Below are 57,671 nucleotides of genomic sequence, written 5' to 3' on the forward strand. Positions count from 1 at the left end.
TCGCTGACATCAACCTTGTCAAAACGGCGTCCGCGACCTCATCAGCTTGAAGCTTTGTTTGGTCGGTTTCCGCCTGACTCAGTGGATCAGCGCGGAAATAAACTCTACCACCACTTCCCCCGGAAGGCCAACCCGGTCCCGGAACCAGCTCCTCCGCCACACAAGGAGGACGCGGGAAGGCCCGGAATCACAGGTGATTCCGGGCCTTCCCAGGACAGCGGTTCGATCAGGAGGTCGCAGCCGTTCCCGGCAGGGCATCCGGGCCGGCACCGGCCGCGGGCTTGAAGTACGCCGCACCCAGCGGAGGCAGCGTGACAGTCAAGGTAGCGGGCTGTCCGTCCTGGCCTTCGTCGACGGCCTTCAGGGAACCGTCGTTCAACACACCCGATCCGCCGTACGTGGTGTTGTCCGTGTTCAGCACCTCGGTCCACTCCCCCGCAACCGGGACACCCAGGGTGTAGCCAACGTGGGGTCCGCCGGAGAAGTTGATGGCGCAGACCACCGGGTTGCCGTCCGTGTCGCGCCGGATGAAGGACAGCACGTTGCGGTCCGCATCCCCGCCGTTGATCCACTGGAATCCGCCGGGTTCATTGTCGCGGGTGTAGAAGGCCGGAGTGGACTTGTACAACTCGTTCAGGTCCTTGGTCAGCAGCTGCAGGCCCTTGTGCGCGGGGATATCCGCAAGCCACCAGTCCAGTCCGTGCTGCTCGGACCACTCAGCCTCCTGGCCGAATTCCGTACCCATGAAAATCAGCTGCTTGCCGGGATGCGCCCACTGGTACGCAAGGAACGCGCGCAGGTTGGCGAGTTGCTGCCACCGGTCACCCGGCATCTTGCGCAGCATCGATCCCTTGCCGTGGACAACCTCGTCATGGCTGATGGGCAGGAGGAAGTTTTCCGTGAAGGCGTACACCATGGAAAACGTGATCGTGCCGTGGTGCCACTTGCGGTTGAACGGATCCTCGGAAGCGTACTTAAGGGAGTCGTGCATCCACCCCATGTTCCACTTGAGGCCGAAGCCCAGGCCGCCGTGGCTGGTCGGCGCGGTGACACCGGGGAATGCGGTGGATTCCTCGGCGATCATGACCGTACCCGGATGCGTCTTGTACACGGTGGCGTTGACTTCCTGGAGGAATGAGATGGCCTCCAGGTTTTCCCTTCCGCCGAAGCGGTTGGGCTGCCACTGCCCGTCCTGGCGCGAATAGTCGAGGTAGAGCATGGAGGCAACGGCATCCACGCGCAGGCCGTCGATGTGGAACTCGTCGAGCCAATAGAGGGCGTTGGCCACCAGGAAGTTGCGTACTTCCGTCCGGCCGAAGTCGAAGATCAGCGTGCCCCAGTCGGGGTGCTCGCCAAGGTTGGGATCGGCATGTTCGTAGAGGGCCTCGCCGTCGAACCGGGCCAGGGCCCAGGAGTCCTTGGGGAAATGCGCGGGGACCCAGTCCAGCAGGACGCCGATGCCGGCCTGGTGCAGTGTGTCCACCAGGTACCGGAATTCATCGGGATGGCCAAAGCGGGAGGTTGGCGCAAAGTAGGACGTGACCTGGTAGCCCCAGGACCCGCCGAACGGGTGCTCCGCCACGGGCATGAACTCCACGTGGGTAAAGCCCAGCCACTTGACGTACTCCACCAGTTCCTTGGCCAGTTCGCGGTAGCCCAGTCCCAGGCGCCACGAACCAAGGTGTACCTCGTATACGCTCATCGCTGAGTTGTGCGGGTCCCGCTGGGCGCGAACTTCCATCCACTCGTCATCCTTGAACGCGTAGGTCGGCTCGACGACTTTGGACGCGGTCAGCGGCGGAACCTCGGTGCCGAAGGCGAGGGGATCGGCTTTCTCCACCCAGTAGCCATCGCGGGTCCTGATTTCGAACTTGTAGCATGCACCCGCTGAGACACCGGGGATGAAAATTTCCCACACCCCGGAAGAACCCAGCGATCGCAGGGAATTCTCGCGGCCGTCCCAGCCGTTGAAGTCGCCCTTGACGCGGACGGCCTGCGCGTTGGGGGCCCAGACCGCGAACGAGACGCCGTCCACATCCCCCAGCGACGACTTGTAATGCTGCACGTGCGCGCCGAGTACCTGCCACAGTTTTTCGTGCCGGCCCTCACCGATCAGGTGCAGGTCCACTTCACCCACGGTGGGCAGGTAGCGGTACGGTTCGTCGACGGTCACGGGCTCGGCGCCCGGGTAGGTGACCGACAGGCGGTAATCCGGGACATGCCCGCGGTCGAGCGGCTCCATGACCGCCACCCAGACACCGTGAGCCTCGTGCTCCATCGGCACTTCGCCCGCGGCGGTGATGACGGTGACCGATTCCGCGAGGTGCTTGACGGTACGGATGGTGACGTGGCCGTAGTCGTCCAGGTGCGCGCCAAGAACGGAGTGCGGGGCGTGATGTTCACCGTTCGCGATCTTGCCCAGGGTGCCGGCATCCACGTGCAGCGGTACCCCTGGCCGGTCAGTTCGTGCTGAGCCTGTCATTTCGTTACCTTCCGATGCTGCCCCGGCCTGGTGGCCGGCGCTGTTACCGCTCAGGAGCCGCCTGGAGGCGTTCACCGGGATCGCCAACCAGTCGGGCCTGTTACGCATTTCATAAACTACTTCGTACAGTGCCTTGTCCAGCCACAATGCCACAAACAGGGGCGAGTTCCGGTCCACGGTTCCGGGCGTGATGCCCGCATACCCGGCCAGGAACGCCTCCGCGCAATCATCTACCCAGGATTCCGGCACCTGGGCGCCCTCCTGCTCACGCTGGGCGGCGCCGGCAGCGTAGTCAAAGGACCGGAGCATTCCGACGACGTCGCGCAGGGGAACATCCGGGACGTTGCGTTCTGCGATGGGACGCATGGGTTCGCCCTCGAAGTCGAGGATGGCCCAGCGGCCGGTCCCCCCATTGTGTCCGGGAACCTGGAGGATCTGGCCCAGGTGGAGGTCGCCGTGGATCCGCTGCAGCGGTCCGGCCGGTGCGCCGTCAAGGCCGGCAAGCAGCGCATCCAGCGCGTCGTCATAAGGTCCGACGGCGGGACCGGCTTCCGCCCACGCCTGCCGGACACGCTGGGCTACTCCCGGCCCGATCACCTTGCCCGGTTCGCTTTCAGCCGATTGCCCCAGGGCTTCTGCCAGCCGCCGGTGGACAGTTGCGGTGGCGGCGCCAAGGGCCTTGGCCTCCGCGGTGAAGTCCGTGCCGGACCGCGCTGCATCCACGGCAAGGCGCCAGGCATCCCGCCCGCCGGCCAGGAACTCATGCGCCACGGCCAGCTCCCCCTGGACCTGGCGGGTGCCCTTGCCGCTTGAATCCGTTCCGCCCTGCGCCAGCCATTCGCCGCGGACCCAGCCCAAAGTGGCCGGCACCTCCGAGGTGCCGCCGGACGTGAGGGCCGCACCCACCTCGACTTCCGGATTCGTCCCTTCGGACAACACCCGGAAGAACTTGATGATCGCGGCCGATTCGCCGTCGTCAACAATGACGGAACTGTTGGACTGCTCTCCGGACAAAACCTTCACAACGCCCCGCGCGGTGGGGAGCCGGTAGCTTCCGGGGACTTTGAAGCCTGCGGCGGTTCCGGTGGATGCTTTCGCTTCCCGGCGGATCAGTTCCAGCCAGGCGCCAACGAAGTCGGGGTCATGGACAGCGTCGTAGACCCAGGGCCGGGACGGATCCGTGCCTGCGGCTTCGCCCACGAGGGCGCGCTCCATTCCCGCCGCGGGTGCCGGCCTGAAGCTCAACGGGACCTGCACCACGGCAGTCCGCCGGCCGCCGTCGGCAGTCCGCGTGGTGACGTTCAGCAGGAACACGGACAGGGCGGCGTGCTTTACAGGGTCTTCAAGGCCCAGGCTGCCTGCCTGGCTCATCTCGAACTCGGGCGTCTTGACAGGGAACCAGCGCTGCCTGGGAAGCCATTCCTGCAGGAGCGCGGTCAGGGCGGGGGTAAGGATCGGCTGGTTCATCTCAGTTCTCTATCGACAGGATGGGCATGGCCTGGGTGTACGGCGACGACGGGTTGGATGAAGGAGACCGGACACGGAGCCAAAAGAAGTCATGGCTGCCCAGGGTCAGCGTCAACGTGCCGTCGTCATTGATTCCGGGAAACACCTGTCCCCCGAAGACATCGCGCAGCCCCCGGCCGGCGTATGCCGGCACCCGCAACCGGGCTGCCACCGGGTGCTGTGAAAGGTTGAAGGCGCACAGGACGGTTTCCCCGTCCACGCCGGCCGTATTGCCGTCCGGCAGTTCGCGCAGGTAGGCAAGGACGGCGTCGTGGTCGGCTTCCACGTGCTTGAAACCGCCGAGGCCGAAGGCGGCATGGTTCTTGCGGACGCTCAGGATCTGCCGGGTCCAGCGCAGCAGGGACCCCGAATGCGCGGCCTCGGCCTCCACGTTCGCCATGCTGTAGTTGTAGACCAGCGACTGGATGGGCGGCAGGTAGAGCTTGCCCGGGTCCGCGCTGGAAAAGCCCGCGTTCCGGTCCGGGTTCCACTGCATCGGCGTACGGACCGCGTCCCGGTCCTCAAGCCAGATGTTGTCGCCCATGCCGATCTCGTCACCGTAGTAGAGGAACGGACTGCCCGGCAGGGACAGGAGCAAGGCGTTGATCAATTCGATTTCCGCGCGGGAGTTGTCCAGCAGCGGGGCTAACCGCCGCCGGATGCCGATGTTGGCCCGCATGCGCGGGTCCGGCGCGTACCAGCCCAGCATGGCGGCACGTTCGTCGGCCGTGACCATTTCCAGGGTCAGTTCGTCGTGGTTGCGCAGGAACGTTCCCCACTGTGCGCCCTCGGGAATGGCCGGGGTGTCCTTCATGGTGTCGATGATGGGTGCGGCCTTCTGGTCCCGCAGCGCGTAGTAAAGCCGGGGCATGATGGGGAAATGGAACGCCATGTGGCATTCCGGCTCTTCCTCGGTTCCGAAGTATTCCACCACCTCGTTCGGCGGCTGGTTGGCCTCGGCGATGATCACGCGGCCGGGGTAGCTTTCATCCACCATAGCCCGCAGTTTCCGCAGGAACTCGTGCGTGGCAGGGAGGTTTTCGCAGTTGGTGCCCTCTTCCTCGTAGAGGTAGGGAATGGCGTCCGCGCGGAATCCGTCAATGCCCTGGTCCAGCCAGAACCGCACGACGTCGAAGAGCGCCTCGATGACCCTGGGGTTTTCGAAGTTCAAATCCGGCTGGTGGCTGAAGAAGCGGTGCCAGAAGAACTGCCGGCGGATGGGGTCGAACGTCCAGTTCGATTCCTCGGTGTCCACGAAGATGATGCGCGCGTCCTGGTACTTCTCGTCGGTGTCGCTCCACACATAGAAGTCGCCGAACGGCCCGTCCGGGTCCTTACGGGATTCCTGGAACCAGGGGTGCTGGTCCGAGGTGTGGTTCAGGGGCAAATCGATGATGACCCGCACGCCGCGCGCGTGGGCTTCGGCCACCAGCCGCTTGAAGTCGCTGATGGTGCCGAACTCGTCCAGTACCGAGTTGTAGTCGGAGATGTCGTAGCCTCCGTCCCGCAGCGGCGACTGGAAGAAGGGCGGCAGCCACAGGCAGTCCACCCCCAGCCACTGCAGGTAGTCCAGCCGGTCGATGAGGCCGGAGAAGTCTCCGGACCCATCGCCGTTGGCATCCGCGAAAGCCCTGACCAGTACTTCGTAGAACACGGCCTTCCGGTACCACAGCGGATCATGCTGGAGGCCCGGGGCGTTGAGTTCAAACGTGCTCTTGGGAGTGAAGTGCTGGCCCGAACTTTGCGGATTGAAAGTCACTGATGCATTCTCCTGACGCTCAGGATGTGTGCGGGCTCAACATGCGGGTCCAGGCGGACGTAGTTGTATTCGCCCCATTCCCAGCTTTCCCCTGAGATCAGGTCGTCCACGTGGAAGCCCCCGTTGACAGTCAGGTCCTGCGGATCGAGTTCCAGCGCCGCCAGGTCCAGCGTCACCGTGCATTCCCTGGTCACGTGCGGATCCACGTTAACCACCACGATGAGCGTGTCCTTGGAGCCGTCCGGAAGGGTTTTGTGCTTGGAGTAGACCACCGTGGCGTCGTCCGTGCTCTGGTGGACCGTCAGATTCTGCAGGTCCTGCAGTGCCGGGTGGTCGCGCCGCAGGTGGTTAAGCCGGGTGATGAACGGGGCCAGGGTGCGCCCGGACTCGGCAGCGGCATCCCAGTCGCGTGCCTTGTACTCGAACTTCTCATTGTCGATGTACTCCTCGGCACCCGGCCGGGCCACGTGCTCGTACAGCTCGTAGCCCGCGTAGACACCCCACAAGGGGCTGCCGGTCGCGGCCAGCACGGCCCTGATCCGGAACGCGGCCGGGCCGCCGAACTGGAGGTAGGGGGTGAGGATGTCAGGGGTGTTGACGAAGAAGTTGGGGCGGAAGAAGGCCGGCGACTCGTGGCTGACCTCCTGGAAGTAGTCCTCGATCTCCTTCTTGGTATTGCGCCACGTGAAGTAGGTGTAGGACTGCTGGAAACCGGCACGGCCCAGTGCGTGCATCATGGCGGGCCGGGTGAACGCCTCGGCGAGGAACACCACTCCCGGAACTTCTTTATGGACTTCGGCAATGAGCCATTCCCAGAACCACACCGGCTTGGTGTGGGGGTTATCCACGCGGAAAATCTTCACCCCGTGGCTGACCCAGAGCAGGACAATCCGCAGGATCTCATTCGAAAGGCCCTCGGGGTCATTATCGAAATTGAGGGGATAAATATCCTGGTACTTCTTTGGCGGATTTTCGGCGTAGGCAATACTGCCGTCAACACGGGTTGTGAACCATTCCGGATGTTCTGTCACCCACGGGTGGTCCGGGGCTGCCTGCAGCGCCAGGTCCAGTGCAACTTCCAGGCCCAGTTCATTGGCCCGGGCGACGAAGGCGTCAAAGTCCTCGAAGGTTCCGAGGTCGGGATGAATGGCATCATGGCCGCCTTCAGCTGCACCGATGGCCCAGGGTGACCCGGGATCGTTCGGGCCTGCCACCAGGGTGTTGTTGGGGCCCTTGCGGTGCTTCATGCCGATGGGGTGGATGGGCGGCATGTACAGGACATCGAAACCCATGGCCGCCACGGCATCGAGCCTCCTGGCGGCGGTGCGGAAGTTTCCGGAGGTCCAAGTACCCGTGGAGTGGTCCTTCACGGCTCCTTCGGACCGGGGAAAGAACTCGTACCAGGCACCGCGCCCGGCGCGGTCGCGTTCAACGTTCAGGGGGAACTTCTCCGAGACGGTGACCAGTTCGCGGATGGGCTGGCGGGCCACGACGTCCGAAACTGCGGGGCCGAAGCCTGCCGCCAGCCGTTCCTCGGTGCTCAGTGACTGGTTGGCGAGGGTGTCGGCTGCCCACCGCAGGGTGTCCCGGTCCGCCCCGCTGCGCGACTCGTCGCCGGCGGCTTCGGACAGCAGGGCCGCACCTTCGGCGAGCATCAGCTCAACGTCGATGCCGGCGTCGATCTTTACTTCGGCGTTGTGGTGCCAGGTGCCGTAGCGGTCGTGCCACGCTTCGATGACGAAGGACCAGTTTCCGGTTTCCGACGGCGTGAGGATGCCTTCCCAGCGGTCGGTTCCCATGCCGCGTTCCCCCCGCGGCGGTGCGAGCCGGACGCGCTGGCGCTCGGCGCCGGACGGATCCAGGAGCACGGCGCTGACGCCGAGCTGGTCGTGGCCTTCCCGGAAACAGGTGGCACCCACCACGATTCCTTCGCCCGGCAGGGCTTTGGCCGGGAACTTTCCACCCTCGACGACGGGCTGCACGGCAGTGATCGGAAAACGTCCGAACCGCAGTCCCTCGGTGATGGCTCCCTTTGGCATTACATCTGTTGCGGCACTGGTTCCTGAGTTAGTCGTCACAGGCTCGACGTTAGCGACAAATGCCGAATATTGCTAAGCCTGCGCACTAATTTCGTTGCAGCGCGTGTCATGTCCCGCAGGCCCCTGTCATTTACGCAAAAGAAACCTAAAGCTAGTTCCGGCTGCCGATGTTGTCCGTTAGTGTGACGCAGGTGAAGGCAATCCGCAGGTTTACGGTCCGTACAGTCCTCCCCGAACCCATCCGGCCACTGGCACGGCTGGCAAGTAACCTGCGCTGGTCCTGGCACCGGCCCACCAGGGAGCTTTTTGCCGGGCTGAATCCGCGCATCTGGGAAGAGAGCGAGCAGGACCCCGTCAGCTTCCTCGGTATGGTGAGCCGCGAGGAACTCCAGCAGCTCGCCGCCAACCAGTCCGTTGTGGAGCGGGTGCGCGCCGCCGAGGAAGACCTCGACCGCTACCTGGAAGAGCCCCGCTGGTACCAGGGCCTGGGCCCCGAGGCGCCGGTTTCCATTGCCTACTTCTCCCCCGAATTCGGTATCACCGAGGTCCTTCCGCAGTACTCCGGCGGCCTGGGCATCCTGGCCGGCGACCACCTGAAGGCAGCCTCGGACCTGGGGGTTCCCCTGATTGGCGTGGGCCTGCTTTACCAGGCCGGCTACTTCAAGCAGTCGCTGTCCCGGGACGCCTGGCAGCAGGAAACCTACCCCGTCCTGGACCCGGACGGCCTGCCGCTCACCCTGCTCCGCGAGCCCTCTTCGGACGGCAACGGCAAGCCGCTGCAGATCACCCTCCCGCTGCCCAACGGCCGGCGGCTGCTGGCACACATCTGGCGGGCCGACGTCGGACGCGTTCCCCTGCTGCTCCTGGACTCCAACGTACCCGGCAACGATGACGCTGCCCGCAGCATCACGGACCGGCTTTACGGCGGCGGCGGCGACCACCGGCTGCAGCAGGAACTGCTGCTGGGCATGGGCGGGGTCAAAGCCCTGCGCGCCTACCAGCAACTCACCGGCGCGCCCGGGCCCGAGGTGTTCCACACCAATGAGGGCCACGCCGGCTTCCTGGGCATCGAGCGGATCCAGGAACTCATGTCCGGCGAGCAGGCCCTGACCTTCGATGAGGCCCTGACTGCGGGGCGCGCCTCCACGGTCTTCACCACGCACACCCCTGTGCCGGCGGGCATCGACCGCTTCGAAATCTCCCAGATCAGCCACTTCTTCCAGGCGGGCCTGGCTCCGGCCGTGCCGCTGGACCGGATCCTGGAACTAGGCCGTGAGAACTACGCGGACGGCAACCCCGCGGTGTTCAACATGGCCGTCATGGGCCTGCGGCTGGCCCAGCGCGCCAACGGCGTGGCCAAGCTGCACGGCGAGGTGTCCCGCGGCATGTTCTCCGCGCTGTGGCCGGGCTTCGACCACTCCGAGGTGCCCATCACCTCTGTGACCAACGGCGTGCACGTGCCCACCTGGGTGGACAGCCGGATCGCGAAGCTGGCCCGCGACCAGTTCGGCAGCGAAGCCGAAGCCAACGGGCGCTGGGACCTTGCGTACAACGTCAGCGACGCCGACGTCTGGGCGCTGCGCCGGGAGATGCGGTCGGCGCTGGTGGACGACGTCCGCCGCCGGCTGCGGGCCGCGTGGAAGAAGCGGGGCGCCGCCGACGCCGAGCTGGGCTGGACGGACAACGTCCTGGACCCGGACGTGCTGACCATCGGCTTCGCCCGGCGCGTCCCCACCTACAAGCGCCTGACCCTGATGCTGCGGGAGCCCGAGCGGCTGAAGGCACTGCTCCTGCACAAGGACCACCCCATCCAGCTGGTCATCGCCGGCAAATCCCACCCGGCGGACGACGCCGGCAAGAAGATGATCCAGGACCTGGTCCGGTTCACCGACGACCCCGAGGTGCGGCACCGGATCGCGTTCCTGCCGAACTACGACATCGCCATGGCCCGCACCCTGTTCCCGGGCTGCGACGTCTGGCTGAACAACCCGCTGCGCCCCCTGGAGGCGTGCGGCACGTCTGGCATGAAGGCAGCTCTTAACGGCTCGCTGAACTTGTCCGTGCTGGACGGCTGGTGGGATGAAATGTACGACGGCGAGAACGGCTGGGCGATTCCCACGGCCAACAACGGAGCCTCCCCGGAGGAACGGGACGATATCGAGGCGGCCGCCCTGTACGAACTGCTTGAAACCCAGGTGGCGCCGCGCTTCTACGGCAGCACGGTCTCGGAGTCGGCAGGCGCGGCCGGGCCGTCGACGTCGGAAGCCGAAAAGGTGCCCACGCACTGGGTGTCCATGATCAAGCACACCCTGTCCCACCTGGGCCCTGCCGTCTCGGCCGAGCGGATGCTCCGCGACTACGTCAACATCCTGTACCGCCCGGCCGCTGAGGCCGGCCGGAGCGCCGTGGCCAACTCGTACTCGCAGGCCCGCTCACTCGCATCCTGGAGCGCCAAGGTGCGCGCGGCCTGGCCGCAGGTGCACGTGGAGCACGTCGATTCCGTGGGCGTTTCCGAGGACCCGCAGATCGGCGACATTCTGCAGGTCAACGCGTACGTGGCCCTGAACAGCCTCACAACGGATGACGTTTTCGTCGAGGTGGCGTACGGCCGGGCGGAGGAGAACGACACCCTGGCGGACATCACCCTGATGGAGCTCCAGGTGAAGGAGGACCTCGGCAACGGCCGCCACCTGTTCAGCGGCTCCCTGGTGATCGACCGCTCGGGTCCGTTCGGTTACACCGTCCGGGTACTGCCGCGGCACGAAGCACTGGCTTCCAAGGCTGAGCTGGGACTGATCGTCAACGCATAACACCCCGGTCCGCCGGGTAAGGCTTGTGGCAGGCAGGCAGGCAGGCAGGCAGCAGCACCGACGCACAGGGGACTCCATGACCGAACGTACAGTGTCCGACGTAATCGTGGACAGGCTCGGCGCCTGGGGCGTGGAGCGGGTTTTCGGCTACAGCGGTGACGGGATCAACGGCTTTATGGGTGCGCTCCGGCGTGCCGGCGGAAGGGTCGAGTTCGTCCAGGCCCGGCACGAGGAGACCGCAGCCTTCATGGCCGTGGGCCACGCCAAGTACACCGGCGGCGTGGGAGTGGTCACCTCCACCCAGGGCCCGGGCGCCGTCCACCTCCTCAACGGACTCTACGACGCCAAGCTGGACAGTGTTCCAGTGGTGGCGATCGTGGGGCAACAAAGCCGGACGGTGCTCGGTTCTGCATACATGCAGGAGATTGACCTCAGCAACCTGTTCAAGGACGTGGCGTCCCAGTTCGTCCAGCTGGTGAGCGCGCCGGAGCAGGTTCCCATGGTCCTGGACAGGGCGTTCCGTACCGCCAAGGCCACCTCGTCACCGTGCGTCGTCATTGTCCCGCACGATATCCAGTCGGCGCCCGCGCCGGAGCTGGAACAGCAGCATGGCATCGTCGTCACGGCGCCGTCCTGGAGTTCGGCTGCAAAGACGCCGCGGGAACAGGACGTGGATGCTGCCGCTGCCCTCCTGAACTCCTCCGAGAGGGTGGCCCTGCTGGTGGGCCAGGGGGCCCGGCACGCAGCCAGGGAGGTGGTGGCGGTCGCGGAAAAGCTGGGCGCCGGCATCGCCACCAGCCTGCTGGGCAAACCGTACGTGGACGAGACGCTGCCCTTCGCCGTCGGGACCATGGGCCACCTCGGCACTACCGCCAGCGCGCATTTGCTGGGCAACTGCGACGCCCTCCTGATCGTGGGATCCAATGATCCGTGGACCGAGTTCTATCCGCCACCCGGCGCGGCCCGTGCCGTGCAGATCGACATTGACGAAAAGAAGATCGGGAACCGCTACCCGGTGGAGGTGGGCCTGGCCGGTGACGCCGCGTCCGCCCTCGCCGCGCTGGACAGCAAGCTGGAGCACCGTACCCGCCGGGAGTGGCGCGCTGACGTGGAGCACGAAGTCAGCCGCTGGCGCATCCTCGCGGCCGACCGCGCCGCCGTGCCTGCCTCCCCGGTCAATCCGGAGCGCGTGGTCCGGGAGCTCAACGGCAGGCTCCCCGGGAACGCCCAGGTGAGTGTCGACGTCGGAAGCTGCGTCTACTGGTATGCCCGGCAGCTGGTCCTGCCGCCGGGTGTGCCCGCCCATCTTTCCGGGACGCTGGCAAGCATGGGCTGTTCGCTCCCGTACGGGCTGGCCGCCAAGCTTGCGCACCCCGACCGGCCCCTGGTGGCGCTGGCCGGCGACGGCGCCATGCAGATGGCGGGTGTAGCTGAACTTGCCACGGTGGCGCACCGCTGGCGGCAGTGGCGGGACCCGCGGTTTGTGGTGTGCGTCTTCAACAACCGGGAACTGACGGAAGTCACCTGGGAACAGCGGGAGTCCGAAGGCGAGCCGCGGTTCGCAGCCAGCCAGGAACTGCCCGACTTCCCGTTCGCCGGCTACGCCGAACTGCTGGGCCTGACGGGCATCCGAGTGGAGGATCCGGAGCTTTTGGGCGACGCATGGGAGCAGGCGTTCGCCGCGGACCGGCCTGTGGTGATCGAGGTGCTGACCGATCCCGAGATCCCGCTCCTGCCTCCGTTCCCGGCGGGCAAGGAAAAGGCGGAGAGCATGCGGAAAGGACTTGCGGCAGAGGACGACGGCGGCCGTGCGGCCGGGCTGCTGGACACCTACCTGTCGCACGAGGAACGCCCCGGGCAGTAGGTCCTGCTAGAGCAGGACGGCGGTGACAGCCAGGTCCTTCCCGGCGTAGCTCTCGGCGTCCTGGAGTATTTCGCAAATGACCCCGAAAGACCGATCGCTCCGGAACTGCGCGGCAACCTGCCACAGCAGGGTGACCGGCGGGTTGCCGTTGTCCATAATGGCGTCGGCAAAGTCGTGCAGTGAATCGTTCAGGGCGTCGAGGTTCACGCCGTAGTGCTCGGGGAAGCTGAGGACCTCGCCGAACGTCTCAAGCACCGCGCGTTTGCCCTCGGCAGGAGGAACCACCAGGCTTCGGCGTCCGGCGTCAGCCACCTGCTCCTGCAGTTCCTCGAGTGTCCAGGTATCGCCGGAGTAGATCTTCATGGGTGTGCCTAGCTGCCTTCCGCTATGAATTTGAACGATTCGTAATGGTCTTCGGTGTAGTACTTCTCCCCGCCGCCACCGGCAACGATGCGGCGGGCTCCCCGGTCCGACTCGCCCGGCGTGGGGACCGTGTATTCGCGGTAGTATCCGCGGTCCCGCCGCGGCAGGAGGCGTTCGAAGTTGCCGAACGTCCTGTCATCCTGGCTGTACTGGTACGGCCCGCCCGCCCGGATGAGCGCCAGGACCCTGCGCCCCTCCGCCGGCAGTTCCGACTCCCGGATAGCGGGAAGCCCGGAAGGGTTGTCCGCCGCCGGTGCCGGGACTGCCGGCGCCGGCCCGGACGGTGCGGTGCCGCCCGGTGCCGCCGCGGCGGTGGAAGGAGGTGCCGGCGTCGTGGTGTCCGTCAACTGGCCCAGCAGGCCTGACCCGCCAAAGGCCAGCAGGGCCAGGACCGCCAGCGCGCTGAGCAGCAGTGGCAGGAGGGAACGGTTGCGCAAACTGGAAGTCCCTAGGTGCGGTAGATGCTGATGGAGTTGGCTTCGGCGAGGTCGGTCTCCCCGGACACGGCTACGCCGCCCTGCCGCAGTTCGTGCAGCGGCGAGGTGGTCAGCCGCAGTTCAAAGGTGCGCGGGGCCGTGCCTGGGCCGGTGACCCGGGGCAAAGTGATCTGGACATCCGAGGTGCTCCCGTTGACGACTATCAGGCCCGCCAGTGCACCGTTGTCCGATCCGAGGAGGAGCTGGACCACGCGGTTCCGCGGATCGTTCCAGCGCTCGAGGGACATGGGGTCGCCGTCCTGGTCGAACCAATAGAGGTAGGACTGCTCGTCCCGTACCGGAAAATCGTGGGGCTGGGCCGCCAGGAATTCCTTGCGGAGCCGGATGTAGCGCTTGGTGCTGCGCAGCATCTCGTGGGATTCCGGGGTCCGGCTCCAGTCCACCCAGGTGATGGTGTTGTCCTGGCAGTATGCGTTGTTGTTCCCCTGCTGCGTCCTTGCCAGTTCGTCGCCGGCGGTGATCATGGGCACGCCGAGGGAAATCAGCAGTGACGCCATCAAATTCCGGCGCGACTGGGCGCGACGGGCCAGGATGTCGCCTTCCTCGGTGGGCCCTTCCACGCCGTGGTTGTAGCTGCGGTTGTCGCCGTGGCCGTCGCGGTTCTGCTCGCCGTTCGCCTCGTTGTGCTTCCGGTCGAAGGAGACGAGGTCGTTCAGAGTGAAGCCGTCATGCGCGGTGATGTAGTTGATGGAGGCCAGCCGGGAGCGTCCGGAGGCCTGGAAGAGGGCGGCGGAACCGGCCAATGAATCTGCAAGCTTGGCCACCGATCCGCCCTGGCCGCCGTTCTCGATGGCCATCCGGTCCGCGAGCCAAAAGGAACGGAGCGAATCGCGGAAATGGTCGTTCCAGTCCGCCCAGCCAGGCGGGAACTGCCCGGTCTGCCACCCGCCGTAGCCAATGTCCCACGGCTCAGCGATCAGTTTCACGTCCGAGAGCACGGGGTCCGCCGCGACGTCGACCAGGAACCGGTGACGGGGATCGAACTCATTGTTGCCGTTGCGGCAGAGGGTGACTGCCAGGTCGAAGCGGAAGCCGTCGATATGGAACTCATCCACCCAGTACCGGAGCGAGTCCAGGACAAGCTGGACGACCTTGGGCTCGGCGAAATTGAGGCTGTTGCCGCAGCCCGTGGTATCCACGTACTTGCCGTGCCCGTCGGTCCGGTAGTAGGCGGCCTCCCCCAGCCCGCGGAAACTCACGGTCTGGCCGTCCGGGCCGCCTTCGGCAGTGTGGTTGTAGACAACGTCCAGAATGACTTCCAGCCCGGCGGCGTGAAGTGCCTTGACCATGCCCTTGAATTCGTCCTGTACCGCCTGCGGGCCGGACTCCTGTGCAGCACGGGTGGCGTAAGCCGGGTGCGGGGCGAAGAACGCTGCGGTGTTGTAGCCCCAGTAGTTGGTCAGGCCCAGGTCCTGCAGGTGGGGTTCATCGATGTGGAAGTGCACCGGGAGCAGCTGCACCGCCGTGACGCCCAGGCCTTTGAGGTGCTCAATCACGGCAGGGTGGGCGAAGCCTGCGTAGGTGCCGCGAAGCTCGGCCGGCACGTCTGGGTGGAGCATGGTCTGCCCGCGCACGTGCGCTTCGTAAATGATGGTGTCGCGCCACCTCAGGCGCAGGCGTTCATCGCCCGCCCAGTCGAAGTCGCCCGCCATCCGTACGCTGGCCAGGAAACCGTCGCACTGGTCAACCGCGCGGCCGTAGGGGTCGAGCAGCAGCGGCTGTCCGCCGTCGTCGTCGTCTGCTTCTTCCTTGGCGGGCACGGCAAGGGGCAGGGCCTGCGCCGCTGCTGTGGGCCGGAAGCCATACCGTGAACCGTAGGGCAGGCCTTCGACGATGCCGTGGTGAACGCCGCCGGTGACGTTGGGCAGCACCTGGACGCGCCACCTTCCGCCGGGGGCGCGGTAGGCAATCTCGAGGCTGGAGACCGCCGGGGCGTAGCAGGCCACGTTCACCCGTCCGCCGGGACTTTGCCGGGGACTGCCGGAATCCGCGCGCGGAACGCTCACACCGAGGGGAACTGCCGATGAGGCATCCATGGTGGAAGCGGTGTCGAAAAGCGGCATGACCATCACCTAAATAGTAGCCGCCCTCGCCGCCTGACCTGCCCCGACGCTGGCTGTGTGACGCCGGCTCCGCAGGTCCGCGGCCTTACTTCGTTGCGCGCTGGCGGGAAACCTCGTAGAGGGAGATGCCAACGGCCATGGAGGCGTTCAGCGATTCCATCGCCGAATCGATCGGAATAGAGACGATTTGATCGCAGTTCTCCCGGACCAGCCGGCTCAACCCCTTGCCCTCGGAACCCACCACGATGCAGACGGGCTCGGTGGCCAGGGTGAGGTCCGGCAGCGAAACGTCTCCGTCGGCGTCGAGGCCCAGGACGAAGATGCCCATGTTCTTGAACTGCTTGAGCGCACTGTTGAGGTTTGAGGCCCGGGCGACGGGTACCCGGACAGCAGCGCCGGCGCTGGTCTTCCAGGCGGAGGCGGTGACGCCCACGGAACGGCGCTCGGGGACGATGACGCCGTGGCCGCTGAAGGCGGACACAGAACGGATAATGGCGCCAAGGTTGCGTGGATCGGTGATCCCGTCAAGGGCGACGAACAGCGGAGCGTTGCCGATGTGGCCCTTCTTCCACTTCTCCACCGTTTCCTCGGCCAACTCGTACGCGTCGGCATAGTCATAGGGCGGGATCTGCAGGACCAGCCCCTGGTGGACGGCGTCATCGGTCATCCGGTCCAGCTCGGGCTTTCCGGTTTCAAGCAGCGGGATGCCGCGCTCGGTGGCGAGCTTGAGGGACTCCTTGACCCGGTCATCCATCTCGATCCGGATGGCGACGTGCAGAGCCTTGGCGGGAATGCCGGCGCGGAGCGCCTCCACCACGGAGTTGCGGCCGGTGACGACTTCCTCCGTTGCCCGGCCCTTCGGTCCGGACTTGCCGGCTCCTGCGCTGCGGGCACCGGCGTTGCGCTTCGCGGCGGACCGCTCGGCGAGCTGCTTGGCCTTGTGGGCCTTGTGGTAGACGCGGTCCTCAGCCTTGGGCGTGGGGCCCTTGCCTTCCAGGGCCTTGCGGCCGTGGCCGCCGGTTCCGACGGTTGGGCCCTTCTTCGCTTTAACCGACCGGCGACCATTGTTGGCCATGATGTTCCACCCTTGATTGTTTCGACTGAATCTGCCTACCAGTCTATCGACCCGGAAAAAATCGGGTGACCGGGTGGAAAGGGGCCGGACTAGTCCCGTCTCAGGCTCCAGGAGGCGCCGTCCGGGCCGTCCTCCACAACAATGCCGGCGTCCTTCAGGGTGTCCCTGATGGCGTCCGAGGCCGCCCAATCCTTGTTGGACCGCGCTGTTGCCCGGGCTGCCAGCTGGGCCTCGACCAGCACAGCGAGGGCTTCCACTTCCCTGGTGCCGGCGGCTTCGGACCCGGCTACGGCGTTGAGCCCGAGGACGTCGGTCATGGTGGCGACGGCGGCCATCGCCTGCCGGGCGGATTCGTCGTCTCCGTCGGCGAGGGCCGTGTTGCCGGTACGGACCGTCTCGTGCAAAGCCGCCAGCGCGCGGGGCACGTTCAGGTCATCGTCCATTGCCTCCGCGAAGGCCGTAAGGCTTCCGGCGGGGCCGCCGTCCTGGCCGGCCGGTGCTACGTCGTGGCCAAAACGCGCTGCCGCTTTCGCCAGGAAACCGTCAATGCGTTCGACGGCGGCCGCGGCCTCCTGGAGGGAGGTGGGACGGTAGTCCAGGACTGAGCGGTAGTGCGCCTGCCCGAGGTAGTAGCGGACCACGCGGGGCGAAGCCAGTTCCAGCATTTCGGCAGGGCTGACGGTGTTTCCCACGGACTTGGACATTTTTTCGCCCTCGTAGGTCACCATGCCGTTGTGCATCCAGAAGCTGGCGAACTGGTGTCCCGCAGCCTGGGACTGCGCCATCTCGTTCTCGTGGTGCGGGAACCGCAGGTCCAGCCCGCCGCCGTGGAAATCGAACTCGGTGCCGAGGTACTTGGTGACCATGGCGGAGCATTCGAGGTGCCAGCCGGGGCGGCCGGCTCCCCAGGGGGAAGCCCAGCTCGCCGTGGCGGGTTCGTCCTCCTTGGAACCTTTCCACAGGGCGAAGTCGCGGGGATCCTTCTTTCCGCGCGGATCGGCGTCCGGAGCGGCCTGCATGTCGTCGATGTTCTGCCGGGTCAGGGCCCCGTACTTGCTCCAGGAGCGGACATCGAAGTAGACGTCGCCTGAGCCGTCCAGCGCCGGGTAGGCGTGGCCGCGGTCCATCAACTGCTGGATGAGGGCGTGCATTTCCGGGATGTGCCCGGTGGCGCGGGGCTCGTAGGTGGGCCGGGAAACACCCAGGGTGTCGTAGGCCTTCAGGAATTCCTGTTCGTAGCGGTAGGCGAGGGCCCACCATTCCTCCCGGGGCACCTCACCCGGTTCCGGAGAAAAGCCCGGCGCGAACGATGCCTCCGATTTGGCCAGGATCTTGTCGTCGATATCCGTGACGTTCCGGACGACGGTTACGCGGTAGCCCCGGTAGGACAGCCAGCGGGTCAGCTGGTCAAAGGCGATGGCGGAGCGGATGTGGCCTACGTGCGGCATGCCCTGCACGGTAGCCCCGCAGTAGTACAGGCTGGCCTTGCCCTCGATCAGGGGAACGAAGTCCCGGACTTCGGCGGAGGCTGTGTCATAGAAGCGCAGGGTCACCGCTCCAGACTAGCCGATGGCGTCGGAGGGCCGCGGGTAGACCAGGGCGGTGGCAACCGCGGAGATGCCTTCACCGCGTCCGGTAAAGCCGAGTCGGTCGCTGGTGGTGGCCGTGACGCTGACCGGCGCGTCCGCGGCGTCGCTGAGGACCTGCTGGGACTCCTCCCGCCGCGGTCCAAACTTGGGCCGGTTGGCGACGAACTGGACCGCCACGTTGCCGATCTCAAACCCGGCGGCACGGACGATCCGGGCCGCTTCAGCCAAAAGTGCAACGCCGGAAGCACCGGCAAACTCAGGCCTGTCCGTACCGAAGTGGGTGCCGAGGTCTCCGATGCCGGCTGCCGAAAACAGCGCGTCCGCTGCGGCATGCGCCACAGGGTCGCCATCGGAGTGGCCCGCGAGGCCGCGCTCACCAGGCCAGAGCAGTCCGCCCAGCCACAACGGGCGGTTTGAACCGTCGGCGGCGTAGGCGTGGACGTCCAGGCCGATGCCGGTACGGGGGATGATCATGTACGGGTTTGCCATGCTTAGCCTTCCACCCACCGGGCACCGAGCGGGCCTTCGAGCAGCCCTTCGGCGAGGATCAGGTCCAGCGGGGTGGTGATCTTCAAGGACTGGGTGGAACCACGGACCACGTGGACCGCCGTGCCGGTCATCTCCACCAGCATGGCGTCGTCGGTGATGGCTGCCGCTTGCCCGGAGTCCAAGGCCAGTGCGGCCTGGTGCGCCTCCTGCAGCGTGTTGGTCCGGAATCCCTGGGGTGTCTGGACTGCCCTCAGGTCCTCCCTGGGCGCCGTTCCGGTGACCACTTCCGGGGCCAGCGCTGCGTCTCCGTCCGACGTCGGCGCGACGGTCTTGACTGTGTCCACCACGGGGATGGCAGGAATGACAGCCTGGGCACCGGCAGCGAGTGCGTCGGTAACGCGGTGGAACACAGCTTCGGGTGCCAGGGCGCGGGCGGCGTCATGGACCAGGACGGCGTCCGTGCCCTCCATCAAGGCACCCAGCCCCGCCCGAACGGACTCAGCCCGGGTGGCGCCGCCGTCGACGATGGTGAGCAACGGGCCACCGTCGGCAAGTTCTTCCCGGAAGTCGTCGCACTGGCGGCGCAGGCTTTCGTGGCCCGCCGGCAGCGCAATGCACACCTGGCTGGCAATTCCGGACGCAACGATGCCGCGGAGGGCATGCATCAGGATGGACTCCCCGCCCAGCGGGACCGCCGCCTTGGGCATGCCATACCCAAGCCGCTGCCCGGAACCTGCAGCCACCAGGATCACCGCGGTGACCAGGCGCTTAGCTGTTTCGCTCATGCGGACTAGCCTACGTCCCTGCGCGCCCTCATGCCGGAACCAGCCACGACGGTGCAGCAGGCAGGACATGATGCCAAGGCAAAAAAGAAGCCCCGGCTGCACTTTCGTGCCGCCGGGGTTCAATTCTTAGGAAGCCAAAACCTCGTCGAGAACGCTTGCCGCCTTCTCTTCGTCGGTCTTTTCGGCCAGCGCCAGTTCTGAAATCAGAATCTGCCGGGCCTTGGCCAGCATTCGCTTTTCGCCTGCGGAAAGGCCCCGGTCGTGATCACGGCGCCACAGGTCACGGACGACCTCTGCGACCTTGATGACGTCACCGGAAGCAAGCTTCTCCAGATTTGCCTTGTACCTGCGCGACCAGTTGGTGGGCTCTTCGGTGAACTCGGCGCGAAGCACATCAAACACGTGCTCCAGGCCATCCTTGCCCACTACGTCCCGGACCCCAACAAGGTCAACGTTTTCTGCTGGAACTTCAATGGTCAGATCACCCTGAGCCACCTTGAGCTTGAGATACATTTTCTCTTCGCCCTTGATGGTGCGCATCTTGATTTCTTCAATCTTCGCAGCACCGTGGTGAGGGTAAACTACTGTCTCGCCGACCTCAAATACCATGTGGACATTTCCCCTTTCCCGCAGACCAGTTTATCACGATGCAGGCATATGACCGGCCGCGGAACGGGCCTGGAACCGCATAAATACGCGGAAAATGGGCCAAAACAACCCTCTGGACCCCTTGACGGATGCAGATAATAGTGCATCCCCGGGGTGCTGCCAAGATCCCTGCGACGCCCCCGAATCCTCGTTTGGGGGCCTTTCCGGATAGGCTATGCCTGAATAATGTTTCAAGACTCTCGAGGAGTACGTGACGTGCGTTCCACTGCGATGAACCGGGCCCTGCGCGGCAAACTGGCGCTGACGGCTGCCGCCCTTGGCGTCGGACTGCTGGCATCAGGCTGTAGCGTCAACAATTCCCAGCAGACAACTGCCCAGTACCAGCAGTCGGACGGAATCAACACCGAAGTCGGTCCGCTCGAGCTGCGCAATATGATGATCGTCTCCGCCGGCGAGGACCAGCCCGGCCGCGTTATCGGTGCCGTCTACAACTCCTCTTCCGAAGATGTGAAGCTCACGGTCAACGGCGCCGAAGGCTCGCAGACTGAGGTTCCCGTCAAGGCCAACTCCTACACTCTTCTGAACGAGAGCTCGGATGAAGCCATCCTGAGCACCACCGGCGATGTTCCGGGTTCACTGGTTGACATCACGATCACCGAGGACGCCACCAACGTCAGCAGCACGGTCAAATTCCCCGTCCTCGACGCAACCCTGCCCGAGTACAAGGAGTACCTGCCGGCCGGCAGCACCCAGTCGCCGTCCCCGACCCCGTCGCCAACGGCTTCGGAACTCGGCGGCTCGAACCACTAGGCCAGGCGCAACAAACACATAACAGGAGGGAGGGGCCGCGGCCCCTCCCTCCTGTTATGTCCGGCGGCTTGCTATGCCATGCAGCGGCATGCTCCAGTCACGGTTCGAATTTGTACCCGAGGCCGCGGACGGTCACGAGGTACCGGGGCGCGGAGGGATCGGGTTCAATCTTGCCGCGAAGGCGCTTGACGTGGACGTCCAGGGTCTTGGTGTCGCCCACGTAGTCGGAGCCCCACACGCGGTCTATCAGCTGGCCGCGGGTGAGCACCCGGCCGGAGTTGCGCAGCAGCATTTCGAGGAGTTCGAATTCCTTGAGGGGCAGCAGGACCTGTTCCCCGTCCACGCTCACCACATGCCGTTCAATGTCCATCCGGACCGGGCCCGCCTGCACGGTGGAGGAGATGAGCTCTTCCGGTTCGCCCTGGCGCCGCAGCACGGCCCGGACCCTGGCCACCAGTTCTCGTGACGAGTAGGGCTTGGTGACGTAGTCGTCGGCCCCCAGCTCCAGCCCCACCACTTTGTCGATCTCCGAGTCCTTGGCGGTCAGCATGATGACCGGGACGCTGGAACGCTGGCGGAGCTGGCGGCACACCTCGGTCCCGGACAGCCCGGGGAGCTGCAGATCCAGCAGCACCAGGTCGGCGCCGTTCCGGTCGAACTCCGTAATGGCGTCCAGGCCGTTGTCCACGACCTCCACCTCAAAACCCTCTTTGCCCAGCAAATAGGACAGGGGATCGCTGAACGATTCCTCGTCCTCCACTATCAAGATCCTGCTCAAGCGCTAGCTCCTCGTTCTTTTGCGCCGGCGGCGCGGGGTACGTGGGTGACTGATGGCAGTTCGGCCCCCTGCCCTGGCTGCTCCTGTGCAGGCCGGGCGGCAAGCGGAAGGTCCTCGTCGCCGTCGTGCCCTTCCATCTCGGGAAGGCGGAGGGTGAAGGTGGACCCCTGGCCTGGCTGCGACCAGACCGTCACCTCGCCGCCGTGGTTCGACGCGACATGCTTAACGATGCTCAGGCCCAGCCCGGTTCCGCCGGTGTGCCGGGAGCGGGCGGAGTCCACGCGGTAGAAGCGTTCAAAGACGCGCTCCTGGTCCTCGGCGCTGAGGCCCTCCCCCTGGTCCGTCACTGAGATGGAGATCAGGCCGTCCTTGGAACGGACTCCGATGCCCACGCGGGTGTTTGCCGGCGAGTAGCGGATGGCGTTGTCGATAAGGTTCCGCAGGGCCGTGACCAGCAGGTCCTGGTCGCCGAAGACCTTGCCCTCGGTGCGGCCGCCCACCACGATGGTGATGTTCTTGCTCTCCGCCGGCAGCTGCGACCGGTCCACGGCGTCCGCGATGACAGCGTTGATGTCCACCGGTCCGCCCTGGGTGGTGACATTGGCTCCCTGCAGGCGGGAAAGCTCGATGATGTCCTGCACCAGCGCCGCGAGCCTGCCGGATTCCTTGTGCAAGCGCTTGGCGAAGCGGCGGACGGCCAGCTCGTCGTCCGCCGACGACTCAAGGGCCTCAGCCAGCAGCGAGATGGCTCCCACCGGAGTCTTCAGTTCATGCGAAACGTTGGCGACGAAATCGTTGCGGATTTCCTCGGTGCGGGTGATCTCCGTCCGGTCATCGGCGAGCAGGAGGATGTATTCCTTGCCAAGCATCGCTGCCCGGACCTGGACGATGATGGTCCCCTGCCCCAGCGGACCGCGGGGCAGTTCCAGCTGCTTTTCCAGGATCACGCCGTCGCGGCGGACGCCGGCCGTCATGTCCAGCAGTTCCTTATGGACCACGGTGTGGCCGCGGACCAGGCCGTAGGCATAGGCGGCGGGGCTGGCACGGACCACGCCGTCCACGGCGTCAACCACCACAAAAGCCCGCCCGACGACGGCCAGCACCTCGGCCGCGCCCGGCGGCAGTGCCACCTCGTCCGGGTCCACGTCCAGCAGCCGGCGCTGCTTCTCGCTCACCCGATAGGCGAGCACGCCAAAGGTGCCGAGCGCCAGGCCGACGAGGCCTGCGACCAGACCGATGAGCATAGGATCCACAGGTCCACCTTATGCTCTAGCTGCGGCCGATCCGGCGCGTCCTGCCCTGTTGCATGAACGATTCAACTAACGTTCACCTGCACAAGCCTTACCGTTTACCGGATACTGGCAGAGTAACGAGTTGGACTGCCCGCGGGCGACATGATTCCTGCTGCCATGGTGCGGACCGGCAGGAGTTCAAAGGAAAGGACGCCTAGTGCGTAAGGTTTTTCAGGAAGAGCTCACCCACGTTGGTGAAGAGCTGGTGCAGATCTCCCGGCTGGTCAGCGAAGCAATGGACAAGGCCACCACTTCCTTCGAAATGGCAGACGTGGACCTCGCACAGGACGTGATTGCGGCCGATGCGCGGATCGACTTCCTGCAGAACAGCCTGGATGAACGGGCCATCGACATTCTTGCCCTGCAGGGCCCGGTGGCCAGCGACCTGCGCATGATCGTCGGTTCGCTGCGCATGAGCGCGTCCCTGGAACGCATGGGCGACCTTGCCCGGCACATCGCCCAGCTGGCCCGGCTCCGGTTCCCGTCGACCGTTATTCCAGCTTCCATGACGGAGACCTTCAAGCAGATGGCCGAGCTGGACAAGGTGATCGCGGACAAGGTGACCGTGCTGCTGGAAACCAGGGACCTGGAAGTCGCCCGCGACATCCTCAAGGCGAACAGCGCCATCAACGACCTGCATCTGAGCGTCTTCAAGGCCATCGCAGCGCCGGAATGGGCCGAGTCCCCGGCCACCACCGTGGACGTTGCCCTGGCCAGCCGCTACTTCGAGCGTTTCGCGGACCATGGCGTCTCCGTCGCCCAGAAGGTCACCTACCTCGTCACAGGGGCGTGGCAGCCGAACGGCATCGAACACAGCTAACCGCAAGGAGTTTTTGTCCAGATACGCCGACCTCCACTGCCGGGAAACCTGCATATGTGGACAAAAATTCCGGCGGAACGTACGACGGCGGGCTGGTCACTTGAGGTGACCAGCCCGCCGTCGTACGCGTTAGCGCCTTACTTCTTGCCCTGGTTGGCGACCGCCAGGATGGCGTGCTCGGCGGCCTCGGGGTCGAGGTAGGTGCCGCCCGGCTTGACCGGCTGGAAGTCCTCGTCCAGATCGTAGACCAGCGGGATGCCGGTGGGGATGTTCAGGCTGGCAATGGCTTCGTCGCTGATGCCGTCCAGGTGCTTGACCAGCGCGCGGAGGGAGTTGCCGTGGGCGGTGACAAGGACGGTCTTGCCGGCCTTCAGGTCTTCCTTGATGTCCGACTCCCAGTACGGCAGTAGGCGGACCAGCACATCCTTGAGGCATTCCGTGCGCGGAAGGGCATCGCCGAGGCCGGCGTAGCGCGGGTCATGGGCCTGGGAGAATTCGGAACTGTCATCCAGGGGCGGCGGCGGGGTGTCGTAGGAGCGGCGCCATTCCATGAACTGTTCCTCGCCGTATTCGGCCAGGGTCTGTGCCTTGTCCTTGCCCTGCAGCGCACCGTAGTGGCGTTCGTTCAGGCGCCAGTCGCGCTTGACCGGGATCCAGCCGCGGTCGGCCTTGTCCAAAGCGATGTTGGCCGTGTTGATGGCCCGCTTCAACAGGGAGGTGTAAAGCACGTCCGGCAAAACGTTGTTCTCTACCAGGAGCTCACCGCCCCGTGCTGCTTCCTCACGGCCCTGCTCGTTCAGGTCAACGTCCACCCATCCGGTGAACAGGTTCTTGGCGTTCCATTCGCTGTGGCCATGGCGCAGCAGAATCAGCTTGTAAGTCATGATTTTCATCCTAGCCGAGCGCTGTTGCCGCCCGCCCAGCGTTACAGACCGGGGCCCGTTCCGCTGCCACGGGGATAAAGTGGGGCGGTGGTGCAAAAGGCTGAACGGGTGACCGCCCCGCAGATCACCGGCAGGAACCCTGCAGGCAGGCAGGGCAGGCCGGTGGGAAACGTTACCCGTGGGACCACGAATCCCAACCGCATGCGCCGGCTGGACCGCTGGCTTACCGGGCCGCAGGCCTGGCGCCTCCGCGCCGCCGCCGACCCGCTGGTGGTGGACCTGGGCTATGGGGCCACCCCGGCAACCGCCGTCGAACTTTCTGAACGGCTGTCCGCCGTCCGTCCGGATGTCCGGGTTTGCGGCATCGAGATCGAGCCCGAACGCGTGCGCGCCGCCCTTCCCCTGCAGCGGCCGGGCCTCAGCTTCCACGTGGGCGGGTTCGAGCTGCCCGTTCCCGGCCGGCCAGTCCTGGTGCGGGCCTTCAACGTGCTGCGGCAGTACGAGGAGGCCGACGTGGCGGGGATCTGGCGGCTGGTTCAGGACCGCCTGGCGCCTGACGGGCTGTTCATCGACGGCACGTGCGACGAGATCGGCCGGCGGGTGGCCTGGTTGGCACTCGACGCCAAGCGTCCCCTGTCGCTGAGCGTCTCGGTACGCTTCGGCAGCTTTGCACTACCTTCTGACGTTGCGGAGCGGCTGCCGAAGGCGTTGATCCACCGCAATGTTCCCGGCGAGCGGGTGCACACGTTTATGCAGGCAATGGACCGCGCCTGGCTGGAAGCTGCACCCTTGGCGTCGTTCGGCAACCGGCAGCGCTGGCAGGGCATGTGCCGGGCTTTGCGCGACGCCGGCTGGCCGCTTCAGGACGGACCCGCCCGGTGGCGGCTCGGGGAGCTGACCGTGGACTGGGAGGCCGTAGCGCCGCTGGCTTAGGAGGTACGACGGCGGGTTCCCCTGAGCGCTTGCAAGCCCGGGGGAGCATCGTGGTCACCAGGGGCCGTACGGCCCCATGTTGCGGCTGCCGCCGCGGCCGGCGTCCTTGACTGCGGGACGCACGTCGGCGAGGTAGACAGACGCGGCAACCACCGCGGCAAGTCCGAACAGGCCCAGCGTGCCGAAGAAGCCGCCGCCGCTGCTGAACAGCGAGATGACGCCGACCAGCGCGGCACCGCCCGTCAGCGCCAGCCAGAAGGTTTTGGTCCTCTTGCCCGTGGCCTCAAAAGCGTTGGCCCGGTGGCGCGCACAGTCCGCCACGGCCCACAGCTCAAGGCCCAGAGCCACGATGGCAAGGATAAAGAACACTGCCTGTTCAACAGGCCGAATAATTAGTTCAGCGTCCACAGACCAAGCCTAGCCTCCCAGCGTGTCCAGCGCCTGCTTGAGGTCCGCCCAAAGGTCTTCGACGTTTTCGATGCCGACACTCAGGCGGACCAGGTTCTCCGGCACGCTCACCGGTTCCGCGGCGTGCCGGCGCCGGCGTTCGATCAGGGACTCAACTCCCCCGAGCGATGTGGCAGGCAGCCACAGCTGAAGGGCCCGGACCAGCTCGTCTGCAGCGCCGGCGCCGTCCAGCCCGCCGACGGGTGCCACCTGGATGCAGATGATGGACCCGAATCCGTTCATCTGCGCCTTGGCACGCTCATGCCCGGGGTCCGTGGCCAACCCCGGGAACCGGATCGACTGGATGGCGGGGTGCGGGCTGAGCCGCCCCGCCAGGACCGCGGCTGACTGCTGCGACCGTTCCACCCGAAGAGCAAGCGTCCGGAGGCCCCGCAGGGCGAGCCATGCTTCGAAGGGGCCGGCAATGCCGCCATGGATCGTCCTGTTATGCAGCAGTGCGGAGCGGATGTCCGGGTTGGAGGTGACCAGGGCACCGAGCACGACGTCGGAATGGCCGGCAAGGTACTTGGTCACCGAGTGCAGGACGACGTCGGAACCCAGGGCCAGCGGCTGCTGCACCAGGGGCGTGGAAAAAGTATTGTCCGTGACCACGATGGCGCCGGCGTCGTGCGCCGCGGCGGTCAGGGCAGGGACGTCGGCGATGCCGAGCATGGGATTGGTGGGGCTTTCCAGCCACAGCATGGAAGCAGCGCGCCTGCCGGGACCGGCTGGCGCAAGCGCCGCCTTCACGGCATCTGTATCCGCGATATCCACCGTGCGGAGTTGGACAAACTCCTTCCGGGCCAGTTCCGAGGCCATCACCAGGGTGCCCGAATAGCTGTGGGTGGGCATGACCAGCACTCCCCCGGCGGGAATCAGCGACAGGGCAGAGCTGACCGCAGCCAGGCCGGACGCGTAGAGAAGGCCGGGCAGTTCAGCGCCCTCCAGTTGGCCAATTGCTTCTTCGAAGGGATCCCAGGTTGGGTTGGAGTACCGGCCGTAGCCCCGGTCGCCGGTATCGAGCGCGCCCGTGCCGAAGTAGGTGGAGGAGAGGACGACCGGCGGGTTAACGGGCTGGTCCCGTTCCCGCGGCGGGCGTCCGGCTGCAACCACAACCGTTTCTGCTGACAACCCGGCCGCCTGCTGATCAGAAAGACTCATGGTGAAAGCGTACTGGTCCCGCCGGCGACTGCCGGTACGGGGCAAACGCGGACCGGGGGCCGTCCACATAGGGGGCCGTCCACATATACATCTCCCCGATCGGGATCCCGGCTTCCGAATCGGTAGGGTTAAGGGGTGAGTAAACAGGGGCCCGGACTTTTCATCGCGTTTGAGGGCGGCGATGGCGCCGGCAAGTCGACGCAGGCAGCCCGGCTTGGAGACACGCTTGAGGCCCGGGGATTCACCGTACTTCGGACGCGTGAGCCCGGCGGCACCCCGATTGGCGAGAAGCTGCGCTCCCTGGTTCTGGACCACGGCCACGGGCATATCGATGCCCGGACCGAAGCGCTGATCTTTGCCGCCTCCCGTGCGGCACATGCTGCCCAGGTGATCCGGCCGGCGCTGGAGCGGGGGGACATCGTCCTGACCGACCGCTATATCGATTCCTCTGTCGCCTACCAGGGCGCCGGGCGCGGCCTTGGAGAGGACGCGGTCCGGTCCCTGAACGAGTGGGCCACCTCCAGTCTGCAGCCCCACCTCACCGTCCTGCTGGATGTGGACCCGGCCGTGGGCCGCCAGCGGCGGACTGCCGGCGATGCCGCCGAAGACCGGCTGGAATCAGAGACAGACGAGTTCCACGGCAGGATTCGGGATGCATTCCTGGAACTGGCTGCGGCGCGCCCCGATTCCTACCTCGTATTGCCCGCACACTTGCCGGTTGAAAGTTTGGCCGCACAGATTCTCGGCCGGGTGGATTCGCTCCTTGCCGCGCAGGAGACGGAATCGGTGGGGGCCGTTCCTTCCGTTGGTGCCTCCGGCGGCGGCAACGCATGACTGTGTGGGATGACCTGCAGGGCCAGCCCGCCGTCGTCGAACAACTGCGCCTGGCATCCAGGGGTGAAGGCCTGACGCACGCGTGGCTGTTCACCGGGCCGCCGGGTTCTGGGCGGTCCAACGCGGCCAAGGCCTTTGCGGCGGCGTTGAACTGCGACCAGGAAGACGTGAACCTGCGCGGCTGCGGCCACTGCCAGGCGTGCCGGACCATCCTGGGCGAAACCCACTCGGACGTGACGTTCGTACGGACCGAGAAAGTCACCATCACCATCGACGAGGCCCGGGAGCTTGTGGCAACGGCCGGAAATCGGCCTTCATCCGCCCGCTGGCGGATTATTGTGGTCGAAGACGCCGACCGGATGGCCGAGCGGACCACCAACGTGCTCCTGAAGGCGATCGAGGAGCCGACGCCGCGGACTGTGTGGATGCTGTGCGCCCCCTCCCCCGCAGACGTGCTGGTCACCATCCGTTCACGGTGCCGCACTGTGGCGCTGCGGCTGCCTCCCGCCGCGGATGTCGCCGCCCTCCTGGTGAAGCGCGACGGCGTGGACCCGGCTCTGGCGGAGCAGGCCGCCCGGGCGGCGCAAAGCCATGTCGGGATAGCCCGCCGCCTGGCCAGGGATGCTGCTGCACGCGAACGCCGCCTCGAGACCGTGAAATTCCCGTTGGGGCTCCGCGGCGTCACTGCGGCCGTGATGATGGCGGACAAACTCGTAAAAATTGCTACTGCCGAGGCCGCCAGCTCGAACGAGGAGCGCGACGCAGCCGAGAAAGCCGCGCTGCTTGCCACGCTGGGCGCGCCGGAACCAGGCACCCTCCCCCCGGCCATGCGGAGCCAGGTGAAGCAGCTGGAGGAAGACCAGAAGCGCCGGGCAAAGCGTTCCATCACCGATTCCCTCGACCGCACCCTCACGGACCTGCTTTCGTTCTACCGGGACGTCCTTATTATCCAGCTTGGGAATGCCGTGGAGCTGGTGAACGTTGAGTTGAGGGGCGAACTGGAGGAGTTCGCCAGGCGTTCCACTCCGGAAGCCACTCTTGCCCGGATGGACGCCATCAACAAAGCCCGCGAACGAATCACCACCACCAACGTTGCCCCGCTGTTGGCCATTGAGTCCATGGCAGCCAGCCTGATCCAGCCTTCCAAGGAGACCCGATGACTGCCCGTCCCCTGCCCGCACGCCCCCGGTCCTTCACGGTCGGTGTCCGTGCCGCCGGCGCCATGGTTCTGGCCATGGTCCTGGCCTCGTGCAGCCTCCTCAACGGCGGGAACTCCAACCAGGAGACGGCCACGGCCAAGGCGGATCCGTCCATCGTGGCGTCAGCCCCTGCCAATCTGGAACGGTTCTACTCGCAGGAAGTGGTCTGGGAGCCATGCGAGAGCCAGTTCCAGTGCGCCAAGGTGACAGTGCCCATGGACTATGAGGTTCCCGACGGCGAAACTATCGAGATTGCCGCGCTGCGGGCGCCCAGCACGGGCACCAGGACCGGCAGCCTGTTGGTCAACCCCGGCGGTCCCGGAGCATCCGGCTACGACTTCGTAAAGGACGCAGCGGCAACGCACTTTTCGCAGTCCGTCCGTGACGCCTACGACCTGGTAGGCTTCGATCCCCGCGGCGTGAAGCGTTCAGCTCCCGTCACCTGCCTGAGCGATGCGGAGCGGGACGAGGCCAGGGCAAAGATCTACGACCTGGGAACGGATGCCGGGCTGGCAGCCGCGCGGGCTGACAACAAGGCGATCGCTGACCAGTGTGCCGAAAAAACCGGGGAAGTCCTGGGTCACATCGACACGGAGAGCGCCGCCAGGGACCTGGATGTCCTGCGCGCCGTGGTCAACGACACCAAGCTGAACTACCTTGGCTACTCCTACGGCACTTTCCTCGGCTCTACGTACGCGTCCCTGTTCCCCGACAATGTGGGACGCATGGTCCTGGACGGCGCCCTGGATCCCTCCATCAGCAACGAGGAACTGACCAGCGGCCAGGCCCGTGCTTTCGAGAAAGCCATCAGGACATACGTCGCCAGCTGCCAGCAGCAGGAAAACTGCCCGCTCAGCGGCGATGTCGATTCCGGAGTCCAGCAGATCCGTGACCTCATTGCAGCGGTCCAGGAAACACCGCGCACAGCCAAGGACGGACGTCTGGTCAACGCCACCATGTTCGTGAGCGGCCTTATCACGCCGCTCTACAACGACCAGAGCTGGCCGGCCCTGACCCAGGCGCTGGACGCTGCCATGGCGGGCGATGTCAGCCTCATGCTGCGCCTGGCGGACCTTGGCGCTGATCGTGCGTCCAACGGCTCCTACACATCCAACTCGACGTTTGCCTTCAACGCCATCAACTGCCTGGACTATCCGATGGAGTCCGACCCGGCAGGGATGCGGGCGGAGCAGCAGCGCCTGATGCAGGAATCGCCCACACTTGGCTACTTCTTCGCCTATGGCGGCACCAGCTGCTCCGACTGGCCCTACAAGAACGTCCGGACGCCCGCGCCGGTCGAGTACACCGGCGAGTCCCCCATCGTCGTTATTGGCACCACCGGCGACCCCGCCACTCCCGTTGAATGGGCTGCGTCCCTGCGGAAGCAGTTGGGAAATGCCACCCTGATGACCTGGGAAGGCGAGGGGCACACCGCCTACGGACGTTCCAACAGCTGCCTTGAGGATCCGGTGGACCGGTACCTGCTGAACGGCGAAGTTCCCGCCGACAACACGGTGTGTTGAACGCCTCAACTGCAGGAGTGCTGCTCATTTTGACCCGGGCGCCGGGACTCTATTACAGTTGACTCTTGCATGAGGCGCCCGGTCGGCCGGGGAATTCATGCGGCGCTTCCTTAGCTCAGTCGGTAGAGCGTTTCACTCGTAATGAAAAGGTCATCAGTTCGATTCTGATAGGAAGCTCGGGATAAACCCCGGACAGCCCCTGAATCCAGGGGTTTCCGGGGTTTTTCGCTGGTTAAGCGGTGAAGTCTCCTTGGGGGCAGGGCACACTTATGGCACACTTTGTCGCTCCGTCCAAAGCGCTTGCGTGGGTGATGAGATTCTAGTCCCGCCTCATAGCTCCCCTGCCGTGGCTCGCACGTGGATAAGGTCCAGGCCTGGGACAACAAATCACTGGCAATGACCGAGGGCAATTCGAGGTTACAACGGCCACGGGAAGCGTCTATCTGGTCTCGCTTTTTGAGGAACACAAAATCACGCGCCTGCCGGTAGCCACCCTTCCGGCAGAAGGTTCCAAGCCGTAGCTTCATCGCAGTTGCGCCGTGACGGTGAGGAACTGGAGCTACTTATGCTCGTGGTCTGCCAAGTTGGAGCGCCAGCACAATTCTGGGTTCAGATTCGCACGGTGTCTCGACGCTCAGGACTACGTCTCTGGCCGTCTGTATGAGGCTGTTTAGCTAGGGTGGAGGCCCTGCGACAGCAGAGTTTATGTTCAGGGTCTTGTGGTCGTAGAAGCTGAGCCGCTCGGCCGATCCGCATGATCTGGTTGGACCGCTCCTCGTGCTCTAGGACGATCATCCCCCCGGCGCAGTGCATTGACCTCCCTGTCGTCTCCCCGGCGCCGTCCTCGCTGCGATAATTTAGGGCCTTGTGGCGATGGAAGGAACCGCCGCCATGCAGGTGGTTGCCGATTCCCTGGGCGCGGTCAGGGTCTAGGAGGGCAAGCTAATCGGTGCGGAACGGGCACGCGCCGCAGGGCTGCTTGAAATTAAAGGCGGTGACGGGTGAAGTGGCCCATGGGTCCTATGTGTGCGGAGCACGCCTTTACCTGCCTCAGTTCGCACCTGCGCTGGAAGCCTCCACCGCGCTGATCATGAAGGGGCGCTGTCGCCCGGCGAAGAGAGGGGCTAGGGTCTGGTCATGAAGCCAATCATTCTTCTTGACGTCAACGGCGTGCTCAACCCGCAGCTGGATTCTGATGGTCAATCCGATAATGCTGGTCCTCACCTGTCGGACTTGAAGCGTGCCCTGGTGCGTCGGCTCGCCACCAAGGGAAGGATTGCATGGGTATCGACATCACCTTCAGACATTCTGGACAGCCTTGAAGCGCAACTGGAACTTGAAGCGAAGCCCCTGCGGGTTCCGATAGAGCCAGAACCGGGCGATGATGACCAGCAGACGCCAAAGCTTGGCTCGATAACAAGATGGTTGGGCAGCATGGATGCAGAGGGCCAGTCGGACTGGGACGGCGTTGTGTGGATCGACGACCAACTCGGTCCTGACGTGCACGACTGGGCCCATCATTACGTCCACCCAGTCCTACTGGAGAAACCGCACCCGGACGAGGGCCTGACCGAAGCTCATGTCGTGGCGGTGCAGGTCTTCATCAACAGTGAGGACCGTGACCCGGACTAGGGACGGCGAACCTGATTCAGCAGTGAGTTAGGAGCGCCCATCCGGTCTTCCGCGTGATTCCTGGCCGCCTCGGCCTGGGGGAAAATGCCGCCGCCTGCGAGATAACCCTTTAGAGTCTTTGCCTGTGAACGTAAGAGCCAGCAACGTCTCGGTTCGCTCAGTCCAGCGTGTCGTCATCGTTCATGGATACGAGTCCTCCCCGGACGCGAACTGGTTCCCCTGGCTTCAGGGTGAACTTCAAGCGAAAGGCGTAGACGTCACGGTTGTTCCCCCCTGACCCTGACGATCCCGAACCGACAGCGTGGGAGAAGGCTGTAAGTGCAGCGCTTGGAGTACCGGACGCGGGAACCGTAATGCTCGTCCACTCCCTCGGTGCGATCACCGCATTACGGGTCCTGGCAGCCCTCCCGGAGCCGTGTCAGCTAGGCGGCCTTGTCCTGGTAGCCGGCTTCGTTGAGCCGCTCGATGCATTGCCGCAACTGGATCGATACCTCTCAGCGGGTGTGGACGTTGAACGCCTGGCAGGAAACATCCGAAAGCGGACAGCGTTCCGCTCCGGAAACGGACCCGTATGTGCCGCCAACAGCGTCGGATGACCTCGCAGACCCCTGAGTGCACAGTTGCTGGTCCATCCGGAAGCCGGACACTTTATGGCCGAAGACGGGGTGACAACCTTTCCCGCGGTGCTTGACCTTGTTCGATCCCAGTAGCCCTTGAGTGCCGGATCAAGGGGTGGAAGCCCATTCACAAGAACATCGTGATCGCCACACCTTAAGCTGATCCTGTCCGGGCCTGGCGGGTACTTAGCCCCGCTGCTGGCGGCCGCGCCCGGATGACCTCTGCTATGCCGGCCAGGGCCAGCGGGAACGACGCAACGGCGGCCAGGTGCCGCGTCAGTCCGTAGGGGTCGTCCAGCGCTGCCCAGCCAACGAGGAGTCCGGGCAGCCCGGCACAGACGCTCACCCAAGCAATCGGCCTTGTGTGAGCCATTCCAATTCTGAAGGCACCTAATTCAGAAGGATTATGGGCCGGAGTGGGATTTTGTTGCCAACGGCATACAAAGCGGTGCCCTCCATACGATGGTTCAACCCCGCTCGCTATTCCGCAATGAAGAACAGTGCCACGAAGAGCCTGTACTTGGGCCGCCCGGGACGGAATGGACAGAAACCGTGTGTAGAGACGTTCCTGTCTACACCGGCTACCAGGCCCCAGAGTTCGACTTTTGGGTAGAAGCCGGAAAAGTCATATCAGGAATGTTCATCGACATGGTCGAGGCCGCAGCTGCTGGTCTGATACTGATTCTCTTCGCCCTCATGTTCATGGGCGAGGAAGCTCCGGCCAAGAAGCGCAAAAAGATTTTCTGGTAGCAGGCTTATCGAGCACTGCTGAATAGTCCTCCGCACACATATGCCCCTGAAGCACCGTATCCCAGCTCTGACGGCCCTTTTACGAGCTTATCGACGGAAACGGATACCGACGGACGCTTTCGACCGCAATGGCACCTTCCACGGCACCGCCACGGAGATGGCCACCTACGCGCAGTCCCTCATCCACAACGGCACCTCCAGCTGGAGGACTACATTGACGACCTCAAGCACCCTGCCAAGCGCCTGACCCCTTTACCGGAGGCTGGTCCGGCTGCGAATCCGTTATCAACGCCCTGCGGCACCATACTTCACACCCTTTTCTGGGAGCCTTCCTTCCGCGGCGGGAAGCCCACCTTCACCTTCAGCCCCACAAGGTGGTCCATGCCCTGGTTAGCGGGTTTCCGGGGGTCTTCGCTGGTTAAGCGGCAGGCACTGAATAAGGGCAGGGCACACTTTGAGCATCCACTTTGAACCTGCAATTCGGCCTCTGGCGATTGTTTTGGCCCGTGCCGTTGCCCAGTATGGAAACGTGGGAACGGAAAACCGGCGGCACTGGCCCTCACGTGCCCTGTGCCTGCTCATCCCCCTTGCCGGGACGTCCGGGTGCGTCTATGACTACCCTGAGACCGCGGACACGGTAACAGCCCGGCCTGCGGACAGCGCAGCAGCCGGGCGAACTACTGGCCCGGAATCGAAACCGTCTCCCGCACGCCCTTACGACGATCTGCGGATCCTGGCCCGGGAGGCTGAGAACTACGCTGAGCTGGACCGACTCCTGAATACAGTGCCGGGCCCGGCCCTCCTCACGGAGGTAGGGCCGCTGGACGGACCCCTCAGGGGGTTCGGCACGATGGAGAAGGTGCAGGCGGCCGGCGACTACACGGTCACCGCCGCCTGCGTTGGTGCTTCCGGTGCGACGGTATCCGTTGGACAGGAATTTCCGGGCGCCCCCTTCCAGCCGGTGGAGCTTGCCCTGGATTGCTCCGGGACCACTTCGCAGGTCATTTCACTTCAGCAGGGGTACGTTTTCGCGCATCTGCGGTTGCCCGGCCCGGGAGATACCCCGTGGACAGGGGCGGTAGGCGGCGTCCGCGTGACCCGATGAAACGCGGCGCCCGGACCCGAACCGTTTTGTCACGTTTGGACAGCAGGGCCGATTCGCCAGCCGCATAATCATGAATGGGTAACGGGTTCAGGCTTGTCATTACGTGTTAGTAACCCCTGGGGCCACGGGCTCTGCCCTGTCCCTACACTTAGCCATGGACACGATTCCTGCGATGATCCTGATTTTCGGTGCCGCCCTTGTGTGGATCGGTCTGACGGTCTTTGCGGTCCTGCGGTTGCGCCGCCGCTGGAACGGCTCCTCGCTGGTGGCGTCGGCGCCTGCAAAGGCTGCAACCGGACCAAACCGTTTCCACGGCCCTTGGCGCCGCCAGGGACGGCTGACGGGACAGGCTCGCCGCCGTCATCGCAGGCTGCGGCTTAGGAGGGTCCGCGGGTGAAGACCGGCATCCCGCCGGCTCCTTACTCGCTTTGCGGGCGGGAATGCCGCTGGGCGGAGTCCGCCCCGGGTGCGGCCGGGCGGTGACCCGCCACTGCCGCGCGTGCGTCGCCTTCTTCGTGCCCACCCTTTTTCTTGCCGAACGGCAGCACCTTCAGCAGCGGACCAACAATTGCCATGATGACAAGGCCCCACACCATACCCACGATGGCGGAGCACAATGTGTTGACGAGCCACGCCAGGAAGCCGCCCACCACCGCGATGCCGGCAAATGGATGCTCGAGGGCATGTACCAGGTCATACGGGCCGTGCCAACCGAGGTCGTAGGCTCCCTGCAGCATGATGTGGCCGCCTACCCACAGCATGGCGATGGTTCCGACGAGGGTTATTGCGGCCAGGACGGCAGGCATCCCCTTCACGAGCATCTCGCCTATGCGCTTCGAGCGTGCGGATTCCCTGGCTGCGAGATGCAGGCCGAAATCGTCCATTTTGACGATGAGTGCGACGGCGCCGTACACCGCCACCGTGATGACAAGAGCAACGACAACCAATATGAGGGCACGGGCCCACAGGTTCTCCTGGGCCACCTCATTCATCGAGATGACCATAATCTCGCAGGAGAGGATGAAGTCCGTGGTGATGGCACCCTTGACGACCTTCGACTCCGCCGCCGGACCCCGCTCGACTGCGGGGGCCTCATCCTCGTGCGCGTGGTGGCCGCCGCGGAGCTTGTGCCATACCTTCTCGGCGCCTTCGTAGCAGAGATAAGTGCCGCCCAGCATAAGGATGAACGGAATGGCCCATGGCGCGAATGCACTCACAAGCAGCAGGGCCGGCAGGATGATCAGCAGCTTGTTGCGCAGGGAGCCCCAAAAGATCCGCTTGATCATCGGCACTTCGCGGGATGGATCCACTCCGGAGACGTACTGCGGCGTAACGGCGGCGTCGTCAATCACCACACCTGCGGCTTTGGCCCCCGCCTTCGCGGCACCGGCGGCGACATCATCTACGGAGGCCGCGGCTATACGGGCGAGGGCTGCGACGTCGTCCAGCAGCGCGACCAGACCGCCGCTCACTGCTCACTCCCGCACTGTTCGAGGATTGACTGCTGGGCACGGAGACCATTGCTTAAGCACGTGATGGGCATGCTCAGATTATACGAGCAGCCCTGCGGCAAGGTGGGAGGGCGCCCCAGGAGCGTCCGGCGTCAACCTAGTCGCTTGAGTCCCCGGAACCGATCGGTTGGCCGCCGACGACGGCGTCCAACCCCAGCGGCCGGAAGGCCTCACCGGCGAGGGCTTCAACCTCCTGCAGGCGTTGCACGTCCTTGCCCCTGCCGCTCCTAATCACGGCTTCAGTCAAACACGGCTTGGTAGCGGCAGCACCGGCTTGGGGCGGAAGGGAGCGTCCGCCCTTCCCGCCTATGATGGCGGACATGGACGAGCAGGCCCTGGCAGACATCGCAAACGGGCTGTATGCCGTGCCCCTTGAGGACTTCGTAACGGCCAGGACAGCGGCGGCAAAGGAAGCTGCCGGGCAGGACAAGGAGCTGGGTACGGCCGTGAAGGCCCTGCCCAAGCCCTCCGTGGCGGCCTGGGCAGTCAACATGCTCGCCCTGCACCAGCCGGACGTCCTTGCCGGCCTTGCGGACCTCGGTGCCCGGATGCGTGACGCACAGGCGTCACTTGATGCCCCTGCCCTCCGCGAGCTGGGACGGGAGCGCCGCGCCATGCTGTCCGCCGCCGTCGACACTGTCCGTACAGTTGTCCAGGAAAAGGGCAGGGCCATCAGCGACACCATTGCAAACGATGTGGAGGAGACTCTCCGGGCCCTGACGGCCGATGAAGGGGCGGCAGCGGCTGTCCGCAGCGGGCGCCTCCTGAAAACGCTGTCGGCGGACGGGGTGAGCGCCGCCGACCTGGAGGGAGCCGTAGCAGTTCCCGCCGCTCCCCCGGCGCGGACGCCTGCACCAGCACGGGAGAAGAAGCAGCGTACGACGACGGCGCGCACCTCCCAGCCCAAGGCAGCCAAGCCACGGCTCGAGGCAGTCAGGCAGGCGCCGCCCCGTCCTGTCTCACTGCCGGCCCTTGAAAAGGCCAAAACGGCCCTGGCGGAAGCGCAGGAGGAAGAAGCGCGGACCAGCGGCCTCGCGCAGGAACTGCAGGAACAGGTGGACGAAACGCAAAGCGAGATCGCCGCCCTGGTTGAGGAAACAGCAGAACTCCGGAACCGGTTGAAGAGCGCGGAAGAGCAACTGGACCGGGCGCGGAAAAGGCTGGCAGCGACGGCCGCCGAGGCGAAACAGGCGGCCCGGGCAGCCGACAAAGCGGGCCGGACAGCCATGCTTGCCCAGGAGAGGGTCCTGCGGCTGGGCAACACGCGGGGCTGATTGCGGAAATTGTCAGAGCCCGGTTGCAGACTGGATTTATGGAAAACAAGACGGTACAGGAATTTCACGTCACGTACTTCGATGCCGACTGCGGCCGGTCCCGGGCGGAGGTCTTCGACACTATGGCCGAGGCCCAGCGGTTCGCCAGCAGGCACTGCCACGGTGAGGACAGCTGGGTTGTCATCGACGCCGTTACGGCGGAACCGGCCCGGATCGCTGCCTGACCCCGTGCGATGGCCGCTTTGGCCGACCCCCGGCGGCTTAAATGACGGAACCCGCACTGCCTGGAAACCAGGGAGTACGGGCTCCGCGTCCGCTTATTCGGGCAGACGGCTTCGCTTAGCTTAGGCGAAGTCGGAAATTGCGGGGTCAGCCCCGATGCGGCCTTCACCGCTGGCAGTGCGGTCCAGCGCATGGATCGCTTCGATGTCCTCGGCGTCCAGGGACACCTCCAGCGCCGCGAAGTTCTCGCGGATCCGCGACTCGGTCACGGACTTGGGGATCACAACGTTGTTGATGGCAAGGTGCCAGGCGATGATGACCTGCGCGGGGGTCGCCTGGTGCTTCGCGGCAATGCGCGCCACCGCGGAGTCCTCGAGGAGTTCGCCGCCCTGGCCCAGGGGTGACCAGGCCTGGGTAAGGATGCCCTTTGAGGCACCGAATTCGCGCAGTTCGCGCTGGCTGAAGTACGGGTGCAGTTCAATCTGGTGGATGGCGGGAACCACACCGGTCTCGTCGATCAGGCGCTGCAGGCCTTCAACGGTGAAGTTCGAAACACCAATGGACTTCACCCGGCCGCGCTTTTGAAGCTCGATCAGCGCCTTCCAGGTATCCACATACTTGTCCTGCTTGGGCTGCATCCAGTGGATCAGGTACAGGTCCAGCGTCTCGAGGCCAAGCCGGTCCATGGACTCTTCGAAGGCTGCCAACGTGGACTCGTAGCCCTGGTCCGCGTTCCACAGCTTGGTAGTGATGAAGATTTCTTCACGCGAAAGCCCGGAACTGGCGATGGCACGTCCCACGCCGGCCTCATTACCGTAGATCTTGGCGGTGTCGATATGGCGGAAGCCGGCTTCAAAGGCCTGGCGGACCACTTTCTCCGCCACGTTGTCCTCAACCTGCCACACTCCGTAGCCAAGCTGGGGAATCGTATTTCCGTCATTGAACGTCAGTGAAGGTGAAAAAGTCATTCCTTCATCCTGCCAAATGCCTGGACCGGCCAAAGGCATAAAGCGCCGGTGTCAGCCAGGCGCGTAACGCCAAAAATTCCCGCGTTAATGGGAATAAACCAGCGGGGTCAGGATGCAGCCTCGTGCAGGTGCCGCTCGGCGTCGGCCACTTGATGGAACACGGCCTCGGCGCGGCGCCGCACGGAGGCCGCTCCTACCGGCACAGGCCCGACGGCGAGCCGCAGCATCGCGGCCGCTTCGGCCGTGGCGGCCAGGGAGTTACCGGCCTTGGACAGCGCGCGGTGGACCCCTGACAAGGCGGCCGGGATGTCCATACCCTCACTGGGCGAGCGCCTTTGGGCTTCCACGCAGACGGCCCTCACGCGTTCGAGGAGCAGTGCAAGGTCATTGGCAATCTCCACCAGCTCCTCGTACAGCTGGTCATCCTCCACGCCTTCCAGCACCTGGTGGAAGCGGTCCAGTCCCCGATGGAAGCGGTCGTGGGCGCGCCGCCACAGCCCCTTCCCCAGTTCCGCATCATCCTTGCGCCCCTGCCTGGCGGCGCTGAAAAAGCCCAAGCGAAGCCTACAAATACTGTCCGGGACCGTGGTCCGGGTCGTCGCGCCGGCCCGGCTGCACGGGGGCTCCGGGCCGGGGACCGGCTGACGCGCGCTGCGGCTCGCCGTTCTCCCCGATTACCACGCCGGGAGCGATCATTGTGCCAGGCGGGAGCTGGCGCAGCTGCTGCTGCGCCGCCGCATGCTCACGTGCCGCATGCTGGGCAGCGATAGCGGTCTGGATCCCGTGGAACAGGCCCTCAAGCCAGCCCACCAGCTGTGCCTGCGCAATACGCAACTCCGCGTCGGAGGGGGTGGCTTCATCCGAGAATGGCAGGCTGATCCGGTCCAGTTCCTCCACGAGCTCCGGAGCCAGGCCGTCTTCCAGCTCCTTGATCGAGCGCTCGTGGATTTCAGCCAGCCTGCCCCGCGCGGCATCATCCAGCGGGGCGGACTTCACCTCTTCCAGGAGCTGCCGGATCATGGTGCCGATCCGCATCACCTTGGCTGGTTCGTCCACCAGGTCCTGCAGGTTGCTGCCCTTCTTGGCACCGTCCACAGGGGACGGCTGCGCAGGCACGGGCGCCTGGCTGTCATCGATGGGAGTGCCTTCTACCGGAAGGTCCTCAGCTGCCTGAGTGGGGTTCGGATCGCTCATGCGTTCATACTCTCATGAGCGATCCGCCCGGGGTCCACTCGATGAACCTCCCTGACGCGCTTGTCCGCTGCAGGCAAAATCAGCAGCACCGTCCCTGCGGGTTGCTGTCCTGCCGGTCGGTCCGGTCACGCCAGAACTCCCGTTCGGTCATCGGCGGTTCCCGGTGCCCGGCCTGGCGGTGGTGCTCCAGATACTTGGTGTACGCGTCGGCACCCAGGACCCCGCCCAGGTACCGTGCGAAGCCCTTGAACCCGGTGGAGAGGGCTGCAAGTCCGGTGCTCATCAGTGGTGCCCTGCCCGCTCGAACCGGAGGTCGGCAGGGACCTTCTCCCATTCAGCCAGCAGCTGGCGCTCGGCGGGTGTCGGGACCAGCCCGGACGGAGCGAAGACCCGGGACGGCCGTGCCGGATCCTCGGTGTCCGTTATGGCTGTGCCTGCCGCCCGGCTGCGGAACGCCTTCACCGTGGCGAGCACCGCCGTCGCAATGACGATGATGCTCAGGACCACGAAGATCACGGACAGCCAGCCCTGGATGGCGGTGTTGCGTACCACGGCTTCCATGGCGGTCACGGTCCTGGCCGTGCCGAATTCGGTCTTGCCCTCGGCCAGGGCTTTGCTGAACGCGGCGTTGTTGGCGAAGTACCCCACGGCGGGCACCGGGGAGAAGATCTTCTGGTAGCTGGCGGTGATGGTGACCACCGCGGCGAACGCCAGCGGCAGCGCGACGATCCACAGGTACTTGAAGGTCCCGCGCTTGGCCACGATTGCCAGGCACACAGACAGGGCGATGGCCGCGAGGAGCTGGTTGGCGATGCCGAACAGCGGGAACAGGGTGTTGATGCCGCCCAGCGGGTCAGTGACGCCCATCAGCAGCACCGCGCCCCACGCGGCGACCATGATAGCCGTGCAAATCCACGCACCGGGCCGCCAGGAGTGTTCCTTGAACTTGGGGACGAAGTTGCCAATTGAGTCCTGCAGCATGAACCGGGCCACGCGGGTGCCGGCATCCACTGCGGTGAGGATGAACAGGGCCTCGAACATGATGGCGAAGTGGTACCAGAACGCCATCATGGCGGTCCCGCCGATGAACTGCTGCATGATGTGGGCCAAGCCAAGGGCGAGGGTGGGGGCGCCGCCGGTGCGGGACACAACGCTTTCCTCACCCACGTTCTCCGCGGTCTGCGACAGCAGGTCCGGGCTGATGTTCACGCCGGTCAGGCCCAGGCTGTTCACCCACGTGGCAGCAGTTTCCACCGTGCCGCCGGTCAGCGCGGCCGGCGCGTTCATCGCGAAGTAGAGTCCGCGGTCGATGGAGATCGCGGCGACCAGCGCCATGATGGCCACGAAAGATTCCATCAGCATGCCGCCGTAGCCGATGAAGCGGGTCTGGCGTTCCTTCTCCACGAGCTTGGGCGTGGTGCCGGAGGAAATCAGGGCATGGAAACCGGACAAGGCGCCGCAGGCGATGGTGACGAACAGGAACGGGAACAGCGCGCCGGGGAACACCGGCCCGTTCTCCCGGCTGGCGAACTCGCTGAACGCCGGAACGCTGATCTCCGGGCGGACGGCGATGATGGCCACAGCCAGCATCACGATCACGCCGATCTTCATGAACGTGGACAGGTAGTCGCGCGGGGCCAGGAGCAGCCACACCGGCAGGATGGCCGCGATGAAGCCGTAGATGATGATGCCCCAGGCGATGGTCACCCGGTCAAGGGTGAAGATGTCCGCGCCCCACGGGGTTTCGGCCACGATGCCGCCGCCGATGATGGCTGCCATCAGCAGCACAAAGCCGATGATGGACACTTCCATGACCTTGCCGGGGCGCAGGTAGCGCAGGTAGATGCCCATAAACAAGGCGATGGGGATGGTCATGCCAACGGAGAACACGCCCCACGGGCTTTCACCCAGGGCATTGACGACGACGAGCGCCAGGATGGCGACGATGATCACCATGATCAGGAGCGTGGCTATCAGGGCGGCGGTGCCGCCAACAACGCCGAACTCCTCGCGGGCCATCTGCCCGAGCGATCGGCCGCCGCGCCGCATGGAGAAGAACATCACCAGGTAGTCCTGCACCGCACCGGCCAGGACGACGCCGACGATGATCCAGATAGTGCCGGGCAGGTAGCCCATCTGCGCCGCGAGCACCGGACCCACGAGCGGACCGGCCCCGGCGATGGCCGCGAAGTGATGGCCGAACAGGACGTTCCGGTCAGTCCGGACGTAGTCCTTGCCGTCCGCCTTGTACTCGGCGGGAGTGGCCCTGCGGTCATCGGGTTTGGTGATGTACCGTTCAATCACTTTGGAGTAGAACCGGTAAGCGATCAGGTACGTGCACACCGAGGCAAACACGAACCACATCGCGTTGACGGTCTCCCCGCGGATCACCGCGAGCATGAACCACGCAACGCCGCCCAGCAGCGCGATCGCACCCCAGAGGGCGATCTTTCCGGGCGTCCACTTCCTCTCCTCTGCCTCCCGGACGTCTTCGTCCACGGCTGCAGGGGGAAGGACCGGATCTGTGGCCACAGCACCCTCCCTCCGGGATGAACCATTCCGACGTTCAGGCGTTTCGGCCATGTCTCCTCCTTGAGATGGGTGCGAGTCTCCCCCTTACCAAGGCACCTTACCAACGCCGGATACCAATGGGGATGCGTTTTGCCGCCCACCTATCGGCGCTGCGGTGAACGGCAGGCCGGCAGCGCCGAGCGACGCCGTCCGGCTGCTCACCTGCGGCTGTCCGCGTTGAGGGGTGCGGCGGCTTCCGGAACCCCGTTGACCGTCTTGCGGGCCGGGTTTGTCCCGGCCGGCTGGGCCTGCTGGACCATCCTGGCCTCGCAGAGGTCCAGCCAGCGGACTTCCGCTTCTGTCTGGAAGATGAGTGAGTCGAGGACCAGCAGCCAGGCGGTGTCGCCGCTGCGCTGGCCGGCGGCAGTATCGCGGCGGGCCTTCGTATAGTCCTGCAATGCCTTGATGGAAGCCACACGCTGGGCCTGGATAGCCGCCTGCACGTCGACTCCCGGCAGGGTGACGGCGAGCGCCAGCTTGATGGCCAGCTCATTCCGGGGCGGGTTGTTGCGTTCCACGGGTGCGGCGAACCATCCCTGCACCTCGGCTTGGCCTTTATCGGTGATGCTGTAGATGACGTGGCCCTCGCCGTCGTCACCCTTCCTGGCCACCAGCCCGTCCCGCTCCAGCCTGTCAAGTGTGGTGTACACCTGGCCGATATTCAACGGCCAGGTTGACCCTGTCCGGTTCTCGAACTCGACCCGCAGCTGGTAACCGTAGCGCGGCTGGTCCTGGAGCAGGGCGAGGAGGCTGTGGCGGATGGACATGCTGCTCCTTTGGTCTGTGTTACATGAGCAGGAGGATCTTGCCCACGTGGTCTCCGCTGTCGAAGTACCGGTGCGCGGCCTGGACCTGGTCCAGCGGGAAGGTCTTGGCGACCAGGGGGCGGATGCGTCCGTCGCTGACCATCGGCCATACGGCGTCCCGGACCGCATTCATGATGGCGCCCTTTTCCTCCACCGGGCGCGGCCGCAGCGCGGTGGCCACCACCGCGGCCCGCTTTTTGAGGAGCTGTCCCAGATCCAGCTCGCCCTTGGTACCGCCCTGCAACCCGATGACCACCAGCCGCCCGTAGTCAGCCAGCGCGTCCACGTTCTGCGACAGGTACTTGGCGCCGACGACGTCGAGGATCACGTCCGCGCCAAGTCCGCCGTTTTGCCGGCGAAGGCTCTCGGCAAAGTCCTCCTCCGTGTAGTTAATGGCGATATCTGCCCCAAGGAAGGCTTTTGCTGTGCTGACTTTCTCATCCGTGCCGGCGGTGGCGGCCACCTTGGCGCCATAGGCCTTGGCGAGCTGGATGGCCATGGTGCCGATGCCGCCCGTAGCGCCGTGGATCAACACCGTCTCACCCGGCTGCAGCTGGGCTGTCATGATCAGGTTGGAGTAAACCGTAGCGGACACCTCGGGGAGCGAAGCCGCCGTCACCAGGTCCACGCCTTCCGGGACCCGCAGCACCTGCTCGGCCGGCACCGCCACTTGCTGGGCGTATCCGCCGCCGGCAAGGAGCGCCACTACCTTGTCGCCAAGCGAAAAAGCCTTGCTTACTCCCGGGCCAAAGCCGGCGATCCGGCCGGACACCTCCAGCCCCGGGATGTCGGAGGCACCGGCGGGCGGCGGGTAGAAGCCACGCCGCTGCTGCACATCCGCGCGGTTCAGGCCCGCGGCCACGACGTCGATCAGCACCTCGCCGGGACCGGGCACCGGCACCTCGGCCTCGCGGACCTCCAGGACCTCCGGGCCGCCCGGTTCCGAAATGTAGACGGCTTTCATGGACCACTCCCGTTCCTGACTGAATACTGCCTGCAACCAGTGTGCCCCGTACGTGCCCGGGGCCCTGTTTTGTTGCAGGCAAGTGCCTATGAAACACTACTAGTTGAGGAAGGTTGTCCGAGCGGCCGAAGGAGCTGGTCTTGAAAACCAGTGTGCGGTAACCCCGTACCAAGAGTTCGAATCTCTTACCTTCCGCGCAGAAATCCCCTGTCCGCCTGCTGGCCGGCAGGGGATTTTCCGCATGCCGGCACCTCTTGAAAGTGTCAGACCCTCTCAATATGGTCGGGGTGTTCCATCCCGAAGGCCACAGCCTGCCGCGCATACCAAGAGGAGAGAGCCATGCCCAGCCCTGTACCCACCCCCGGCGCACCCTGCTGGATCGACCTGATGACTACGGACGTTGCCGCAGCCCGGCGCTTCTACGGCGAACTCTTCGGCTGGGACTACGGGACCGACGACGAGGAAAAGTACGGCGGCTATGTGACCGCCCGGAAGAACGGCAAGCAGGTTGCAGGGCTTTTGCAAAAGGACGACACCCAGGTTGGAGTGCCGGATGCCTGGTCAACATACCTTCGGGTGGACGACGCTTCGGCCACCTTGAAGGCGGTGGAAACCCACGGCGGGCAGGTCCACATGCCGCCTACGGATGTCCCGGAGCAGGGGCACATGGCTATTTTCGGCGACGCCACCGGCGCGGTCGTCGGCGTCTGGCAACCCCGGGAAATGCTGGGCTACGAACTCGTCGGGGAGCCGGGAACTGCCGCATGGCACGAACTCCACGCCAAGGACTACGCCGCGGCCGTCAAGTTTTACCAGGATGTATTCGGCTGGGAGACCGAGGTTATGAGCAATGCCCCCGACTTCCGCTACACGACAATGGGCTCAGGCATGACTGCCCAGGCCGGAATCATGGACGCCTCAGGCTACCTGCCCGCCGGAATCCCTTCGCACTGGCAGGTCTACTTTGCGGTGGAGGACACGGACGCCACCGTGGAACGGGCCACAGCCCTGGGTGCAACGCTGCAGGACGGCCCCTCCGACAGCGACTTCGGGAAGGTGGCCCAGCTGGCGGATCCCACCGGCGCAGTCTTCAGGGTTATTGCAGGACCGGCGGCCGAACAAACCACCTGAACCGCCCCAGGTGCCGCAGCAGCCGCACCGGAAAAATTTCTGACTACCGGCCGTAGCTCAAAGCTACCGGCCGGTATTCTTTGTGATGACCGGCATATTTTTAGGGTCTGCATGCCGGCCATCTCCATCAACAGCGTCACCGGAACCGGGCTACGGGGGCTCCAGGCCGGTGGGCAGCACGTTCCGCTGGGGAGCGTCCCGCCGAATGCATGCACTAGCCACCTTGCGTTCATTCAGCGCTGTTGTGATGTGCCGGAACACCACTTGACCAGGAGCAGGATCCGGGCCACTTGTCCGTTGGTACAACCCGGGCACTCCATCGGGTCCCCTACCGGGACACCCTTCTGAAAGTAAGAGCGGATGCATCAAACACCTTGGAAACTGGCGCTGGGGACAGCGTTGTCAACGGGTCTAATCGCAGCACCCCTGGCAGCACTTCCGGCAGCAGCCGACGATTCAGCCGCGGTGGTCTCAGCCGCGGCTGGAACCTCACCCGTTGTCATCAACGAGGCATACCTGAGTGGCGGCAGCTCCGGCGCCGCCTTCAAGAACAAGTTCGTGGAGCTCTACAACACCTCGGACGCTCCGGTGTCCCTGGACGGCTGGTCCTTGCAGTACCGGGCCGCCACTGGCACAGGCGTTCCCACGGGCGTCGCCGCCCTCTCGGGCTCCATCCCGGCAAAGGGCCACTACCTGGTGCAGGGCGGCAGCAACGGCACCATCGGCGCCGCTTTGCCCGCACCTGACCTGGTAAGTTCCCTTAACCCGAGCGGCACAACCGGCACCATCGTCCTCGCCAAGCAGCCCGCCGCCGTCGCGCTTTCCACCGGTTCGCAGGTGGAACCTGCGGGCGTTGCCGACCTCCTTGGCTACGGCTCATCCAACACCTACGAGACGCAGCTTGCGCCAGCACCGTCCGGAAATTCGGACGTCAAAAGCCTGAACCGCACGAACGCGGTGGACACCAACAACAACGCCGCCGACTTTACGCTCAGCGCCACCATCACCCCAACGCCCTCCGGCGGAACCGCCCCGGAACCCGTGCCCACCCCCGACCCGGTGAGTAAGACCATCGCAGAGATCCAGGGCACCGGCTCCGCAAGCCCGCTGGCCGGCGCCACGGTAACCACCACCGGCAAGGTCACCGCCGTCTTTCCCACGGGTGGACTGAACGGCTACTACCTCCAGACCGCCGGTACCGGCGGAGACCTCACCGCCACCAACCACGCGGCGTCGGACGGCATCTTCGTCTACTCCCCCGCCACCGTTGCCTCTGTCCGAATCGGCGACTATGTCCAGCTCACCGGAACCGTGGCCGAGTACTACGGCATGACGCAGCTCAACGTTGGAATTGCGTCCGGGCTGACCAAACTGGCCGAGGCTGCTCCCGAAGTAAAGCCGACGGCCTTTACGCTGCCGGCCAACGAAACGTTCCGGGAAGCCCTGGAAGGGATGCTCCTGGCGCCGCAGGGCCCCATGACCGTCACGGACAACTACAGCCTCAACCAGTACGGTGAAATCGGCCTGGCCGGCGGCACCACGCCCCTGGTCCAGCCCACCGCGGTGGCGCCGTTCGGCACTGCCGGGCATGCCGCCGTCGTGCAGGACAACGCGGACCGGGGCATCAAGCTCGACGACGGTTCCAGCACCAACTTCCTGGGCAGCGCCGCCAACAAGGCCCTGCCCCTGCCGTACCTGACCACCACGGACCCGGTGCGCGTTGGATCACCGGCAACGTTCACCACCAACGTGGTCCTGGGCTATGCCAACAACGCCTGGAAGTTCCAGCCGCTGACCCACTTGACACCCGACAACGCGGCCGCCGTCCAGCCTGCCACCTTCGGCGCAACGCGCACGGAGGCCCCAGCCGCCGTGGGCGGCAACCTGAAGATCGCCTCCTTCAACGTCCTCAACTACTTCCCCACCACCGGTGACCAGCTTTCCGGCTGCACCTACTACGAGGACCGCGCGGGCAACCCGGTCACGGTGCGCGGCGGCTGTGACGCCCGCGGTGCCGCCAACGCCGAGAACTTCCAGCGGCAGCAGGCCAAGATCGTTGCCGCCATCACCAAGGCGGGCGCCGACGTTGTCACGCTGATGGAGATCGAGAACTCGGCGCAGTTCGGCAAGAACCGCGACGACGCCCTGGCCAAGCTGGTGAACGCCCTGAACGTGGCGGCGCCGGGCATCTGGGACTATGTCCGCTCACCCGCCGACGCGCCCCCGCTGGCCGACGAGGACATGATCCGCACCGCCTTCATCTACAAGAAGGCCGTGGCGGAGCCGGTTGGCGAGTCCATCATCCACAACGACACCACCACGTTCGCCTCTGCCCGCAAGCCGCTGGCCCAGGTGTTCAAGCCCGTTGGCGGCGGTGCCGGCACCGAATTCATCGCGATCGCCAACCACTTCAAGTCCAAGGGATCGGCGGCAACACCGGAGGACACGGACCAGGGCCAGGGCGCTTCCAACCTCGCACGTACCGCGCAGGCCAAGTCGCTGTTGGAATTTGCCGCCCGGCTGCAGGAAGAAAAAGTCACCGACAAGGTATTCCTCATCGGTGACTTCAACGCCTACGCCAAGGAAGACCCCATCAATGTCCTGACCGCCGCAGGGTACGTCAACCAGGACGGGAAGGCGCGCAACGCGGACGGCTCGGCCAAGCACTCCTACCTGTTCGGCGGAATGGTCGGCTCGCTGGACCACATCCTGGCGTCGCCGGCAGCGGATGCAGCGGTGACGGGCGCCGACATCTGGAACATCAACTCCGTGGAATCCGTGGCGCTGGAGTACAGCCGCTACAACTACAACGCCACCAACTACTACGCACCGGACCAGTTCCGCGCCAGCGACCATGATCCTGTGGTGGTGGGCCTGGACCTGTCCACAGCACCTGCCACCGTTGACCTCAACTTCCTGGGCATCAATGATTTCCACGGCAGGATCGACGCCAACTTGGTCCAGCTCGCCGGGACGATCGAGCAGCTGCGCGCTGCCGCGGCTCCGGGCGCAACGGCCTTCCTCTCCGCCGGCGACAACATCGGCGCCTCACTGTTCGCCTCCGCCGTTGCGAAGGACCAGCCCACCATCGACGTGCTGAACGCCCTGGAGCTCCAGGCGTCCGCTGTGGGCAACCACGAGTTCGACGGCGGCTGGGCAGACCTGCGCGACCGCGTCATTGCCGGCGGAGCCAACGCGAAGTTCCCCTACCTGGGAGCCAACGTGTACTGGAAGGGCAGCACCGAGCCGGCGCTTCCGGAGTACACGGTCCTGGACATGAACGGGATCAAGGTGGCGGTGATCGGTACCGTCACCCAGGAGGTTCCGTCCCTGGTGACCCCGGCCGGTATCGCCGACCTCGAGTTCGGCGATCCGGTGGATGCCATCAACAGGGCCGCGGCAAAAATCACCGCGGGCAACCTCGCCGACGTCATCATCGTGGTGAACCACGACGGCGCAGGCTCGGGAGTGGTGGAAGGCGCCACTTTGGAAGAAGAAGTGGCAGCCGGCGGCCCCTTCGCCAAGCTGGTCACCGAAACCTCCGCCGATGTTGATGCCATCTTCACAGGCCACACCCACAAGGAATACGCCTGGGACGCGCCGGTGCCGGATGTCGAAGGCAAGACCCGTCCCATCGTCCAGACGGGCAACTACGGCGAAAATGTGGGCCAGATCCAGCTGACCGTGGACACCGGCACCAAGCAGGTGACCGCGTACAAGGCCGGCAACATCAAGCGCACTACCGCTCCCGCAGCGGACCTGGTTGCGGCCTACCCCCGTGTTGCCGCCGTCGACGCCATCGTGAAGAAGGCGCTGGCCGACGCCGCAGTGATTGGCAACCAGCCGGTGGGCTTCGTAACGGCGGACATCACCACCGCGTTCACCACGGATGCCACAGGCACCCCCAAGCGCGACGACCGCGGCAGCGAATCCACCCTGGGCAGCCTGGTGGCCGACTCGCTCCTGGCTTCGCTGCAGCCGGCGGAACTGGGCGGCGCGGAAATCGGCGTGGTAAATGCAGGCGGACTGCGGAACGAGCTGTACTACGCGCCGGACGGCACCATCACCTACGCCGAGGCCAACGCGGTGCTGCCGTTCGTGAACAACCTCTGGACCACGTCCCTTACCGGCGCGCAGTTCAAGACGCTGTTGGAGCAGCAGTGGCAGACCAACCCGGACGGCACGGTGCCCAGCCGCGCGTACATCCAGCTGGGCCTGTCGAAGAACGTGAACTACACCTACGACGCCGCCCGCGCCGCCGGTGACCGCATCACCTCTGTTTGGGTGCACGGTGAGCCGCTGGATCCGGCCAAGTCCTACCGGGTGGGCACGTTCAGCTTCCTGGCCACCGGCGGGGACAACTTCCGGATCTTCACCGCGGGCAGCAACACCCGGGACTCCGGGCTGGTGGACCGGGATGCGTGGATCAGCTTCCTGCAGGACAACAGCCCCCTCTCACCGGATTTCGCCCGGCGTTCGGTGGCTGTCACCAATACCACCGCCGACGGGGTCAAGCCCGGTGGGCCGGTAACCCTGGGTGTCTCGAAGCTGGACCTCACGTCCCTGGGCAGCCCGGTCAACACGTCGCTCACGGCCGTGTTCACGGACGCAGCCGGCATCGCCACGGAGCTGGGTACCGTTCCGGTAGTCGGCGGGGCGGCCAGCGTGAACCTTGCTGTCCCGGCAGGCGCGGCAGCCGGCACCGGTGCCCTGGTGCTTACCGCCGTCGAATCCGGCACCACTGTCAGGGTCGCTGTCCGGGTAGCGGCATCCACTCCGGAACCGCCTGCCTGCGTGCCGCCCGCCAAACCGGGCCGCGCCTCGGACGTCAGGGGCCAGGGCAACTACGGCCAGGCCGTGGCCGCCTACCGGGCCTGCCTGAAGGCGAACAGGTAAACCCGAAAGACAAGGAGGTGCCCCTTCCGGCCGTCTGGCCAGGAGGGGCACCTCCTTTATCCCTGAGTTTTTGTCCAGATATGCAGGCTTTTAGGGCAGTTATCCCTGCATACCTGGACAAAAACTCAGAGGAGGACGATAGTTGCGGGTCACGGCGGAGTTTCCGCGTCGGGAACTAATGGCGGATCGGCACCCGCCTCGGTCCGGAGGCGAGAATGGCCGCAGCGATTTCGTCGGCGTCGCGGAGTGTGCGCTGCCCGCTGCGGTACACCGGCCCCTTGCGCGGAACGGCTTCGGCGGCGATCGCAGTCCCCCACTGAGCAGACGAGAGCTGCAGCCCCAACACATAGAGCCCCTTGCTGACAGCCCCGTTGGCGGCCACGGGCCGGTACGGATGCGGCACCACGTCCAGGCCGGTGGACTGCACGGGAACCCCCTCCGTCGTCATCATAAGCTTCGGCCGGACTGCGCCGTCCGCCAGCAACTGCCCAAGGAGCGGCGAAGCGTTGGCCGAAACCCGGTTTCCGGGCGCCAGGGCTTCCACCATTGTGGCTGCGGTAGCGGGCGGACCGTCGACCCACGGCGAGGCCGCCGTAAACACCCGGTTCCGGCGGTCAACACCGAACTTCGGATCCGGGCCCACGAAGCTGACAACTCCGGCCCGCGCCAGCGCGGCCAGCTGCTCCGAACGCAACGCCGGCGGCCCGCTGGCGAGGCCCTCCACAAACGACTCGAACCAGCCACGCAGCCCGGCAACCCATGACTCGTCAGTGATGCCGCCGTCGGCCACTGCTGTTTTGAGCACAGCACGCCCGTGGTGGAGGGCGCCGATTGCCATCTTGAGGGGATCGTCCTCGCCCATGGCGGACCGCCGCGCGTCATCCAGCAGGTACTCCACCACGGCGGCGTCGTGCTCCGCCCGTGAGGCGAAGGACCTGCCGGCCAGCGGGGTGGCGAGTCCGGCAAGGTCCAGCCGGTGGCGCGGGCCCACGTGGATGGCCAGCACGCTTTCCACGCTGTCCTCCCAGTTGCCCGCACTGTGGGTATGCGGGTGCAGGCCTTCCTCGAGCGCCGCAAGGAAGGCCGCCCGGTCCGGCACCGCACCGGGCTGCGAGCGCACGAGGGTGGAGTAGTAGGCCCAGAGGGTGTCGCGCTGCAGCAGGGGCCACAGGTCGTGGTCGAAGCCCGGCTTGATCCCGGCTGTGCGGAACCGGTCCAGCGCGTCTTCCGTCAGGTACCGGAGGCTGACCGACGCCGGGTAGTAGCCTTCCGTCGCCGCCTTCGCCCGGTACGGGGTGCCTCGCCGGGACGCCGCGATGATCAAAGGCTCCTGGCCGGACGGTTCGTACTCCAGCCGCCCGCCGTTCGGGACGAACTTTCCGCCGCGGCCCTCAGTAAGCGCAACCACGGTGTCGAAGAAGTTCAGCCCCATGCCGCGGACCAGCACCGGTTCGCCCGCCGGGACCCGGGACCAGTCGACGTCCGCGGGGACCGCCGGCGGCAGGTACAGCAGGCCCAACTGCTCCGCCGCGGCCTGCAGTTCCCGCTGTTCGGGATTCAACCGCGACGGAATGTGTCCCAGCGCCAGGACCACGGACCCGGTGCGGAGCAACCCACCGGTGGCCAGGCCGACGTCGTACATGCCGTCTCCTGCCGGGCGTACGGACACAGCGGACGTCTCATGGAAATCGATCGTGACGCCGTCGGGCGCCTTGGCCAGCACCTCCTCCAGGGTGGAGCGCAGGTACCTGCCGTAGAGGGCCCGGCTGGGGAAGTCGTTGGGTCCGAGGACGGCGAGCTCCGCGCGCTCGTCTTCGCTGAGGGAGGGCAGCGGGTGGTGCAGCTGCCGGACCCGCCACTGGTCAAAGGAGGTGCCGGCCAGCGGTGCCGGCAGGGATGGGTCCTGCGGGACCAGCGTGGGGTAGAACGACTGGGTGTTCATCAGGTACAGCCGCGACTGCCCGGGCTGCCAGACATGCCCCGGGCCCGCCGGGTAGGGATCAACGACGTCGATGTGGAGCCGGAGTGCGCGGCCGGCGGAAGAATTGCGGGCAGCGGCGTGGGCGAGCAGCCGTTCCAGCACGCTGGTGCCGCGGGGACCGGCCCCGATGATGGCGGCCCGGATGCTCTGCGTATTTTCCACGGCATCCAGCGTACGGGCTGATCACGTGACTTGCCCGCCGGCACCGATGTTGTTTGGATGGGCGGATGACCACCACTGCAGCTGATCCAGGACGCGCTCCTGCCGCTATCGCGCCCGAGCCCACCGATGAGAATGTCTGGCTTGAGGACATCTACGGCGAAGAACAGCTCGCCTGGGTGAAGGAGCAGAACTCCCGTACAGAGGATTTGCTGGAGGACGCCGACTACGCGGAACTCGAGGACAGCATCCTGGAGGTGCTCGACTCCACCGACCGGATACCGATGGTGGGAAAGCGCGGCGACTGGTACTACAACTTCTGGAGGGACCAGCAAAACCCCAAGGGCCTGTGGCGCCGCACCACGTGGGAGAGCTACTGCACTGACTCCCCTGAGTGGGAGGTCCTGCTCGACGTGGACGCGCTGGCCGCCGCCGAAGGTGAGGAGTGGGTGTTCCACGGCGCCACGTTCCTCCGCCCGCCGGCCGGCGAACCGTACCGGCTGGCCCTGCTGGCGCTCTCCCCCGACGGCGGTGACGCCAACCGGTACCGGGAATACGACGTTGAGGCCCGGGCCTTTGTTGACCCTGCGGGCGGGGGTTTCGACCTGCCGACGGCGAAGGGCAACGTGTCCTGGCTGGATGCGGACACGCTGCTGGTAGCCTCCACCGCGGACGGGCTGCCCCGGACGGCCTCCTCCTACGCGCGGACCGCGGTCACCCTGAAGCGCAGCGAAAGCCTTTCCGCTGCTCCCCGGCTGTTCGAGGTCCCCGAGGACCACATGATGGCGGTGGTTGCCCACGATTCCACTCCGGGCTTTGAACGCACCTTTGCCATGGACTACATCGATTTCTTCAACCGGACAAACCTCGTGCTGCGGGACGGTTCCTGGGTGGCTATCGACGTCCCCACCGACGTCAACGTCAGCGCGCACCGTGAGTGGCTGCTGTTCCGTCCGCAGCAGGACTGGGTGCTGGACGGCACCACCTACCCGGCCGGATCGCTGCTGGCCGCGGGCTTCGAGGACTACCTTTCCGGCGGACGCGACCTCGCCGTCCTGTTCACCCCGGACGCCCACACCTCCCTGCAGTCATGGAGCTGGACGCGGAACTTCCTGCTCCTGAACCTCCTCAGGGACGTCTCGTCGGAGATCCGGGTCCTGGACCCGTCCCGGCCCGCGGAAGGTCCGGACGGCGCCTGGGCATCGAGTCCCCTGGATGCTTGCCCGCCCCTGCACGACGTCAATGCCTACGCGGTGGACGACGAGGACGAGGCAGCAGCCGACGGCGGTGCAGGCGATGACTTCTGGCTGGTCGCCACAGGCTTCACCACGCCGAGCACCCTGATGCGGGGAACGTTGGAACGCAACCATAACGACGGCGGGGTCCCCGGCGTGGGAAGCCGGCATGGGGTGGTGAAGGCGTCGCCGTCGTTCTTTGCGGACAGCGACTATGAGGTGCAGCAGCATTTCGCCGCCTCCGACGACGGCACGCGCGTCCCGTACTTCCAGGTGGCCGCCCGGAACCTGCCCCTGGATGGACAGAATCCCACCCAGCTGTCCGGCTACGGAGGCTTCGAAATTTCCCGCACTCCCGCCTACAGCGGCACCGTGGGCAGGGCGTGGCTGGAACGCAGGACCGCCGGCATCCCCGGCAATGACGGTGGGGGCACTCACTCCCGCGGCGGTGTCTACGTGGTGGCGAACATCCGCGGCGGCGGCGAGTACGGGCCGTCCTGGCACCGGGCGGCGCTAAAGGAAAACCGGCACAAGGCGTACCAGGACTTCGCCGCCGTGGCCCGGGACCTCATCAACCGCGGGGTCACCTCGCGGGAGCGGCTGGGCTGTGTGGGCGGGTCAAACGGCGGCCTGCTGGTGGGCAACATGCTGACACAGTACCCGGAGCTTTTCGGCGCCGTTTCCTGCGGCGTTCCGCTGCTGGACATGCGCCGTTATACCAAGCTCTCCGCCGGCCACTCCTGGATTGCCGAGTACGGCGACCCGGACGTGCCGGGGCAGTGGGAGTACATTCGGACCTTCTCCCCGTACCACCTGCTTCGGGACGGCGTGGATTACCCCAACACGTTCATCTGGACGGCCACCTCGGACGACAGGGTGGGACCGGTGCAGGCCCGCAAGATGGCCGCGCGCATGCTGGCCATGGGCATCCGCAACGTCTGGTTCCACGAGGCATTGGAGGGGGGCCACGCCGGGGCCTCCGACAACCGGCAGGCCGCCGCGCTGCAGGCCCGCAGCCAGCATTTCCTGTGGAAGGCACTGGCGGGCGGGAACTTGTGATGCCGGAACTATCGGTGCGGCGCGCGGCCGCAGCCGACGCCGAACGGCTCGGCGAGGTGCATATCCGCTGCTGGCGGGAAACCTACCGCGGGATGTTGTCTGATGCTTTCCTGGCCAGCGTCGATCCCGCCAACAGGGTGGCGCTGTGGCGGCATTTGCTGGACCGGACGGACCCTGCCGAGGCCTGGGTGGCGTGCGACGCCGGCACGATCGTCGGGTTTGCAGGTGTCCGTTACGGTCCCGGGCCCGGTTCCCCCGAGGGCCACCCGCCGCCCGCCTCCGGCGACCTTGAACTGTGGGGCCTGTACCTGCTTGCCTCCCACCAGGGACTGGGCCTGGGAAGGCGGCTGCTGGAGTGTGCGATCGGGCAGGAGGCGGCCAGCCTCTGGGTGGCCGGCGACAACGCCCGGGCGATCAGCTTCTACCGCCGGTTCGGCTTCGAGCCCGATGGCGCCGAGGACGTTCTTGCCGCGTGGGAGAACATCCGCGAGATCCGGATGGTCCGTCCGGCGCAGCATCCTTCCTGATCGAAGCCCGGCACCTGGCGTGCCTCCGGAACTGATCGAGCCGTTTTGCACAGAATGCCCGGATCTGCGTATCCTTGGTGGGCTAGGAATAGCAATTGGAGACGTGCCAGAGCGGCCGAATGGACTTCACTGCTAATGAAGGGTCGGGGTTAAACTCGACCGGGGGTTCAAATCCCCCCGTCTCCGCGTTTGGCCCCGATCTTCGGACCGGGGCCTTTTGCGTATCCGGGTGATGCAGGTGCGGAAGTCAGCCGGCCTGGGCAAGAACGAGCGGAAGAACGGCACCAGCTCCGGCCTGCCGAAGGGCGCGGCCCGCGACAGTGAGCGTCCACCGGCTGTCCGCCAGGTCGTCGATGAGCAACACGCTTTGCCCTTGGGCTGAAGCCAGTGCCGCTTCCAGTTCGGGGCTGGCCACGATCCGGTCCCAGACGCCGGCCAGCCGGTAGGCGCTGTTGCCGCCGCGGCTCCCGGTGGGCCCGCCATGCGCCAACTGCAGCTCGCCGAGGTAGGGGATGCGGCCGATCTCCGAGATGCCCCTGGCCAGTGAACCCACCAGCTGCGGCTTGCTCCGGGACGGGACACTCACGATGGCGGCCGGCCTTCCCGCGCCGCTCCAGCCAGGAGTACGGGAATCGCCGGCGCCCCACTCACGGAGCACCTGGACGCACGCCTGCAGCATTCCCGGATCCACGGGCCGGTCCCCGGCGCCGGCGGCAAAGAGTTCACGCAGGGCACTGCCCCAGCCCAGGTCCGTCAGCCTGGCCAGGATTCTACCCTCCGTGAGGCCTTCGCCGGGCTTCAGTTTGCCCTTCACCGGCACGCCCAGGCGGTCCATGCCGCTGGGCCACTGCAGCCGCGGCTCAAGGATGCCGCCGGCCCGGCTGAGGGTCTGGCCGGCGGCTGTCGTGGCATCCTCCGCCACGTCCACCGGGAACCAGCGTCCGGCGCAGTTGTCGCACCGTCCGCAGGCGTGCGCCGTCTCATCGTCCAGGACCGAGGTGATGTACTCCATCCGGCACCCTGCCGTGTCCTGGTAGATCACCATGGAATCCTGCTCGTCCACCCGGGCCTGGGCAATCCGCTGGTAGCGTTCGGCGTCGTAGATCCACGGCTGTCCGGTGGACCGCCAGCCGCCGCCCACCCGCTCCACCGCTCCGTCCACGGACAGGACCTTGAGCAACAGTTCGAGCGGGGTCCGGCGGAGGTCCACGCACGCTTCCAGGGCGACGGTGGAGAGGGCGGTGCCGGCCTCTGCCAGTGCCGTGAGAACGGCGGCCGCCTTGTCCTCGGAGGGCATGGACGCGGTGGCGAAGTACTGCCAGATTTCCCGGTCCTCGGATCCTGGGAGGAGCAGGACGTCCGCGTTGGCGGCGCCGCGGCCCGCGCGTCCCACCTGCTGGTAGTAGGCCACGGGTGACGAGGGCGCGCCCAGGTGGACGACGAAGCCGAGGTCCGGCTTGTCGAAGCCCATGCCCAGTGCCGAGGTAGCCACCAGCGCCTTCACCTGGTTGTCCTTCAGCAGTTGCTCCGCGCGTTCCCGGTCCGCGGGATCGGTCCGGCCGGTGTAGGACAGTACCTGGTGCCCGGCTTCGGACAGGAGCCGGGCGGTGTCTTCCGCGGCCGACACAGTGAGGGTGTAGATGATGCCGCTCCCCGGAAGATCCGCCAGATGCGTCAGCAGCCAGCCCAGGCGCTGCCTGGAGTCCGGAAGGGACAGTACGCCCAGCCGGAGCGAATCCCGGCCCAGGGCGCCGCGGATGGTAAGGACGCCGGCTCCCAGCTGTTCCTCAATATCGTGTACCACCCGGGAGTTCGCCGTGGCAGTGGTGGCAAGCACGGGGACGGCTTCAGGCAGCCGGGTGATGAGGTCCGCGATCCTGCGGTAGTCAGGCCGGAAGTCGTGCCCCCAGTCGGAGATGCAGTGCGCTTCGTCGATGACCAGCAGTCCGGTCCGCCGGATCAGTTCGGGCAGCTGGTTTTCCCGGAAGGAAGGGTTGGTAAGCCTTTCGGGAGAGACGAGCAGGACGTCCACCTCGTCTGCCGCCAGCTGTTCACGCACGGTGTCCCACTCCAGCTGGTTGGCGGAATTGATGGCCACTGCGCGGACGCCGGCCCGCGCAGCGGCAGCCACCTGGTCCCGCATGAGGGCAAGCAAGGGCGAGACAATCAGCGTTGGACCGGCGCCCCGCCGGCGCAGGAGCAGGGACGCGACGAAGTACACGGCCGATTTTCCCCAGCCGGTGCGCTGGACCACCAAGGCCCGCCTCCCGCCGTCGACCAGCGCCTCGATGGCTTCAAACTGCCCTTCGTGGAAATCCGCCCCGGGATGTCCCACCAGTTCGCGGAGAACGTCCAGCGCCTGGCGGTGCGTGGCTGAGCCGGTACCGGAAGCGGCGGA

Annotated in this window: 47 protein-coding genes and 3 tRNA genes (1 of these 50 running past the window's edge); 22 read left to right on the plus strand and 28 right to left on the minus strand. The window is 65.8% G+C overall.

Features of this window, described 5'->3' with window-relative positions; genetic code table 11:
- Window positions 1-226: 226 nt before the first annotated feature.
- The 3 genes from FDW83_RS16910 to FDW83_RS16920 are packed head-to-tail and all read right to left on the minus strand — an operon-like array spanning window position 227 to window position 7,786.
- Window positions 227-3,949: a 1,4-alpha-glucan branching enzyme gene (locus FDW83_RS16910; protein WP_138139255.1), complete on the minus strand. Its 3,723-nt coding sequence runs from the start codon at window positions 3,947-3,949 to the stop codon at window positions 227-229.
- Between the two features lies 1 nt (window position 3,950).
- Window positions 3,951-5,747 (minus strand): maltose alpha-D-glucosyltransferase, encoded by a 1,797-nt coding sequence (treS, locus tag FDW83_RS16915; RefSeq protein ID WP_138139256.1) that lies wholly within the window; start codon window positions 5,745-5,747, stop codon window positions 3,951-3,953.
- Window positions 5,744-7,786: an alpha-1,4-glucan--maltose-1-phosphate maltosyltransferase gene (locus tag FDW83_RS16920; RefSeq protein WP_138139306.1), complete on the minus strand. Its 2,043-nt coding sequence runs from the start codon at window positions 7,784-7,786 to the stop codon at window positions 5,744-5,746. The genes treS and FDW83_RS16920 overlap by 4 nt, the downstream gene beginning before the upstream one ends.
- A gap of 191 nt (window positions 7,787-7,977) precedes the next feature.
- On the opposite strand from FDW83_RS16920, the gene glgP reads away from it, so the two are divergent.
- Together glgP and FDW83_RS16930 are read left to right on the plus strand one after the other, a co-directional pair.
- Window positions 7,978-10,596: an alpha-glucan family phosphorylase gene (gene glgP / locus FDW83_RS16925; RefSeq protein ID WP_205754693.1), complete on the plus strand. Its 2,619-nt coding sequence runs from the start codon at window positions 7,978-7,980 to the stop codon at window positions 10,594-10,596.
- Between the two features lie 76 nt (window positions 10,597-10,672).
- Complete coding sequence (locus tag FDW83_RS16930; RefSeq protein WP_138139258.1) at window positions 10,673-12,460, plus strand: thiamine pyrophosphate-requiring protein; 1,788 nt, start codon at window positions 10,673-10,675, stop codon at window positions 12,458-12,460.
- 6 nt (window positions 12,461-12,466) lie between these two features.
- On the opposite strand, the gene FDW83_RS16935 is transcribed toward FDW83_RS16930, so the two are convergent.
- The 8 genes from FDW83_RS16935 to FDW83_RS16970 form a co-directional block, all read right to left on the minus strand.
- Entirely contained in the window at window positions 12,467-12,823 is a 357-nt protein-coding gene (locus FDW83_RS16935; RefSeq protein WP_138139259.1) for a barstar family protein, read from the minus strand.
- Window positions 12,824-12,831: 8 nt separating this feature from the next.
- Window positions 12,832-13,320, minus strand: coding sequence for a ribonuclease domain-containing protein (locus FDW83_RS16940; protein WP_138139260.1), 489 nt, complete (start codon window positions 13,318-13,320; stop codon window positions 12,832-12,834).
- An 11-nt stretch (window positions 13,321-13,331) separates the two neighbouring features.
- The gene (gene glgX, locus FDW83_RS16945) at window positions 13,332-15,449 is read right to left on the minus strand and encodes a glycogen debranching protein GlgX (RefSeq protein WP_138139261.1); all 2,118 of its coding nucleotides are present in this window, start codon (window positions 15,447-15,449) and stop codon (window positions 13,332-13,334) included.
- A gap of 79 nt (window positions 15,450-15,528) precedes the next feature.
- A complete protein-coding gene (rlmB, locus tag FDW83_RS16950) occupies window positions 15,529-16,518 on the minus strand; it encodes a 23S rRNA (guanosine(2251)-2'-O)-methyltransferase RlmB (RefSeq protein WP_138139262.1) in 990 nt (329 codons plus the stop codon).
- Window positions 16,519-16,607: 89 nt separating this feature from the next.
- The gene (cysS, locus tag FDW83_RS16955) at window positions 16,608-18,071 is read right to left on the minus strand and encodes a cysteine--tRNA ligase (protein WP_138139263.1); all 1,464 of its coding nucleotides are present in this window, start codon (window positions 18,069-18,071) and stop codon (window positions 16,608-16,610) included.
- 9 nt (window positions 18,072-18,080) lie between these two features.
- Window positions 18,081-18,596: a 2-C-methyl-D-erythritol 2,4-cyclodiphosphate synthase gene (gene ispF, locus FDW83_RS16960; RefSeq protein ID WP_240721031.1), complete on the minus strand. Its 516-nt coding sequence runs from the start codon at window positions 18,594-18,596 to the stop codon at window positions 18,081-18,083.
- 2 nt (window positions 18,597-18,598) lie between these two features.
- On the minus strand, window positions 18,599-19,381 hold the full coding sequence (ispD, locus tag FDW83_RS16965) for a 2-C-methyl-D-erythritol 4-phosphate cytidylyltransferase (RefSeq protein WP_138139264.1): 783 nt from the start codon (window positions 19,379-19,381) through the stop codon (window positions 18,599-18,601).
- A 126-nt stretch (window positions 19,382-19,507) separates the two neighbouring features.
- Window positions 19,508-19,990, minus strand: coding sequence for a CarD family transcriptional regulator (locus FDW83_RS16970; RefSeq protein WP_009357288.1), 483 nt, complete (start codon window positions 19,988-19,990; stop codon window positions 19,508-19,510).
- Between the two features lie 255 nt (window positions 19,991-20,245).
- Here FDW83_RS16970 and FDW83_RS16975 point away from each other — a divergent pair, with 255 nt between their 5' ends.
- Complete coding sequence (locus tag FDW83_RS16975) at window positions 20,246-20,800, plus strand: hypothetical protein (protein ID WP_370281368.1); 555 nt, start codon at window positions 20,246-20,248, stop codon at window positions 20,798-20,800.
- Window positions 20,801-20,897: 97 nt separating this feature from the next.
- Here FDW83_RS16975 and FDW83_RS16980 read toward each other — a convergent pair whose 3' ends face one another.
- Both FDW83_RS16980 and FDW83_RS16985 read right to left on the minus strand, forming a co-directional pair.
- Window positions 20,898-21,578: a response regulator transcription factor gene (locus FDW83_RS16980; protein ID WP_079598280.1), complete on the minus strand. Its 681-nt coding sequence runs from the start codon at window positions 21,576-21,578 to the stop codon at window positions 20,898-20,900.
- Window positions 21,575-22,822 (minus strand): cell wall metabolism sensor histidine kinase WalK, encoded by a 1,248-nt coding sequence (locus tag FDW83_RS16985; RefSeq protein WP_138139309.1) that lies wholly within the window; start codon window positions 22,820-22,822, stop codon window positions 21,575-21,577. Before FDW83_RS16985 ends, FDW83_RS16980 begins: the two co-directional genes overlap by 4 nt.
- 205 nt (window positions 22,823-23,027) lie before the next feature.
- Here FDW83_RS16985 and phoU point away from each other — a divergent pair, with 205 nt between their 5' ends.
- Window positions 23,028-23,690, plus strand: a complete 663-nt coding sequence (phoU, locus tag FDW83_RS16990; protein WP_138139265.1) for a phosphate signaling complex protein PhoU — start codon at window positions 23,028-23,030, stop codon at window positions 23,688-23,690.
- A gap of 137 nt (window positions 23,691-23,827) precedes the next feature.
- On the opposite strand, the gene FDW83_RS16995 is transcribed toward phoU, so the two are convergent.
- Window positions 23,828-24,574 carry a phosphoglyceromutase gene (locus tag FDW83_RS16995; RefSeq protein ID WP_138139266.1) on the minus strand — a complete coding sequence of 249 codons (747 nt, stop codon included), beginning with the start codon at window positions 24,572-24,574 and terminating at the stop codon, window positions 23,828-23,830.
- Window positions 24,575-24,661: 87 nt separating this feature from the next.
- Between FDW83_RS16995 and FDW83_RS17000 the strand changes: the two genes are divergently transcribed.
- Entirely contained in the window at window positions 24,662-25,507 is an 846-nt protein-coding gene (locus tag FDW83_RS17000) for a class I SAM-dependent methyltransferase (protein ID WP_171027599.1), read from the plus strand.
- A 54-nt stretch (window positions 25,508-25,561) separates the two neighbouring features.
- Here the strand turns inward: FDW83_RS17000 and FDW83_RS17005 are convergent, their stop codons facing one another.
- Entirely contained in the window at window positions 25,562-25,915 is a 354-nt protein-coding gene (locus FDW83_RS17005; RefSeq protein ID WP_138139267.1) for a DUF2516 family protein, read from the minus strand.
- 9 nt (window positions 25,916-25,924) lie between these two features.
- Window positions 25,925-27,115 carry a PLP-dependent aspartate aminotransferase family protein gene (locus FDW83_RS17010; protein ID WP_138139268.1) on the minus strand — a complete coding sequence of 397 codons (1,191 nt, stop codon included), beginning with the start codon at window positions 27,113-27,115 and terminating at the stop codon, window positions 25,925-25,927.
- Between the two features lie 135 nt (window positions 27,116-27,250).
- On the opposite strand from FDW83_RS17010, the gene tmk reads away from it, so the two are divergent.
- The 6 genes from tmk to FDW83_RS19780 all read left to right on the plus strand — a co-directional run bounded on the left by tmk (window position 27,251) and on the right by FDW83_RS19780 (window position 32,899).
- On the plus strand, window positions 27,251-27,949 hold the full coding sequence (gene tmk / locus FDW83_RS17015) for a dTMP kinase (RefSeq protein WP_138139269.1): 699 nt from the start codon (window positions 27,251-27,253) through the stop codon (window positions 27,947-27,949).
- Entirely contained in the window at window positions 27,946-29,109 is a 1,164-nt protein-coding gene (locus tag FDW83_RS17020) for a DNA polymerase III subunit delta' (RefSeq protein ID WP_138139270.1), read from the plus strand. The genes tmk and FDW83_RS17020 overlap by 4 nt, the downstream gene beginning before the upstream one ends.
- On the plus strand, window positions 29,106-30,671 hold the full coding sequence (locus tag FDW83_RS17025; protein ID WP_138139271.1) for an alpha/beta hydrolase: 1,566 nt from the start codon (window positions 29,106-29,108) through the stop codon (window positions 30,669-30,671). Before FDW83_RS17020 ends, FDW83_RS17025 begins: the two co-directional genes overlap by 4 nt.
- A gap of 104 nt (window positions 30,672-30,775) precedes the next feature.
- Window positions 30,776-30,848, plus strand: a tRNA-Thr gene (locus FDW83_RS17030).
- 960 nt (window positions 30,849-31,808) lie between these two features.
- Window positions 31,809-32,303, plus strand: coding sequence for an HAD domain-containing protein (locus tag FDW83_RS17035; protein WP_138139272.1), 495 nt, complete (start codon window positions 31,809-31,811; stop codon window positions 32,301-32,303).
- A gap of 263 nt (window positions 32,304-32,566) precedes the next feature.
- Window positions 32,567-32,899: an alpha/beta hydrolase gene (locus FDW83_RS19780; protein ID WP_138139273.1), complete on the plus strand. Its 333-nt coding sequence runs from the start codon at window positions 32,567-32,569 to the stop codon at window positions 32,897-32,899.
- 175 nt (window positions 32,900-33,074) lie between these two features.
- On the opposite strand, the gene FDW83_RS17045 is transcribed toward FDW83_RS19780, so the two are convergent.
- Entirely contained in the window at window positions 33,075-33,266 is a 192-nt protein-coding gene (locus tag FDW83_RS17045) for a hypothetical protein (protein ID WP_205754694.1), read from the minus strand.
- Window positions 33,267-33,472: 206 nt separating this feature from the next.
- Here FDW83_RS17045 and FDW83_RS17050 point away from each other — a divergent pair, with 206 nt between their 5' ends.
- From FDW83_RS17050 to FDW83_RS17060, 3 genes are all read left to right on the plus strand, one after another.
- A complete protein-coding gene (locus FDW83_RS17050; RefSeq protein ID WP_138139274.1) occupies window positions 33,473-33,670 on the plus strand; it encodes a hypothetical protein in 198 nt (65 codons plus the stop codon).
- A gap of 529 nt (window positions 33,671-34,199) precedes the next feature.
- On the plus strand, window positions 34,200-34,775 hold the full coding sequence (locus FDW83_RS17055; protein WP_240721033.1) for a hypothetical protein: 576 nt from the start codon (window positions 34,200-34,202) through the stop codon (window positions 34,773-34,775).
- Window positions 34,776-34,929: 154 nt separating this feature from the next.
- Window positions 34,930-35,172: a hypothetical protein gene (locus tag FDW83_RS17060; RefSeq protein WP_138139275.1), complete on the plus strand. Its 243-nt coding sequence runs from the start codon at window positions 34,930-34,932 to the stop codon at window positions 35,170-35,172.
- A 22-nt stretch (window positions 35,173-35,194) separates the two neighbouring features.
- Here FDW83_RS17060 and FDW83_RS17065 read toward each other — a convergent pair whose 3' ends face one another.
- Window positions 35,195-36,247, minus strand: a complete 1,053-nt coding sequence (locus FDW83_RS17065; protein ID WP_138139276.1) for a DUF808 domain-containing protein — start codon at window positions 36,245-36,247, stop codon at window positions 35,195-35,197.
- 136 nt (window positions 36,248-36,383) lie between these two features.
- On the minus strand, window positions 36,384-36,533 hold the full coding sequence (locus tag FDW83_RS19235) for a hypothetical protein (RefSeq protein ID WP_171027600.1): 150 nt from the start codon (window positions 36,531-36,533) through the stop codon (window positions 36,384-36,386).
- A gap of 73 nt (window positions 36,534-36,606) precedes the next feature.
- On the opposite strand from FDW83_RS19235, the gene FDW83_RS17070 reads away from it, so the two are divergent.
- Window positions 36,607-37,560 carry a hypothetical protein gene (locus FDW83_RS17070; RefSeq protein ID WP_138139277.1) on the plus strand — a complete coding sequence of 318 codons (954 nt, stop codon included), beginning with the start codon at window positions 36,607-36,609 and terminating at the stop codon, window positions 37,558-37,560.
- A 38-nt stretch (window positions 37,561-37,598) separates the two neighbouring features.
- Complete coding sequence (locus FDW83_RS17075) at window positions 37,599-37,784, plus strand: hypothetical protein (protein WP_138139278.1); 186 nt, start codon at window positions 37,599-37,601, stop codon at window positions 37,782-37,784.
- A gap of 120 nt (window positions 37,785-37,904) precedes the next feature.
- Here the strand turns inward: FDW83_RS17075 and FDW83_RS17080 are convergent, their stop codons facing one another.
- The 7 genes from FDW83_RS17080 to FDW83_RS17110 all read right to left on the minus strand — a co-directional run bounded on the left by FDW83_RS17080 (window position 37,905) and on the right by FDW83_RS17110 (window position 44,285).
- Window positions 37,905-38,750 (minus strand): aldo/keto reductase, encoded by an 846-nt coding sequence (locus FDW83_RS17080; RefSeq protein WP_138139279.1) that lies wholly within the window; start codon window positions 38,748-38,750, stop codon window positions 37,905-37,907.
- A 107-nt stretch (window positions 38,751-38,857) separates the two neighbouring features.
- Window positions 38,858-39,307: a hypothetical protein gene (locus FDW83_RS17085; RefSeq protein WP_138139280.1), complete on the minus strand. Its 450-nt coding sequence runs from the start codon at window positions 39,305-39,307 to the stop codon at window positions 38,858-38,860.
- Between the two features lie 7 nt (window positions 39,308-39,314).
- Complete coding sequence (locus tag FDW83_RS17090; protein ID WP_138139281.1) at window positions 39,315-39,944, minus strand: bacterial proteasome activator family protein; 630 nt, start codon at window positions 39,942-39,944, stop codon at window positions 39,315-39,317.
- 79 nt (window positions 39,945-40,023) lie between these two features.
- Entirely contained in the window at window positions 40,024-40,227 is a 204-nt protein-coding gene (locus FDW83_RS17095; RefSeq protein ID WP_138139282.1) for a YbdD/YjiX family protein, read from the minus strand.
- The gene (locus tag FDW83_RS17100; protein ID WP_138139283.1) at window positions 40,227-42,527 is read right to left on the minus strand and encodes a carbon starvation CstA family protein; all 2,301 of its coding nucleotides are present in this window, start codon (window positions 42,525-42,527) and stop codon (window positions 40,227-40,229) included. Before FDW83_RS17100 ends, FDW83_RS17095 begins: the two co-directional genes overlap by 1 nt.
- Before the next feature lie 146 nt (window positions 42,528-42,673).
- Complete coding sequence (locus FDW83_RS17105; protein WP_138139284.1) at window positions 42,674-43,282, minus strand: PadR family transcriptional regulator; 609 nt, start codon at window positions 43,280-43,282, stop codon at window positions 42,674-42,676.
- Between the two features lie 19 nt (window positions 43,283-43,301).
- Entirely contained in the window at window positions 43,302-44,285 is a 984-nt protein-coding gene (locus FDW83_RS17110; RefSeq protein ID WP_138139285.1) for an NAD(P)H-quinone oxidoreductase, read from the minus strand.
- 107 nt (window positions 44,286-44,392) lie between these two features.
- Here FDW83_RS17110 and FDW83_RS17115 point away from each other — a divergent pair.
- From FDW83_RS17115 to FDW83_RS17125, 3 genes are all read left to right on the plus strand, one after another.
- Window positions 44,393-44,480 (plus strand) — tRNA-Ser (locus FDW83_RS17115).
- Window positions 44,481-44,624: 144 nt separating this feature from the next.
- A complete protein-coding gene (locus FDW83_RS17120) occupies window positions 44,625-45,416 on the plus strand; it encodes a VOC family protein (protein ID WP_138139286.1) in 792 nt (263 codons plus the stop codon).
- 360 nt (window positions 45,417-45,776) lie between these two features.
- A complete protein-coding gene (locus tag FDW83_RS17125) occupies window positions 45,777-50,312 on the plus strand; it encodes an ExeM/NucH family extracellular endonuclease (protein ID WP_138139287.1) in 4,536 nt (1,511 codons plus the stop codon).
- A 175-nt stretch (window positions 50,313-50,487) separates the two neighbouring features.
- Here FDW83_RS17125 and FDW83_RS17130 read toward each other — a convergent pair whose 3' ends face one another.
- Window positions 50,488-52,455, minus strand: a complete 1,968-nt coding sequence (locus tag FDW83_RS17130) for an FAD/NAD(P)-binding domain-containing protein (RefSeq protein WP_138139288.1) — start codon at window positions 52,453-52,455, stop codon at window positions 50,488-50,490.
- A gap of 65 nt (window positions 52,456-52,520) precedes the next feature.
- Here FDW83_RS17130 and FDW83_RS17135 point away from each other — a divergent pair, with 65 nt between their 5' ends.
- The 3 genes from FDW83_RS17135 (at window position 52,521) to FDW83_RS17145 (ending at window position 55,459) form a co-directional block, all read left to right on the plus strand.
- Window positions 52,521-54,746 (plus strand): prolyl oligopeptidase family protein, encoded by a 2,226-nt coding sequence (locus FDW83_RS17135; protein ID WP_138139289.1) that lies wholly within the window; start codon window positions 52,521-52,523, stop codon window positions 54,744-54,746.
- Window positions 54,746-55,273: a GNAT family N-acetyltransferase gene (locus FDW83_RS17140; RefSeq protein ID WP_138139290.1), complete on the plus strand. Its 528-nt coding sequence runs from the start codon at window positions 54,746-54,748 to the stop codon at window positions 55,271-55,273. The genes FDW83_RS17135 and FDW83_RS17140 overlap by 1 nt, the downstream gene beginning before the upstream one ends.
- A 97-nt stretch (window positions 55,274-55,370) precedes the next feature.
- Window positions 55,371-55,459, plus strand: a tRNA-Ser gene (locus FDW83_RS17145).
- 61 nt (window positions 55,460-55,520) lie between these two features.
- Here the strand turns inward: FDW83_RS17145 and FDW83_RS17150 are convergent.
- On the minus strand, window positions 55,521-57,671 hold the 3' portion of the coding sequence (locus tag FDW83_RS17150) for a RecQ family ATP-dependent DNA helicase (RefSeq protein WP_171027601.1). 60 nt of this gene lie beyond the right edge of the window; 2,151 of the gene's 2,211 nt are visible here — the last part of the coding sequence; the start codon falls outside the window, past its right edge; the stop codon is at window positions 55,521-55,523.

The organism is Pseudarthrobacter sp. NamE2 (assembly GCF_005796205.1).
Lineage (GTDB): Bacteria > Actinomycetota > Actinomycetes > Actinomycetales > Micrococcaceae > Arthrobacter.

What these genes read in the sequence shown, in the direction of transcription:
- glgX (WP_138139261.1), bottom strand. Translation starts at nt 15,449, where the DNA reads ATGGTCATGCCGCTTTTCGACACCGCTTCCACCATGGATGCCTCATCG.
- FDW83_RS17020 (WP_138139270.1), top strand. Translation starts at nt 27,946, where the DNA reads ATGACTGTGTGGGATGACCTGCAGGGCCAGCCCGCCGTCGTCGAACAA.
- FDW83_RS16935 (WP_138139259.1), bottom strand. Translation starts at nt 12,823, where the DNA reads ATGAAGATCTACTCCGGCGATACCTGGACACTCGAGGAACTGCAGGAG.
- FDW83_RS17025 (WP_138139271.1), top strand. Translation starts at nt 29,106, where the DNA reads ATGACTGCCCGTCCCCTGCCCGCACGCCCCCGGTCCTTCACGGTCGGT.
- FDW83_RS17100 (WP_138139283.1), bottom strand. Translation starts at nt 42,527, where the DNA reads ATGGCCGAAACGCCTGAACGTCGGAATGGTTCATCCCGGAGGGAGGGT.
- FDW83_RS17080 (WP_138139279.1), bottom strand. Translation starts at nt 38,750, where the DNA reads ATGACTTTTTCACCTTCACTGACGTTCAATGACGGAAATACGATTCCC.
- ispF (WP_240721031.1), bottom strand. Translation starts at nt 18,596, where the DNA reads ATGGCAAACCCGTACATGATCATCCCCCGTACCGGCATCGGCCTGGAC.
- FDW83_RS16970 (WP_009357288.1), bottom strand. Translation starts at nt 19,990, where the DNA reads ATGGTATTTGAGGTCGGCGAGACAGTAGTTTACCCTCACCACGGTGCT.
- FDW83_RS17010 (WP_138139268.1), bottom strand. Translation starts at nt 27,115, where the DNA reads ATGAGTCTTTCTGATCAGCAGGCGGCCGGGTTGTCAGCAGAAACGGTT.
- FDW83_RS16985 (WP_138139309.1), bottom strand. Translation starts at nt 22,822, where the DNA reads ATGCTCATCGGTCTGGTCGCAGGCCTCGTCGGCCTGGCGCTCGGCACC.
- FDW83_RS17075 (WP_138139278.1), top strand. Translation starts at nt 37,599, where the DNA reads ATGGAAAACAAGACGGTACAGGAATTTCACGTCACGTACTTCGATGCC.
- FDW83_RS16930 (WP_138139258.1), top strand. Translation starts at nt 10,673, where the DNA reads ATGACCGAACGTACAGTGTCCGACGTAATCGTGGACAGGCTCGGCGCC.
- FDW83_RS17035 (WP_138139272.1), top strand. Translation starts at nt 31,809, where the DNA reads ATGAAGCCAATCATTCTTCTTGACGTCAACGGCGTGCTCAACCCGCAG.
- FDW83_RS17110 (WP_138139285.1), bottom strand. Translation starts at nt 44,285, where the DNA reads ATGAAAGCCGTCTACATTTCGGAACCGGGCGGCCCGGAGGTCCTGGAG.
- FDW83_RS17125 (WP_138139287.1), top strand. Translation starts at nt 45,777, where the DNA reads ATGCATCAAACACCTTGGAAACTGGCGCTGGGGACAGCGTTGTCAACG.
- FDW83_RS17060 (WP_138139275.1), top strand. Translation starts at nt 34,930, where the DNA reads ATGGACACGATTCCTGCGATGATCCTGATTTTCGGTGCCGCCCTTGTG.
- FDW83_RS17070 (WP_138139277.1), top strand. Translation starts at nt 36,607, where the DNA reads ATGGACGAGCAGGCCCTGGCAGACATCGCAAACGGGCTGTATGCCGTG.
- FDW83_RS16910 (WP_138139255.1), bottom strand. Translation starts at nt 3,949, where the DNA reads ATGAACCAGCCGATCCTTACCCCCGCCCTGACCGCGCTCCTGCAGGAA.
- FDW83_RS17140 (WP_138139290.1), top strand. Translation starts at nt 54,746, where the DNA reads ATGCCGGAACTATCGGTGCGGCGCGCGGCCGCAGCCGACGCCGAACGG.
- FDW83_RS17090 (WP_138139281.1), bottom strand. Translation starts at nt 39,944, where the DNA reads ATGAGCGATCCGAACCCCACTCAGGCAGCTGAGGACCTTCCGGTAGAA.
- FDW83_RS16920 (WP_138139306.1), bottom strand. Translation starts at nt 7,786, where the DNA reads ATGCCAAAGGGAGCCATCACCGAGGGACTGCGGTTCGGACGTTTTCCG.
- FDW83_RS17095 (WP_138139282.1), bottom strand. Translation starts at nt 40,227, where the DNA reads ATGAGCACCGGACTTGCAGCCCTCTCCACCGGGTTCAAGGGCTTCGCA.
- ispD (WP_138139264.1), bottom strand. Translation starts at nt 19,381, where the DNA reads ATGAGCGAAACAGCTAAGCGCCTGGTCACCGCGGTGATCCTGGTGGCT.
- rlmB (WP_138139262.1), bottom strand. Translation starts at nt 16,518, where the DNA reads ATGGCCAACAATGGTCGCCGGTCGGTTAAAGCGAAGAAGGGCCCAACC.
- FDW83_RS16995 (WP_138139266.1), bottom strand. Translation starts at nt 24,574, where the DNA reads ATGACTTACAAGCTGATTCTGCTGCGCCATGGCCACAGCGAATGGAAC.
- FDW83_RS17105 (WP_138139284.1), bottom strand. Translation starts at nt 43,282, where the DNA reads ATGTCCATCCGCCACAGCCTCCTCGCCCTGCTCCAGGACCAGCCGCGC.
- FDW83_RS17120 (WP_138139286.1), top strand. Translation starts at nt 44,625, where the DNA reads ATGCCCAGCCCTGTACCCACCCCCGGCGCACCCTGCTGGATCGACCTG.
- FDW83_RS17135 (WP_138139289.1), top strand. Translation starts at nt 52,521, where the DNA reads ATGACCACCACTGCAGCTGATCCAGGACGCGCTCCTGCCGCTATCGCG.